The 57,671-nt window shown below is 61.7% G+C and carries 42 protein-coding genes (2 of these 42 running past the window's edge); 26 read left to right on the forward strand and 16 right to left on the reverse strand.

Annotated features, from left to right (window positions below; genetic code table 11):
* Positions 1-431: the 3' portion of a hypothetical protein gene (locus ACQK2L_RS29250; protein ID WP_425400593.1), read on the forward strand. It extends 304 nt beyond the left edge of the window; the window shows 431 of its 735 coding nt (coding positions 305-735); its start codon lies beyond the left edge, outside the window; the stop codon is at positions 429-431.
* 9 nt (positions 432-440) lie between these two features.
* Here the strand turns inward: ACQK2L_RS29250 and ACQK2L_RS29255 are convergent, their stop codons facing one another.
* Positions 441-1,823, reverse strand: a complete 1,383-nt coding sequence (locus ACQK2L_RS29255) for a hypothetical protein (protein WP_425400594.1) — start codon at positions 1,821-1,823, stop codon at positions 441-443.
* A 250-nt stretch (positions 1,824-2,073) separates the two neighbouring features.
* On the opposite strand from ACQK2L_RS29255, the gene ACQK2L_RS29260 reads away from it, so the two are divergent.
* Positions 2,074-4,539, forward strand: coding sequence for a glycoside hydrolase family 2 TIM barrel-domain containing protein (locus ACQK2L_RS29260; protein ID WP_425400595.1), 2,466 nt, complete (start codon positions 2,074-2,076; stop codon positions 4,537-4,539).
* Between the two features lie 220 nt (positions 4,540-4,759).
* On the opposite strand, the gene ACQK2L_RS29265 is transcribed toward ACQK2L_RS29260, so the two are convergent.
* Positions 4,760-5,332: a helix-turn-helix domain-containing protein gene (locus tag ACQK2L_RS29265; RefSeq protein WP_145249560.1), complete on the reverse strand. Its 573-nt coding sequence runs from the start codon at positions 5,330-5,332 to the stop codon at positions 4,760-4,762.
* Between the two features lie 867 nt (positions 5,333-6,199).
* Between ACQK2L_RS29265 and ppc the strand changes: the two genes are divergently transcribed.
* Together ppc and ACQK2L_RS29275 are read left to right on the forward strand one after the other, a co-directional pair.
* Positions 6,200-8,962: a phosphoenolpyruvate carboxylase gene (ppc, locus tag ACQK2L_RS29270; protein ID WP_425400596.1), complete on the forward strand. Its 2,763-nt coding sequence runs from the start codon at positions 6,200-6,202 to the stop codon at positions 8,960-8,962.
* Positions 8,963-9,671: 709 nt separating this feature from the next.
* Positions 9,672-10,019 (forward strand): cupin domain-containing protein, encoded by a 348-nt coding sequence (locus ACQK2L_RS29275; RefSeq protein ID WP_425400597.1) that lies wholly within the window; start codon positions 9,672-9,674, stop codon positions 10,017-10,019.
* 8 nt (positions 10,020-10,027) lie between these two features.
* Here the strand turns inward: ACQK2L_RS29275 and ACQK2L_RS29280 are convergent, their stop codons facing one another.
* Positions 10,028-10,915 (reverse strand): DUF1963 domain-containing protein, encoded by an 888-nt coding sequence (locus tag ACQK2L_RS29280; RefSeq protein ID WP_425400598.1) that lies wholly within the window; start codon positions 10,913-10,915, stop codon positions 10,028-10,030.
* A 44-nt stretch (positions 10,916-10,959) separates the two neighbouring features.
* Positions 10,960-12,330, reverse strand: a complete 1,371-nt coding sequence (locus ACQK2L_RS29285; protein WP_425400599.1) for a hypothetical protein — start codon at positions 12,328-12,330, stop codon at positions 10,960-10,962.
* 174 nt (positions 12,331-12,504) lie between these two features.
* Here ACQK2L_RS29285 and ACQK2L_RS29290 point away from each other — a divergent pair, with 174 nt between their 5' ends.
* Positions 12,505-13,917, forward strand: a complete 1,413-nt coding sequence (locus ACQK2L_RS29290; protein ID WP_425400600.1) for a D-arabinono-1,4-lactone oxidase — start codon at positions 12,505-12,507, stop codon at positions 13,915-13,917.
* Positions 13,918-13,939: 22 nt separating this feature from the next.
* Here ACQK2L_RS29290 and ACQK2L_RS29295 read toward each other — a convergent pair whose 3' ends face one another.
* Positions 13,940-15,244, reverse strand: coding sequence for a hypothetical protein (locus tag ACQK2L_RS29295; RefSeq protein WP_425400601.1), 1,305 nt, complete (start codon positions 15,242-15,244; stop codon positions 13,940-13,942).
* Positions 15,245-15,436: 192 nt separating this feature from the next.
* Here ACQK2L_RS29295 and uvrA point away from each other — a divergent pair, with 192 nt between their 5' ends.
* The 5 genes from uvrA (at position 15,437) to ACQK2L_RS29320 (ending at position 21,461) form a co-directional block, all read left to right on the forward strand.
* Entirely contained in the window at positions 15,437-18,301 is a 2,865-nt protein-coding gene (uvrA, locus tag ACQK2L_RS29300) for an excinuclease ABC subunit UvrA (RefSeq protein WP_425400602.1), read from the forward strand.
* Positions 18,294-18,614 (forward strand): hypothetical protein, encoded by a 321-nt coding sequence (locus ACQK2L_RS29305; RefSeq protein WP_425400603.1) that lies wholly within the window; start codon positions 18,294-18,296, stop codon positions 18,612-18,614. Before uvrA ends, ACQK2L_RS29305 begins: the two co-directional genes overlap by 8 nt.
* Before the next feature lie 100 nt (positions 18,615-18,714).
* On the forward strand, positions 18,715-19,767 hold the full coding sequence (locus tag ACQK2L_RS29310; RefSeq protein ID WP_425400604.1) for a ThiF family adenylyltransferase: 1,053 nt from the start codon (positions 18,715-18,717) through the stop codon (positions 19,765-19,767).
* A 112-nt stretch (positions 19,768-19,879) separates the two neighbouring features.
* Positions 19,880-20,347, forward strand: coding sequence for a hypothetical protein (locus tag ACQK2L_RS29315; RefSeq protein WP_425400605.1), 468 nt, complete (start codon positions 19,880-19,882; stop codon positions 20,345-20,347).
* Between the two features lie 187 nt (positions 20,348-20,534).
* A complete protein-coding gene (locus ACQK2L_RS29320) occupies positions 20,535-21,461 on the forward strand; it encodes a serine/threonine-protein kinase (protein WP_425400606.1) in 927 nt (308 codons plus the stop codon).
* Positions 21,462-21,567: 106 nt separating this feature from the next.
* On the opposite strand, the gene ACQK2L_RS29325 is transcribed toward ACQK2L_RS29320, so the two are convergent.
* Positions 21,568-23,079 carry a sigma-70 family RNA polymerase sigma factor gene (locus tag ACQK2L_RS29325; protein WP_425401135.1) on the reverse strand — a complete coding sequence of 504 codons (1,512 nt, stop codon included), beginning with the start codon at positions 23,077-23,079 and terminating at the stop codon, positions 21,568-21,570.
* A 204-nt stretch (positions 23,080-23,283) separates the two neighbouring features.
* On the opposite strand from ACQK2L_RS29325, the gene ACQK2L_RS29330 reads away from it, so the two are divergent.
* The 6 genes from ACQK2L_RS29330 (at position 23,284) to ACQK2L_RS29355 (ending at position 31,731) form a co-directional block, all read left to right on the forward strand.
* Positions 23,284-24,345, forward strand: coding sequence for an acyclic terpene utilization AtuA family protein (locus ACQK2L_RS29330; protein WP_425400607.1), 1,062 nt, complete (start codon positions 23,284-23,286; stop codon positions 24,343-24,345).
* A gap of 230 nt (positions 24,346-24,575) precedes the next feature.
* Positions 24,576-28,391, forward strand: coding sequence for an Ig-like domain-containing protein (locus tag ACQK2L_RS29335; protein WP_425400608.1), 3,816 nt, complete (start codon positions 24,576-24,578; stop codon positions 28,389-28,391).
* A 109-nt stretch (positions 28,392-28,500) separates the two neighbouring features.
* Entirely contained in the window at positions 28,501-29,301 is an 801-nt protein-coding gene (locus ACQK2L_RS29340; RefSeq protein WP_425400609.1) for an enoyl-CoA hydratase/isomerase family protein, read from the forward strand.
* 55 nt (positions 29,302-29,356) lie between these two features.
* Entirely contained in the window at positions 29,357-30,121 is a 765-nt protein-coding gene (locus ACQK2L_RS29345) for a DUF1559 domain-containing protein (RefSeq protein ID WP_425400610.1), read from the forward strand.
* A gap of 46 nt (positions 30,122-30,167) precedes the next feature.
* On the forward strand, positions 30,168-30,926 hold the full coding sequence (locus tag ACQK2L_RS29350) for a DUF1559 domain-containing protein (protein ID WP_425400611.1): 759 nt from the start codon (positions 30,168-30,170) through the stop codon (positions 30,924-30,926).
* 46 nt (positions 30,927-30,972) lie between these two features.
* Entirely contained in the window at positions 30,973-31,731 is a 759-nt protein-coding gene (locus ACQK2L_RS29355) for a DUF1559 domain-containing protein (RefSeq protein ID WP_425400612.1), read from the forward strand.
* Here the strand turns inward: ACQK2L_RS29355 and ACQK2L_RS29360 are convergent.
* The 4 genes from ACQK2L_RS29360 to ACQK2L_RS29375 form a co-directional block, all read right to left on the reverse strand.
* On the reverse strand, positions 31,691-32,335 hold the full coding sequence (locus tag ACQK2L_RS29360) for a DUF2306 domain-containing protein (protein WP_425400613.1): 645 nt from the start codon (positions 32,333-32,335) through the stop codon (positions 31,691-31,693). The genes ACQK2L_RS29355 and ACQK2L_RS29360 overlap by 41 nt on opposite strands.
* 269 nt (positions 32,336-32,604) lie before the next feature.
* Positions 32,605-33,561, reverse strand: coding sequence for a hypothetical protein (locus ACQK2L_RS29365; RefSeq protein ID WP_425400614.1), 957 nt, complete (start codon positions 33,559-33,561; stop codon positions 32,605-32,607).
* Positions 33,562-33,633: 72 nt separating this feature from the next.
* Positions 33,634-34,800 (reverse strand): metallophosphoesterase, encoded by a 1,167-nt coding sequence (locus tag ACQK2L_RS29370; RefSeq protein WP_425400615.1) that lies wholly within the window; start codon positions 34,798-34,800, stop codon positions 33,634-33,636.
* Positions 34,801-34,862: 62 nt separating this feature from the next.
* On the reverse strand, positions 34,863-36,620 hold the full coding sequence (locus ACQK2L_RS29375) for a response regulator (RefSeq protein ID WP_425400616.1): 1,758 nt from the start codon (positions 36,618-36,620) through the stop codon (positions 34,863-34,865).
* A gap of 366 nt (positions 36,621-36,986) precedes the next feature.
* Here ACQK2L_RS29375 and typA point away from each other — a divergent pair, with 366 nt between their 5' ends.
* The 3 genes from typA (at position 36,987) to ACQK2L_RS29390 (ending at position 42,027) form a co-directional block, all read left to right on the forward strand.
* Positions 36,987-38,858, forward strand: coding sequence for a translational GTPase TypA (gene typA, locus ACQK2L_RS29380; RefSeq protein WP_425400617.1), 1,872 nt, complete (start codon positions 36,987-36,989; stop codon positions 38,856-38,858).
* Between the two features lie 219 nt (positions 38,859-39,077).
* Positions 39,078-39,908, forward strand: a complete 831-nt coding sequence (locus ACQK2L_RS29385; protein WP_425400618.1) for a hypothetical protein — start codon at positions 39,078-39,080, stop codon at positions 39,906-39,908.
* 349 nt (positions 39,909-40,257) lie between these two features.
* Complete coding sequence (locus tag ACQK2L_RS29390; protein WP_425400619.1) at positions 40,258-42,027, forward strand: nucleoporin; 1,770 nt, start codon at positions 40,258-40,260, stop codon at positions 42,025-42,027.
* 79 nt (positions 42,028-42,106) lie between these two features.
* Here the strand turns inward: ACQK2L_RS29390 and ACQK2L_RS29395 are convergent, their stop codons facing one another.
* Positions 42,107-42,988 carry an outer membrane beta-barrel protein gene (locus tag ACQK2L_RS29395; protein ID WP_425400620.1) on the reverse strand — a complete coding sequence of 294 codons (882 nt, stop codon included), beginning with the start codon at positions 42,986-42,988 and terminating at the stop codon, positions 42,107-42,109.
* A 233-nt stretch (positions 42,989-43,221) separates the two neighbouring features.
* A complete protein-coding gene (locus tag ACQK2L_RS29400) occupies positions 43,222-44,370 on the reverse strand; it encodes a DUF1573 domain-containing protein (RefSeq protein WP_425400621.1) in 1,149 nt (382 codons plus the stop codon).
* A 380-nt stretch (positions 44,371-44,750) separates the two neighbouring features.
* Here ACQK2L_RS29400 and ACQK2L_RS29405 point away from each other — a divergent pair, with 380 nt between their 5' ends.
* The 4 genes from ACQK2L_RS29405 (at position 44,751) to ACQK2L_RS29420 (ending at position 50,289) form a co-directional block, all read left to right on the forward strand.
* Complete coding sequence (locus ACQK2L_RS29405) at positions 44,751-45,599, forward strand: prephenate dehydrogenase (RefSeq protein WP_425400622.1); 849 nt, start codon at positions 44,751-44,753, stop codon at positions 45,597-45,599.
* On the forward strand, positions 45,583-48,501 hold the full coding sequence (gene purL, locus ACQK2L_RS29410; protein ID WP_425400623.1) for a phosphoribosylformylglycinamidine synthase subunit PurL: 2,919 nt from the start codon (positions 45,583-45,585) through the stop codon (positions 48,499-48,501). The genes ACQK2L_RS29405 and purL overlap by 17 nt, the downstream gene beginning before the upstream one ends.
* 57 nt (positions 48,502-48,558) lie before the next feature.
* On the forward strand, positions 48,559-49,356 hold the full coding sequence (locus tag ACQK2L_RS29415; RefSeq protein ID WP_425400624.1) for a phosphoribosylformylglycinamidine synthase subunit PurQ: 798 nt from the start codon (positions 48,559-48,561) through the stop codon (positions 49,354-49,356).
* Positions 49,357-49,608: 252 nt separating this feature from the next.
* Positions 49,609-50,289, forward strand: a complete 681-nt coding sequence (locus ACQK2L_RS29420; protein WP_425400625.1) for a HEAT repeat domain-containing protein — start codon at positions 49,609-49,611, stop codon at positions 50,287-50,289.
* An 89-nt stretch (positions 50,290-50,378) separates the two neighbouring features.
* Here the strand turns inward: ACQK2L_RS29420 and ACQK2L_RS29425 are convergent, their stop codons facing one another.
* A complete protein-coding gene (locus ACQK2L_RS29425) occupies positions 50,379-53,114 on the reverse strand; it encodes a hypothetical protein (protein ID WP_425400626.1) in 2,736 nt (911 codons plus the stop codon).
* 245 nt (positions 53,115-53,359) lie between these two features.
* On the opposite strand from ACQK2L_RS29425, the gene ACQK2L_RS29430 reads away from it, so the two are divergent.
* The 3 genes from ACQK2L_RS29430 to ACQK2L_RS29440 all read left to right on the forward strand — a co-directional run bounded on the left by ACQK2L_RS29430 (position 53,360) and on the right by ACQK2L_RS29440 (position 56,136).
* Positions 53,360-53,641 carry a transcriptional regulator gene (locus tag ACQK2L_RS29430; protein ID WP_425400627.1) on the forward strand — a complete coding sequence of 94 codons (282 nt, stop codon included), beginning with the start codon at positions 53,360-53,362 and terminating at the stop codon, positions 53,639-53,641.
* A 207-nt stretch (positions 53,642-53,848) separates the two neighbouring features.
* Entirely contained in the window at positions 53,849-55,306 is a 1,458-nt protein-coding gene (locus tag ACQK2L_RS29435; protein ID WP_425400628.1) for a protein kinase domain-containing protein, read from the forward strand.
* A 152-nt stretch (positions 55,307-55,458) separates the two neighbouring features.
* The gene (locus ACQK2L_RS29440; protein ID WP_425400629.1) at positions 55,459-56,136 is read left to right on the forward strand and encodes a DNRLRE domain-containing protein; all 678 of its coding nucleotides are present in this window, start codon (positions 55,459-55,461) and stop codon (positions 56,134-56,136) included.
* 15 nt (positions 56,137-56,151) lie between these two features.
* Here the strand turns inward: ACQK2L_RS29440 and ACQK2L_RS29445 are convergent, their stop codons facing one another.
* The 3 genes from ACQK2L_RS29445 to ACQK2L_RS29455 form a co-directional block, all read right to left on the reverse strand.
* Positions 56,152-56,742, reverse strand: a complete 591-nt coding sequence (locus ACQK2L_RS29445; RefSeq protein WP_425400630.1) for a class I SAM-dependent methyltransferase — start codon at positions 56,740-56,742, stop codon at positions 56,152-56,154.
* 106 nt (positions 56,743-56,848) lie between these two features.
* Positions 56,849-57,151: a hypothetical protein gene (locus ACQK2L_RS29450; RefSeq protein ID WP_425400631.1), complete on the reverse strand. Its 303-nt coding sequence runs from the start codon at positions 57,149-57,151 to the stop codon at positions 56,849-56,851.
* Positions 57,152-57,311: 160 nt separating this feature from the next.
* Positions 57,312-57,671, reverse strand: the 3' end of a protein-coding gene (locus tag ACQK2L_RS29455; RefSeq protein WP_425400632.1) for an MJ0042-type zinc finger domain-containing protein. Its footprint extends 1,065 nt past the window's final position; 360 of the gene's 1,425 nt are visible here — the last part of the coding sequence; the start codon falls outside the window, past its right edge; it ends in the stop codon at positions 57,312-57,314.

Here is a 57,671-nt window from a genome sequence, read left to right on the forward strand (position 1 = left end):
AGTTGGAACTGACTTGGACCCTCCGCGAGCGCGTGTTCGTCATCATCACCGAAGAACAAGCCCTGAGGCAGATGCATGTGCGGGTCTATCCGGTGGATGATTTGTTGCTGGTGGAGGGCCACCAGGACTACGACTCGCTGATCGACGTGATCATCAGCACGATCGCGTCCGACTCCTGGGTGGAGAACGGTGGACCGGAGGCGGAGATCCGTCCGTTTCCGTCGAGCAACGCGATCGTGATCTCGCAAACTCTGCACGAGCACCTCGCCATCGAGCGGCTGCTGGCCGATATTCGTCGCATCCGCCAACGACAAGGTCTGCCGGTCATCCAGTCGTCGACCAAGGTCACGCGCCCCACCACACCAACAACGCCGCGGCGGACCTACTACCAGCCTTCGGCGTCGGCGTCGGTGCCGCGAGCGTATGAATAGCTCTCTTGTCTACGGCTGCTTGGCGGACTTCAAAAAGCGAAACACGATGTCGGGCTTGCCTTCCAGGCTCTCCTCGCCGTCCGCATCGACTTCAGGGATTTCGAATCCGCCGTCGTCCTTCAGATCAGGGCCGACGCTGTAGATCACTAGCTCCTCGTCGGTGGAGGTCAACTTGAGTGGATCGCCTGTGAACGGATCGATTGGCACCGCGTCGAGAAACTCCGGAACCAACTCGTCGAGCGACGCGGGCCACCGATCGTTCTGATGGTGGAATCGTAGGGCCGCTATGCCGGCGGCGGCCGTGCTGGCCCGGGCTTGGCCTTCGGCGAATTCAGGTACGCTGTTGGCTAACGTGTGGGCGAACCGGCTGGGTGAAAACCAAACGCCCATGCCTGGCGGCCCGCGCACTTCCTCATCCCCCCATTCCGAGGGCGGAAAGCGATCCGTGAGCGCTAGCGACCCTGGCCAATCGGGTTCGATGCCATTATCCAGATCGCGCATCACTTGCAGGAGTTCCAACTCGTCATCCCCAATCCAGGCTTGGTACAGCGGCGTTGGCACGTTCGTCGCGCCACCGGTCGTTGGATTCTCGAAAGCGACCATGCCCATCACGCGGTCGCTCATCGCAGCAAGCTTCAGTCCGCGATGCGTGTCGACTTCCTCCAATAGCGACTGTATGGCGGCCAACTCCGACTGTTCCGATTCGACGTATGGAAGCAACTGCTCCAGCAGCGGATAGGTCGACTCCAAGCACGCCATAAGAACCAATTGCGAAACCCCATAGGGGTCGTCGCGGAGCATAGCGGCCGTTTGCAGCATGGCTCGCAAATCGCGCGCAGCTCCAGCGGTGTCGCCATCATGAACCCGCACCGTCGCTCGCAGCTTCAGAAGCCTCACAACCATCCGCGCCGATTGCACGTGCGGCAACAAGGTATACGCTCCTTCGGAATGATCGGCGATGAAGCAACAACGACCCGGTGTCGCGGTTGCCGTATCGATGTCAGCGAATAGCGATTGGTGCTGCTGTAGAAATTTCTTAGCCGCTTCGAGTTCGTCCCACGGCTCGCCAGGAAGCGGCGCAAGCTGGTCGTTCTGGTCCAGCAGCTTAAGCCCGTACGGATGTCGGCCTATCACGCCCGCATCGATCGCATCCAAGGGCTTCCTCCACGCCCAAGTGGCGTCCGGCTCGCCGCGTGGAATGGCGACAAACGCGTTGAGCTCTTGCGCGTTGGTTGGAGTCCCCGCCGCGCGTAGCCGCTGGAGTTCTTGCGACACGAGATGCCGGCGGTACCATGCCTTACCGCCAAAGAAACCCACAAACGCCAGCAGGGCGAGCACGCACAGCGAGACAAGCTTACGGCGCGTCGTCCAGCTTGCCAGCCGCTTCAGCACGGTTGCCTCTCGTCTGTAGCTGCGACCAACCAGATAGGACTTCTCCCTCGAGGTTCCGGGCTTCGAGGCAGTGTTGGCCGCTGAGCCTCGATTGTATCACGTCGCGGTACCGACAAACAGTTACTTTGTTGTCCATCTTCTGCTGAGTTGGCACGAAGCTCGCCACCAGAGTAGCATGATAGCTCTGCGGTGCCCCTCCATTTGGTCGGTTGGGCAATGTGAATAGCTAAACACTATCAGGCGAGCTGCTATGTATTGTGCCGGCCGACGAGCTTCTCTGTTTCGAGCAACACGCTTCCTCCCACTCGCCCTGCTGATTTCGTTTGCCGGTGCGGCAACGTTGCTGGCGGAGGACTCTCCGCGTACGCACCAAAAGTTCGACAACGATTGGCGATTCCACCTGGGCGACATCGACGGCGCCTCGCAACTCGAGTTCGACGACAGCCCCTGGCGCACGATCCGGCTGCCGCACGACTGGTCCGTCGAACAGCCTTTCAGCCAGGACCACGCCAGCGGCACCGGCTATCTGCCCGGCGGTGTTGGTTGGTATCGCAAGACGTTCAACGCTCCGAGCGAGTGGCAAGACCGCGAAGTCGCCATTCACTTCGACGGGGTCTACCGCGATAGCGAGGTGTGGATCAACGGGCAGAGTCTCGGCACTCGCCCCTACGGGTACGCTCCGTTTAGCTATCGCTTGACGCCCCACCTCAAGCTGGGCGAAGAGAATGTGATCGCGGTGAAGGTCACCCGCAACGAGGTGGCCGACTCGCGGTGGTACCCGGGTTCGGGCATCTATCGCCATGTTAGCATCACGGTCACCGACCCGACGCACGTCGACCACTGGGGCACCTTCGTCACCACGCCCCGCGTCACGCAAAATCGGGCGGACGTGCTGGTGTCGAACGAAGTCACCAACCGCCGCGGCAAAGATGTAGAGCTGCGGGTTTCTACGACCCTCGTCGATCCATCGGGCGAACCGCTCTCCGAGCAGTCCAGCACCACCACGATCGCGGGCAAGAGCAACGAAACGCTGGCCCACTGGCATCGAGTCGACCAGCCGCAGCGTTGGTCGGTCGACACACCGCAGTTGTACACGGCCATCACCAGGATCTATGCCGGTGAGGAGCTGATCGACGAGGTGCGCACCCGGTTCGGCATCCGTACGTTTAATTTTCATCCCGAGCAAGGATTCTACCTGAACGGCGAGCCGATGCTCATCAAGGGCCTGTGCATGCACCACGACGCCGGCGTGGTCGGCGCTGCGGTGCCCGACAAAGTGCTGGAGTACCGCCTGCAGTTGGCGAAATCGCTGGGCGCGAACGCCATTCGTTGCAGTCACAATCCCATGGCCGATGAGTTGTACTCACTGTGCGACGAGATCGGCCTGTTGGTGATGGACGAGGCGTTCGACGAGTGGGAACTCGGCAAGCGGAAATGGGTGAAGGGACGCAACGTCGGGCAGGCCAAGCGTTTTGGCTACAACAAAGACTTCGAAGAGTGGGCCGAGCGCGACATCGAAGCGATGGTCCGCCGCGGGCGGAACCATCCGTCGATCATCCTGTGGAGCATCGGCAACGAGATCGACTACCCTGGCGATCCGTACGTGCACCCCGAGTTCTTCGATCCCGGCGCTCCGCCCATCGACGAAGGCTCGCCGCGCACGACGCGATTGGCAATCGTCGCACCGCGGCTGATCGCTGCGGTGAAGCGTCATGACGCCACACGTCCCGTAACCATGGCCCTATCGAACGTACCCGCGTCGAACGACATCGGCCTGGCGAACATGCTGGACGTCGCCGGCTATAACTACCAGGAGCAGTATTACCAGCAGGACCACGTCGATTTCCCAGGCCGGGTGATCTACGGCAGCGAGAACGGCCGCAGCCCGCGCAGTTGGCAAGCGGTGGTGGAGAACGACTTCATCAGCTCGATCTACCTGTGGGTCGGCTTCGACTTTCTGGGCGAAGCCAACGAGTGGCCCAACCATGGCAGCCAGGCGGGGGTGTTTGACACGCGCGGCTTCCTGAAGCCCGGCAGCTACTGGCTGAAGGCCGCCTGGAGCGAAGAGCCGATGGTCCGCTGCTTCGTCAGCGAACCACCGAGCGAGGGCCGGCGTCGGCGCTGGATGCGACTGTCGGATACCCCCCGCAGCTGGAACGCCGAACCAGACGCTTCCGTGCCGCTGATGATTGTGACCAACTGCGAGGAGGTGCAGCTCAAGCTCAATGGCGAGGAGCTTGATCCGGAGATGAACCGCTTTGGCAACTTCCTCCGCACCACGGTCGACTTCGCGCCAGGCGCGCTACAAGTCGTCGGTTTGAACAATGACCAAGAGGTTGCGTCCGACACACTTCGCACCGTAGGCGATGCGGCGCGAATCGAGCTGCACACCGATGCTGAGTTCCTGGACGGCAGTCTTCAAGGCGGTAGCCCGGACGTGGCACTCGTCGAGATTCGCGTCGTCGACGCGGATGGCAACGTGGTCAGCGATGCGGATGCTGAAGTGCGTGTCGAGGTCCATGGTAGCGGGCGACTGCTGGGCGTCGACAATGGCGATCAGAATGACACCACGCCGCTCAAGTCGCCTGCGAAGACCACCCGCGATGGGCGGCTCTTGGCCATCGTGGAGCACACCCGTGGGCAGGAACCGGTGCGCGTGACCGCGACGGCCGATGGCCTCGCACCCGTGGAGCTCACGCTCTCGGTCGAACAGTAAACGCCGAAAGGCCTCGCCACTTGTAGTGGCCAGGCCTTTCGATGTTGGGCGGGCGCCGCCGTGCGAGTACGGGATCACTCGCTGGCGGCTCGCGGTCCGACTCATTCGGCCCGCGTATACCCTTTATATATATCCACCCTTTAAGTCTCGCAGCGCGGGTGGTTAGTGCGCTTCATCATTCAACTCTTTGGCCAATAAAACCAATGGCTTCCGCCTATGGTTATACCAACTCTTTCTTGCTGCCGATCAGCGTTCGCAGGCGTTCGGCCAGCAGGGCGGCGTCGAACGGCTTCTTGAACGTCTCGTTGATGCTCGAACGATCGAAGCTCATCGAGCTGCCATCGTCCGGCAGCAGAGCGATCAGGATCGTCTCGGCGAAGTCGGGGTTGCGACGCAAATTCTGACAAATCTGCAGGGCTTCGACTTGACCAATCGAGAAATCGACGATGATGCAGTCCGGGTGGAAGCTCTCGGACTGAATGCCGGCTTCGAAACCGCTGGCGGCGGTGGAAGTCTTGAACGACTTCTCGAGCGGCAATTCTCGCTTGAGGTTCTCAATCAACACTTGGTCCTGAGCGACGATCAGAACCTTGGCCATCGCTTCGTCTTCCAAGTCACCAAGGGGCATGCCATGCTCCTTGAGGAACTTGATCAGGTATTCACGCGGGATTCTACGGTCTTGGGAGCCCGGAATACGGTATCCCTTGAGACGTCCCGAGTCGAACCACTTGCTGACCGTGCGCGGGGCCACTTTACAGATCTTTGCGACCTGACCAGTAGTAAAGACCTTCATCGGGCTCTCCAATTTCAACATGCTGTTTTTACTGCGAAGCTCGTTGCATGCCATCTAACATGCTGCGAGCGGCGTTGGCGCCTAACGAAAACTCTCACTCCGGCATTTGATCCCTGTTGCCGTTGTGCTGGGTCGAGTTTCCGCCTCTGGGTCGGTGCCTCTGCGCTTGGGAATTCTGGTTTTGGGTTGGGTCAGGTCCTTCTGATCCGCTCCTGCGTAATGTTCGCATCGGTCGGACGGGTGCGGGGAGATTGGTAAAAGTGCTTGCAGAAGCTACTCCGCCCGGCGGTCGGGCCGCATAACCGCTACAAACCAATCTTTCCGCACATCGCCAGTCCATAAGCGAGTGCATGCACGCATCTCTAATGAACGGCTAAGCAGGCGACTGGGGCACTCTCAGGCAAGGCTCGGTGGGAAGTGCGCGGCGCACTGTGAGCCGTATGTGGCCGGCCAAATGCCGGCGTCCTCAGGCAGGGCCCCCCCTGCTGGCGTTCTGGTCCACCTTCTCTCGCCGCGCGGTGCGGGGTCGGGCAACGGACCGGAACAAACCATCCGAAGTATTATTTCGCCAGTTCCTAGGGCAAGACTTGAGGAACTTTCGACAGTCGCACCACAAGAACTGGCTGAATCGGTCTCAACCGACCTGACGTTTGCTCCTATTCCGTAGGCGTTGACGACTGCGGAGCTTTTCCGAACGCTAGTAAAACGAGGCCGCAACGGGTCGCTGCGGCAACGCGCTCCACCCGCGGGGGTCGGCGCACCCACCGCGATCCGCGATACTCTTTCTTTAATGCGCTGCACGACCCACAGGCGAGTTGTGCTGCCAAAACTGATTTCCGCCCCCCTCTCTATCAGCCTGTGGTCCCCATGAGTGCTCCCCAACAATCCGAGCTGCGCCGCGAAGTCGACTCGCTTGGTCGCCTGTTTGGCGAAGTCATCAAGCATCACACCGGCCAGCATGGCTTCGAACTGGTGGAAGAGGTTCGCACCATGGCCCGCCGGTTGAGCGAAGGCGATGCCGAGGTCGCGACCGAACTGCGTGAAAGACTCTCTCAGCTTTCCGGCGACGAGCTCAGCATCATCATCCGCAGCTTCACCATCGTGCTTGAGCTGGCTAACCTGGCCGAGGATCGTCACCGCATCCGCGTGATCCGCGATCGCGAGCAGCAGGCGTATCCCGATGCGCGGAGCGAATCGATCGGTGCGGCGTTCGCATCGTTCCACGAAGAAGGACTCTCCACGGCCGAAATCCGCGAACTGCTCGAGCGGGTGAAGATCGAGCTGGTGTTCACCGCCCATCCCACCGAAGCCAAACGCCGCAGCGTGCGTCGCATCCTGCTGCGGATTCGCCAACTGCTCAAGGCGGGCGACGACGACGAGTTGCTGCCTCGCGAGCGAGAGCGGAACCTGTCGCTCATCCGCGGCGAGCTGCACAAGCTGTGGCAAACCGACTTTGTGCGGCCGTGGCGACCAACCGTGCTGCAGGAGGTGGAACGCGGCCTGGCCATCATGCCCGGCCTGTGGAACGAAGCCCCCGGCCTGCTGAACGACTTGGAGCGGGCCCTGCAGCGGTACTATCCCAAAGTCAATGCAACCGATTACCCGCTGGTGAGCTTTGGCTCGTGGATCGGCGGCGACCGCGATGGCAACCCGTTCGTCACCCCGGCGGTGACCGCCGAGACGCTCACGCTTCTCCGCCGGCACGCGGTGCTCGAACATCGTTCGCAGGCCCGCGCGCTCGCGCGCTCGCTCAGCATGTCCGACCGACTGACCAAGCGGCCGGCGAAGCTCGAAGCCGCGCTGGCCGACGCCAGCAGTCGCTGGCCGGACCTGGCGAAGGAACTCGACAAGCTCGCGCCGCTCGAAACCTATCGCCGCTGGTTGTTCGCGGTCCGTTGGCGACTGAACAAGACACTGCAAAGCTCCATCGACCAACCGGTGGGCGAGAATGCCCCTGGCTATTACTCCCGCAACGAGCTCGCAAAGGACGTCGAACTGGTCGCCGAGTGCCTTCGCGAGACAGGCGACGAACTGCTCGTCGCCAACGAGGTCGAACCTTGGCTCGCCCAAATCCGCATCTTCGGGCTGCACACCGCGCGGCTCGACTTGCGACAGCACTCGGCCGTGTACCGCGCGGCGATCGACGAACTGTGGAGCACGGCCGGACTGTGCAACGATCCCGCTTCGCTCGACGAACCAGCCCGCGTCGCGTTGCTCGTCGAAACCATGGCCAGCGAGCAGTTGCCGAGCCTCGAAGCGGACGTGTCCGACACCACCCGCGAGACGCTGGAGCTGTTCGCCCTGGTCCGCCGCACCATGCGACTCCGCGGCGAAGGGCCGTTCGGCGCTCACATCTTGAGCATGACCGAAAAGGCGAGCGACGTCCTCTCGATGCTGTGGTTGTGGAACTGGAGCCGCAGTGTCGATGGTGGCCACGAGCGTGACGAGGAGCTGCACTTGCCGGTTTCGCCGCTGTTCGAAACGATCGACGACCTGAACCGCGCGCCGGAGACGCTCCGCGAGTTGTTCTCCAACGAGACTTACCGCCAGTATGTCTCCCAGCAGGCCGACGACCAGATGGTGATGGTCGGCTACTCCGACAGCACCAAGGACGGCGGCTACCTCTCTGCCCAGTGGGCGCTGCAACAGTCGCAAAGCGCCATGCAAAAGGTGGCCGACGAGTTCGGTATCAAGCTCACGTTCTTTCATGGTCGTGGTGGTTCCCTCGGTCGTGGTGGCGGCCCGGCCGCCCGCAGTATTCTGTCGCTGCCGAGCGACGCCTTTAGTGGTTCGTTGCGACTCACCGAACAGGGCGAGGTGCTGGCCGAACGTTACGGCACGCCGGCCATCGCCTATCGCCACTTGGAGCAAGTTTGCTGGTCGACGCTCACCGCGGCGGCCCGCCCGATCGATCCACCCCCGCCCGCTTGGGTCGAGATGATGGAGCGTCTGGCGTCGACGTCGCTCGCCGCGTATCGCCAGTTGGTCGACTCGCCGCGGTTCGCCGACTTCTATCGCGAAGTCACTCCGATCGACGAAATCGAACGCCTGCCGATCGGTTCCCGCCCCTCCAAACGCAAAGGCGGCAATCGCATCGAAGACCTCCGCGCGATTCCCTGGGTGTTCAGTTGGACCCAATGCCGCGCGATCCTGCCGGCGTGGTACGGCATCGGCTCAGCGGTCGAACCACTGCTCGACGACCCCGCGGCGATCGACCTGTTGCGAACAATGCTCAAGAAGTGGGCCTTCTTCGAAGCAACCATCAGCAACGCCGAACTCGCGCTGGCCAAGGCCAACATGCCGGTCTTCCAACTTTACGGCCAACTCGGCGACGACATCCCCGGCGGACCCGAGCTCGCCCAGGCGATCGTCGACGAATACCATCGCTCGAAGCGAGCAGTGTGTGCGATCAACGATTGCGAGGAGCTGCTCGAAAGCATCCCCTGGCTAGGGCGGAGCATCCAAGTCCGCAACGGCTACGTCGATCCTCTCAACGTCGCCCAGGTGGTATTGCTTCAGCGCGTCGCCAGCGACCCCGACGCCTACCAGCACGACCAGCCCGACGCACTGGAGCACCTGGTAAACCTCGGCATCAACGGCGTCTCCGCCGGCATGCGGACCACGGGTTAATTCTTCTAGCCCCCGCGAGCCGGCTCGTCCCCGAGCCCGGAGAAGCTTGCCACCTCGCCGGAGATCAATCCTGCAACCAAAATCCAGGATCGAATACCGGGACTACAATCCGGGGCCCGGGACGGCCCGGCTCGCGAGTGGTATCGTTTTGGGCCAACTCGTTTTGGGCCAACATTGGGGCAAAACGATTCATTGGCCCAAAACCCCAAAACGTATTGGTCCCCCCTTTTCCATTTCACCCTATTTTTCTCGTTCAAACTGTTCGCCCGGTGGGTCAAAACCCTCCGCGTTGTTCCCCGCATGTTCTGCAAGTTGGCCCAAAACCCAATAGTTGGTCCAAAACCCTGGGGACTTAAAACAAGACGAGCCGGAAGCGTCAGCGCCCAGAGCACGTAGGAGGAAATGACGAACTACCCAAATACCCAATGACGAACAAGCGCGCAAGCGTAGCCCATTGGGTATGTGCGTGTTTGGGTGTTTGCGTAAGTGTTTGCGTAAGTGTTTGCGTGAGTGTTTGGATGTTTGGGTATTTGGATGTTTGGATGTTTGCGTGTTTGGGTATTTGGGTATTTGGGTGTTTTCTGATGATGGGTCCACACAATCTCGCTCTATTAATAGACCTTCCCGGCAGGCCCGTTCAACGGCGATTTTTTTACAACTGGCATTTTGTGCGAATCGTTCGCCTACATCCTCACCCCAGCACCACGCCATGAGTCACGCTTGGATCGAAGGACCCGGCTACCGCAAGCAGCTGCTGGTCGACGAGACCCAGCTCCGCTGCCCCGGCACGCTCGTGCAGCTCATCGAGATCGAGCCGCACACGCGGGTTCCATTTCACCATCACAAAACGTCGGTCGAAGCATTCCACATGCTCGCCGGCCACGGGCGCATGACGATCGACGGGGCCGAACACACCCTCACGCCCGGCGACACGCTGATCTGTCATCCCCCCGCGGTGCACGACGCGGAGAACACCGGAGACACCCTCTGGCGGTACATCGTGTTCAAGACGAATGTCACGCCAGACGATTCGTATTGGGTGGAGAACCAGAGCTAGTCGGCTAGCTAGAGCCCATGGTCGGCATACGCTCCAGGTGTACCAAACACCTCCGATAGTTCCCCCTGTAGCCAACAGAGCACGTATTCGTCCTCGGTCGGCTTCTCGTCGCCCAGGCATCGCAAAGCCACTGGGGCATAGATATCCGTACCGAGCCAATCCATCAAAACTCGCCCTTCCGACGGGCGCGGCGCCCTCTCGAGTGTGCTCTTGTCGCCATCGTAGAAATGGACGGCAACCTCGCGCCCTGTCATTCCAATCCAGGCGAAGACATACATCCAACCCTTATTCGGCAACAGTTGCGTAGCTGGAATGCCGCTAAGATCTAGCTGCGCCACAAATGGCAGCAGCTTGCCTTCCGATTCGGGCCACGGAATCGACTTCGGCAGATCGGGCAAGCCACCCAATCGGCTGTCACCCAGTTCGATCAAGTCCTGCCGGCGCAGCTTGTCCTCCTCAATCACCTCCCGACAGTAGGCAAGCGTTCGTTGAAAACCTTGGTCTTGAAACAGATCGCTCTTGAGTTGCTCGATCGCCTCCAGCATCTCCGGCGCCCGCTTGGCAAGTTCTTCAGGAGTTCCCGAGGGTGGCATTCTGAGTAAGTTATCAGCGCGCTGCTCAATCGTGGGATCATCGAACGGCGACTCCGCCTCCATCTCGGCGTCGTCCTCTTCCAGATACTCGTCTTCTTCCTCTTCCTCGTCGCGCGGTATCTCCAAGAAGGCGATTTCTGGCTCCGGACGACCCGTGCCCGCCGTTTCGCACAGTCCTGCTGCAAGACGCGCTTCGCGACGCTGCTGTACTCGTTTCTCCGCTTCTTGCTTCATTGCTTCCAGTTGCGCCAAGAACTCCGGCTTGATCTTGAAGTCTGGATTCGCATCAAAGGGATTGGACATTTGGGTAACCTTAAACGATAGGAAGTGACTCTAGACTGACACGTTCACTCCTCTTCCGCCGGATACTCGGCGCTGTGCTCGTCCCACCACTCGCGCAGCGCTTGATTCGCCTGCTGCCGCGACTCTTTGGTCCACGGCTCCGCTGGATCGCGATCGATCAGACTTAGTGGGTTCTGTTCGAGCACGATGGCAATCGCACGTAAAGCATTCTCGCCCACCGTGCGCGCCCCTTCGAAGTCGACCCAACGCGACGGGCGATTGTCGTCCAGCAGTTCAAACAGCTTGGGCAGATCCTTCCGGGTGGGGTGGAATCCCGACACGACCTCGATCTCGGTGCTGATGCTGGGGTTGCCGTCGTTGGTCGTGTTCTTCACGACCATCCGCTGCTCACTCGGCCCCCACGATTGGAGCACGCTGGCGAGATCGTCATCCTTAGCAGGCTCCGAAGGCAAACGAAGGCTCGCTGCGAGCGCATCGATCTTCTCCTCCCGCTGCTGGGGATCGTCCGGATCAAGCGTCGCCTTGGCAAGGCTCGCCAGCAGTTCCGGCGAATAAGGTCGGTCGCTACGCGAGAGCATGTGGTAGAAGTAGCGATGCAGATCGCGGCGAAAGGCCACCGACAGTGGTTCGACCGCGAAGGTCTCGTGATTTTCATCCCAGTTCTTCTCTGCTTGCTCGAAGCCTTCAAACCGCCCCGTCGGGTCGAACGGCGCCCCGCTTTCCGACCACGGTTGCAATCTCCAGTAGTCGCGGCAACGCGTATCGGCAATCGTGTAGCACAGCAGGTCCGCGTCGCTCGCCCCGGCGCGCAGCAGAAAACAGACGCCCAGCGTGGTGTTGTTGCGCGGCAGTTCCAAGTAACGCCACAGCGGCACGCCTTGCTGGACACCGAGCTTCATCGCGTCCAGGTCGTCGGTGCGGACTTTCGCAAACCACTCGTCGAAGTCGGCGTCCGGTTCGAAGGGAAATTCCTTCGACGCATCCTCCCATACGTTGTTCAATTCCCGCTTAGTAACCTGCCGGGTGAACACCTGCACCTGCTCGCTGGGTGTTACTAGGTACCCCAAACTAATCAACCACCGTCCATCGGCCAGACGCATGTGCGGGCCCGGCACAATGAACCTGTAGATCATGTCGCTCGAGCCCGGCACCGTTTCCTGGATTCTCGAATACTGCATCGGCAGCACCGGCGACTCCTTCTCCGGATCCAACTGCTGCTGCACCAACGCCCGCCCCACGAAGTACTCACCGCCGGCCGTGTCGGGCAGTCCCAATTCAACCAGCTCGTCCACCAGCGCGACGATCTTCTCCCGCTCGCCCGCCGGCACCACGACCTTGTCCTCTGCATGAACCACCGCCGCGAGCGATGCCAACAGCGCTGCCAGAACACAGCGATACGCGAGATGATTTAACATGACTCAGTCCTGCAAAGTTGGTAGCCCCATTGCCCGCGGCAGTGCGCATTCTATCGCTGCAAACCGCCAACAAGCAACAATCTTGCCGTGGGCGACGAAAACGCTCCGTTTGCTTGAACATAGAGGGTCGCCTCTGCTACCATCCGTCTTGACCACAAGCACCAAGGGCCGCGGATGCGCACGATCAGGAACTTTGGCCGAAACATCGAGTTCACGCCGGCCAATTTCTATGCGCCCAATTCGGCCGAAGAGCTGCTGGCGATTCTCGAGCAGCATCGCGGCAAGAAGATACGCGCCATCGGCGCGCTGCACTCGTGGAGCGAAGCAACGCACGAGGACGAAGTGCTGCTCGACATGCGGCACATCAACGAGGTGCGCGTCGAGCAGCGCGATGGTGATTCGTGGGCCATCATCGGCGCGGGCTGCCGAATCAAACACGCCATCGCCGCGCTCGACCGCCAGGGACTCTCGCTGCCGACACTGGGGCTGATCTCCGAACAGGCCATCGCTGGCGCGGCAGGCACCGGAACGCACGGCTCCGGGCGGCACAGCATCTCTCACTACGTCGACGAGGTTTCAATCGCTCACTACGATCCGGAGTCGGGTAAGGCAGTCGTTTCTCGCATTACCGATGAGGAGCAACTCCGCACCGCACGGTGTCATTTGGGCTGCTTAGGCATTGTGGTCTCGGTAGGCATTCGCTGCCGCGAGCAGTACCGCGTCGAGGAGCACTTTCGGCTCTACAACGAATTGCAACCGGTGCTCGACGCCGAGCGGGAGTACCCGCTGCAACAGTTTTACCTGGCGCCGCACTTGTGGAAGTACCTGGCGCAGCACCGCCGCGAGTCCGACCGCCCCCGCTCCTGGCTCGCCCCGCTGTACCAGGTCTACTGGTTTCTGTGCATCGACGTGGGGCTGCACCTCTGCCTGATCGTACTGGCGCGGTGGCTGAAACGGCGGCGGCCGATCGAACTGTTCTTCCGCCACATCGCCCTGGCCACCGTGCCGCGCAACTGGCGTGTCGTCGACAAGTCGCCGCGGATCCTCACCATGGAACACGAACTGTTCCGGCACATCGAGATCGAAATCTTCGTCCGCGGCGATCGTTTGCACGAAGCTTTCGACTTCGTCAAACCGTTCTTGCAGTACGCGATGGGCAAGAGCGAACCGCACGAAGAGTGGCTCACGCGCGCCCAGGAGCTGGGCATCGCGGAGGAACTCGAGCGGTTGCGCGGCGCGTACGTGCATCACTATCCGATCTGCATTCGCAAAGTGCTGGCGGACGACACCGCGCTGTCGATGGCCAGCAGCGAAGAGTTGCCCTACTACGCGGTGAGCTTCATCTCGTATGTGCGCCCAAACGACCGCGCAGGCTTCCTACTGTGCGCCAAAGTACTTGCCGCGCTCACCGCGCGAATGTTCGCCGCCCGACCGCATTGGGGCAAAGTCTGCCCCATCGACCACGCGACGGCCCAAGAGCTATACCCTAACCTGGCCGAGTTCCGCGAAGTTTGCCGCCGGTTCGATCCAGAGGGAATGTTCACGAACGATTGGGCGCGGGGGTTGGTATTTGGGGAGGAGTCGTGAGGCTTGCTCAAAGCCCAACGCATCAAGGCTCCCGCAGCTTCCAATTGAGCTTTAGCAGCGCCACCTCGGCGGCGTGCCAGTCACTGTCGCTATACTCGCCGGCTTTGATGAAACTGCCATAGCTCATGCTCGTCCCTTTGGCATAGTCGGTTGGTAGCTGTTCCGGCGCCGGGCGTGGTGTAATCTTTCCTTCCTTCATCTTCGTAAGTAAGCTCGCCGCCCACACCGGATCTCGCTCAGCGATGGCGTCTATCGCCAGTCGCCGTACCGTTTGATCGGGATCGCTCAATGCTTGGTCGAGAACTCCATTCGCCAGTGCTTGAGCATACTCTTCAAGGCGATTGACTACCGACCTGCGATTTTCGGGCAGCGGGTTCGCGTACGCGATCTCAGCAAACATCGACAACCACGTGTTGATGTCGCTTGGAGTGTATTCATCCTCAATCCCGCTCAAGGTCATGAACACCACCCGAGCAGCTCCCTGCCTTTCAGCTTCGTCGTTGCTCTGAGCCGCCAACTGCAATGCACGGTGGAGTTCGTGGGCGGGACACCCATCCAGCATTTCGGAGACTTCATGCTGCATTTCGTATCCGCCATGCCACTCCATGGTGAGGCAACCCATCAACCGAAACAGCATTCGATAGCGCTGATCGCGTTCGGGATACTCCTCCGCAATGTACTGGCGAAACGCCTTCTCGCGTACGTAAAGCAACTCCCCCGATGTGGCCACGACTTCCGGGTCCGCTTCCTCATACGCAACTTCTTCTGCAGCTATGGCGCGCTTGTGAGCCCAGTTCAATCCATCGGGTGTGAACCTGGCCAGTATTGGCAGTGCGGCCTTCTTCGTCGCGTCGTGCAGTCGTGTGTCGTCGAGTTGATCCCTCGCAATCGTTTGCCCTCGCTCCGCGAGCCAATTGGCAATCCAGTCGGCCGACTCGTCGGTCATTCGATAATCGCCTGTCCAACTGATCTTCGCCCCATGCTTGATCGACATGCAGGCCAGCCGCCTCTCGCCCTCAAACCAGTCGAGCGTGATCGAACCATAGCAAAAGCAGCTACTGAGTTTTTGTGGCGAGACAAACTCAATGTGACTGGCTACTTCACGCACTTGGGCCTCGTCGGCGACCTCGAAGTGCTGCTTGTCGGGGACCCCGGGCAGGCCTTGCCGTGCACCGCCCGGACGGACCACGAGGCGATCGGCAGTGGCGATTGCCCGCTGCAACTCCCCTTTATCCTCCCACACGGGCAGGTTGTTGTCCTGCGCGAAGCAGCTGGCGCAAGACATGCCGGCGAGTGCGAAGAGGATGGACAAAGCTGGTCGTGTCATTGAGTTCATGCCGTGCAGTTAGGTGCGATGAAACAATCGTCGCGGGCATCGCAACTTATTCTACCAAGCTAGAAAACTCCCTGCTTGGCGAGGCACCTCGCCCAGAAAACAGGAGCATTCCTACCATCTAGCCCTCCCGCCCCCGCCGGTTTATCATAAACGGTTTTGCCAGACCGCTTTGTCGCAAGCCGTATGAAACCAAAGCAGCCGATTGAGGTGCGGGGGGCGCGGACCCATAACTTGCGTGAGGTCGATCTCGACCTGGCGCGGGGCAAGCTCACCGTGTTTTGCGGCGTCTCCGGCAGCGGCAAGACCAGCATGGCGATCGACACGTTGCACGCCGAAGGGCAGCGGCGGTACATCGAGAGCTTCTCGGCCTACACGCGGCAGTTCCTCGAGCAGCTCGACAAGCCGGACGCCGATCGCATCGATGGCGTTCCGCCCACTATCGCGGTCACACAGCAGAACGGCAGTCGCTCGAACCGCACCACAGTAGCCACCACCACCGAAGTGGCCGACTACCTGCGGCTGCTCTTCGCCCGGGCCGGCACGGTGCACTGCACCAACTGCGGCGGCGTGGTCGATGAGCACTCGCCTGAGACCATCGCCGCCGAAGTCGCCACCCTGCCCGAGGGCGCTCGGGTGATGGTCTGCTTCCTGCGCGAAGATCTCACCGCCGACGAAGCCGAACTGGCGCTGGCCGATCTGCGCGAAGCAGGTTTCTTGCGCGTGGTGGTCGGCGAGCGAACCGCCACGGTGGATGAACTCTCGGCCGCCGACTTCACCGATCAAACCGGTGGCCTGGTGGTGGTCGATCGCATCACGGCTGGCTCCACCGAGTCGAGTCGAGTGCAGGAGTCAATCGAAACCGCGCTCGGCGAAGGGCACGGCGAGTGCGTCGTGCTGTATGGCGAAGAATCCGGCGCGGTAACGATCGACGGCCGGCCATGGGCGCGCCGCGACTATCGCACCGACTTGCACTGCGCGAAGTGCGACCTGCCGGCCGTGCGTCCCGAACCGCGGCTGCTCGATTTCAACAGCCCGCTGGGCGCGTGCAGCGAATGCGAAGGGTTCGGCAGCGTGTCGGAAATCGACATGGCGAAGGTCGTGCCCGACGATTCGAAGAGCCTGAAGGACGGCGCGGTCGCCCCCTGGAACACGCCCGCTTATACGCACGAGCTGGAAGAACTCAAGGCCCTGGCCAGCGACTACAACGTCCGCCTCGACGTGCCATGGAACGAACTGACCGACGCCGAGCGAAGGATCGTCGAACACGGCGTTCGCGAACGCGACTTCGGCGGGCTCGACGGGTTCTTCCAATGGCTGGAAAAACGCAAATACAAAATGCACCTGCGGGTGTTCCTCAGCCGCTGGCGCTCCTACCGCGACTGCCCCACCTGCGGCGGCGCGCGACTGCGTCCCGAAGCCCTGGCGGTGAAGCTTGGCAGCAAGAGCCTGGCCGACGTTTACTCGATGGAGATTCGCGACACAATCGCGTGGCTCAGCGACTTGCATCTCGACGCGACCAAGGCCGATATCGCGCGGCCCATGCTGGCCGACGTGGTGCCGCGGCTCGGGTATCTGGCCGAGGTGGGCGTCGACTACCTGACGCTCGGCCGGCCACTGCGAACGCTGAGCACCGGCGAAGCGCAGCGCGTGGCGATGACCACCACACTCGGCTCGGCGCTGGTCGACATGCTGTACGTGCTCGACGAACCAACCAGCGGCTTGCACCGCACCGACTCGCAGCGGCTGTTGGAGTCGATTCGCAAGCTCCGCGACCGCGGCAACACCGTGCTGGTGGTCGAACACGACGAAACGCTGATCACCGGCGCCGACGAAGTGGTGGAGTTCGGTCCCCTGGCCGGCACCGAAGGTGGCGACATCGTCTACCACGGCCCGCCCTCGGAGCTGACCACTACCGAGGGCACGCTGACCGGCGATTGGCTCGCCGGGCGGCGGCTGCTGGGCGACTCGACCAACCGACGCCCTACCGAAAGCGGTATGCTCAAGCTGACCGGCGCGCGGAGCAACAACCTGAGGAACATCACAGTCGAGTTCCCGCTCGGTGTGTTCGCCGCCGTGACCGGAGTGAGCGGCGCCGGCAAGAGCACGCTCGTGCAGCAAACACTGTACCCCGCACTCGTCGAAGGATTGCACAAGTCGAACGGCAAACTCGACCAGCCGCCCGGCGTGTACGAGGACCTGTTGGGCTGCGGGCAGCTCGAAGACGTGGTGCTGGTCGACCAGTCGCCGGTGGCGCGTTCGCCCCGCTCGAACCCGGTAACCTACGTCAAGGCGTTCGACCCCATTCGCAACGTGTTCGCCGAACAGCCCGAAGCCACGCTTCGCGGGCTCACCGCCAGCCACTTTAGTTTCAACGTCGAGGGCGGGCGGTGCGAGCGCTGCGGTGGTGCGGGGCAGATCGAGGTCGACATGCAGTTCCTGGCCGACGTTTATATGACGTGCGGCGACTGCCAGGGGCGACGCTACCGGCCCGAGGTGCTCGAGGTCTTGTATCGCGGCGTGCCAATCGACGAAGTGCTCGACATGACCGTGTACGACGCGTTTCGGTTCTTCCGCGGCCACCCCAAACTGCAGGCGAAGCTCAAGTGCCTGCTGGACGTTGGCCTGCACTACGTGCGACTCGGCCAACCGGCTAACACGCTCTCAGGCGGAGAAGCGCAGCGGCTGAAACTCGCGGGCTACCTGTCGGCCAAACGCCGCGGCCGCACGCTGTTCATCCTCGACGAACCTTCCACCGGGCTGCACTTCTCCGACGTGGTGCAGTTGGTCGACTGCTTTGACGCGCTAATCGACGTGGGCCACTCAGTGCTGGTCGTGGAGCACAATGTTCCGCTCCTACAGGCGGCCGACTATATAATCGACATCGGCCCCGGAGCAGCGGGCGATGGGGGCCGCGTGGTCGCCACCGGCACGCCCGAGCAGGTGGCCGCGTGCGAAGAGTCCGCCACCGGTCGGGTGCTGAAGGTGGCCCTCGATCGGCAAGAGCAAGCCATCGCCGACGCCCGGCGGCAGGAGAGCGAGCTTGATTGACGGCGCGCGTGTAAAATGCACCTCGGCCGACGTGGCCCTGGCCGTTCTGGTAGTGACGCCGATCTTAACCGGCAAGACGGATCACTCCCCCATAACCGGCGTCGTCCGCGGTCCCTACAGCGATGCCTCACGAACATTGCCGGCGGAGTTCCCACTGGTCGCCAACACCGACGGAACGCTGAGCACCAAAGTCGTCGACCCGTGTTACTCTACCAGCGAACTGAAGATGGAGTACGGATTGGAACTGTACGAAACAGATAGCGACATCGACAAGTACGCCACACGCTTCGAGCTGGCTCGCAAAGACAAGTAACACTCGGACCTCGTACTATGGCCGCCCCGGCCGTAGCCCCCTCCAGGGCCGAGGCGGCCATGATACGTTGGAGCCCGAATCCGCGATATACTCCTATCCAATGCCTCTCGACGACACTAACGCCGACTCCCTCGACCGCTATTCGCGGCAGGTTCGCTTTGCGCCGCTCGGCGAGGAGGGGCAGCAGCGGCTCGCGCAAAGCTCGGCTTTAGTTGTGGGCTGCGGGGCGCTGGGCTCGGCAATCGCCAACACGCTCGTGAGGTCGGGCGTGGGGCGGGTGCGGATTGTCGATCGCGACTTCCTGGAACTCTCCAACCTGCAGCGGCAGGTGCTGTACGACGAGGCCGACGTCGCCGCAGGGCTGCCGAAGGCCATTGCCGCTGCGAGGAAGCTCACCTCGATCAACTCCACGGTCACCGTCGAGCCGATTGTCGCCGACGTGACGCACAAGAACATTGCCGATCTGGCCGACGGTTGCGACGCGATCGTCGACGGCACTGATAACTTCGAAGTGCGTTTTCTATTGAACGACTATTCGCTGTCGTCCGGCGCGCCATGGGTTTATGGCGGGGTGATCGGTAGCGAGGGCCAATGCATGACCATCCTGCCGGGCGAGACCGCTTGCCTGGCATGCCTGCTGGCCGAACCGCCCCCGCCCGGCGTCTCCCCCACGTGCGACACGGCCGGCGTGCTCGGCCCCGCGGTGAACATGGTGGCCGCCGTGCAAGCGGCCGAGGCGATGAAGCTATTGAGCGGCAACACCGAGGCCACCAGTCGCAAGCTCACCATCTTCGACCTGTGGCGCAACACGATGCGGCAGGTCGACCTCACCAAACTCAAAGAGTCAGGCGCGTGCCGCGCCTGCGGCGAGCGCGACTTCGTGTGGCTCGATGGCCGCCGCGGCAGCAAGTCGGCCGTGCTCTGCGGCCGCAACGCGGTGCAGCTCCGACCCGATGGAGAGCAACAGTTGGACCTCGAAACCCTCGCCGACTCACTGGAGACAGTAGCCGACGTGGTGGTGAATGAATTCTTGCTTCGCGCCGAGACCGACAAGTACACGATCACGCTTTTCCCCGATGGCCGGGCGATTATCGCTGGCACCGACGACATCGCCGTGGCGCGGAGTGTATTCGCGCAGTTGGTGGGGGCGTAGGCATCGTTACATCAGCTAGAACTTCTTGCCGACCTGCGCTACAATAGTCGCGGTCTCGGATCGCGGTTAGCGATGCGTGACTTCTACCTCATCTAACACGAAGGACTACACGATGGCGAGATACCTTTATCCTTTGGTGTTGCTGGCACTATTGGCTGCTGGTTGCAGTTCTTCGACTCCAAGCGATACGGGGCCATCGGTGCTTGGCTTCACGCCTGAACTCCGGGATCAGTTGAGGGCGTACATCCGCGCCAACGCTCCAAACACGGACGCCGAAGCGGCTGTGTCTAGCTACATGGAAGAGCTCAGTGAAATGGCGAAGGACTTCAAGATTGCCCCCAACGACAAGGGTGACCTGCTATTTCCTGCTGCAATGAAGGTCGCTGACAAAATATCGGGCCCAGAAGACGTGAAGGAAGTAACTGCAATCCTGAACGAGTTCGATACTGATGTTCCTATCTGGGCTCAAGCACTCTTCAAGCAATACCAGTCTGGTTCGTTGCCGAAGGAGCTCAACGATTTGCTGGTAGCCACGATGCGGACGGAGGTACTTCGTGTGCAAGTCGGGCTGTCGAAATAGCCACTTCCTGGACCGATGGGTCGCAAAGTCCCTCCCCCTTACCCACCTTGTGCTAGCACTCCCTCGAATCTCCGCAAGTGTTAAGGTCTGCGGGCTGCGCAACCGATTCAGTCCTAAGACCCAAACTCGATTGGCGGCGCGCATCCCGACTCATCCTTTGCGCCGCTTCAGCTTCGACGGACGCGCTATGCCCACTAAGGTATCGGACTCGACCCGCCTCGTAAAAATCGCAAGCCAGCAGCCTTCGCCGCCCCGCAAGTTGGTGGGCCGCGCAGGGCCGTGGCAATTGGTGCGGCAAGTGGCTGAGACGAATCTCGCGCGGCTCTACACCGCCCGGCCGGCCGACGCCTGCGAATCGCAGCCGGTGGCTTACATGGTGAAGATGCTCCGCAAGGAGTGGTGGCGCGACATCGCGGCCATCGAGATGTTCCGCCGCGAGGTGATGGTCGGCAGCAAGGTCTCGCACCCGCACGTGGTGCCGATCCTGTCGGCCAACGTGCGGCAGCCGCCGTTCTACGCGGCGATGCCACTCTTGGAAGGCGCGACGCTTCGCGAGCGACTCGACGCGGGGTGGCAACCCTCGGTGAGCGAAGTGCTGTGGGTGGTGCGGCAGATGGCCGAAGGGCTGGCCGGACTCCAGGAGTCGGTTCGCATGGTACATGGCGACATCAAGCCCGAGAACGCAATGCTCTCGAGCACCGGCCACGTGACGCTGATCGACTTGGGCTTCGCCCGCGGCGAAGGCGACGACCACGGCAACCTGGCCCAAGGCGTAATGGGCAGCTTTACGTACATCGCTCCGGAAGTGGTCACCAGCGCCTACGCCGCCGGCGCGGCCAGCGACCAGTACAGCCTGGGTGTGGTGATGTACGAACTACTCGCCGGCCGCCCACCGTTCACCAGCCAGGACCCCGCCGAGTTGGTCGCGCTGCACCGCGGCGGCAAACCACCTTGCATTCGCAGCCTTCGTCCCGACCTGCCGAAGCCAATCGCCTCGATCGTACACACGCTACTCGGCAAGGACCCGATCCGTCGCGCAATGAGCTACCGCGAGTTGATCGACCGCTTGGTGCGACTGGAGATCGATACGTTCGTACTACCAAAGAGTGCTTAGCTGGCCGAAACAACGTAGCCGGATTCGCAAGAATTCGGACACATTTGGCAACGCTCTGAATTCTTGCGAATCCAGCTACGGACCTCGTTACGAGGGGGACTACGGTTCACTCCACAACCGGCTCTTCCACTCCATCCAGGAAGCCGTGGAGGCTGCGAGCGCGGAACGGTTGCTGCAGCTTGCGGACTGCCTTCGACTCGATCTGACGCACGCGTTCGCGAGTAACGCTGAAGATCTTACCGACTTCTTCCAGCGTGTAGCTGTAGCCGTCGGCCAGGCCGTATCGCAGGCGGATGATTTCGCGTTCGCGGTACGATAGTTCGCTCATCACGTCCTGCAGGCGGTTCTTCAAGGCTTCGATGTGCGTGTCGTACAGCGGATCGTCGTCGCGGCCTTCCTCCAGGAACTCGCCGAAGTAATTGTCCTCGTGATCGCCGACCGGCTGGTCGAGCGACAGCGGTTGCCGGGTCATCTTCAGGATGCAGCGAGCGTCGTCCAGCGGCATGTTCAGCTGCTCGGCCACCTCTTCGGGATTCGGCTCACGACCGTGGATCTGGAAGAAGTCCATCGCCACAGCGCGGATCTTGCTCATCGTGTCGATCATGTGCACCGGCAGGCGGATGGTGCGGCTCTGGTCGGCGATGGCTCGCGTGATGGCCTGACGAATCCACCACGTGGCGTACGTCGAGAACTTGTAACCGCGGGCGTACTCGAACTTGTCCACGGCTCGCATCAGGCCGGTGTTGCCTTCCTGGATCAGGTCGAGGAAGCTCAAACCGCGATTGCGATACCGTTTGGCGATCGAGACCACCAGCCGCAGATTGGCCGCCGACAAACGTCGCTTGGCCGCGTCGTACGCCGCCCGGCGTTCGACCGTGCGGGCGACCAGGTGGGCGAGCGTCGCCGGGCTCTCGTGGGTGATTCGCATCAGATACCGCAGTTCGTGCTCCAGCTCGATGCGGTAGGCGTCGCCGTGGATGCTGTCGGGCTCGGCCAACTGTTGCTTGATGGTCGCCATGCGGTGCCCGATCTGGTGCAGTTCGTCCATGATCGGCAGCAGCTTCTGCAAGCGGAGATTCATCTCCTCCACCAGGCGAATGACCTTGTTGCGGCGAATAATCAAGTCGCGCCACGCCTGACGGCGTTCTCGCAGCGGAACGGTCTTGTTGATCGCCAGCACGTAGTCGTGACTGTTCATCGCCAGCAGGGCACGAATCGTATCCAGGTTCGGACCGATGCGTTGCAGGATGCGCTTCTTCTCCGCGGTGTTGGTCACCGAGATTTCGATGGTACGGTCGAGTCGCAATTCGCCACGTTGCACTTTCTCCAGCATGTCGGCCGCCGCGTGCAGCACGTAGTCGTTGCACAACATGGTGCGGCGGAACTTCAGCCGTGCGCCCTCGATTCTTTTAGCCGCGGCGATTTCCTGTTGCCGATTGAGCATCGGAATTTCGCCCATCTGCATCAGGTACATCCGCACTGGATCGTCGATGTGCGACTCTTCGTCGTGGTCGACTTCTTCGGCGCGATATTGCTCGTCGCCGTGATCGCTATCGTCGTCGGACTCAGGCCCGCCGATGTTCGAGGGGCGTCCCGACTTGGTCTTGGAATCGGCCACTTTGGGGTGAGTGTGTCCGTTGCGGGGCTTGGCGGGCTTGGCGGCAGTGCGTGAGCGTGGCACGGCGAAATCCTTTGGCTCGGGGCGACGAGAAGCGAGAAAAGCTCTGACCCGACCTATTGCACGCGCCGCGCCAGCGGCCCCGCGGATGCCCGACCCCTTGACTCCAAGTACTTGCAGCAGCGAGACTTACGTCGAGTAGCAATGTCGCAACGCCCGTTGCCAACCGGCCACGACCGTGGTGGTTTCTCAACGCAGGCGGTCGCCGGCGTTGCCAATTCGCAACAGCCCTACCCAGCCAACTTCCCCGCCATGCACCTCGCTTGCCTGCCCCACGGATCGAGCGGCCAGACGCTTCGCCGCGTCCTGGCGGGCGTGCCGAACGCCGGCGTGCTGGTGCTGCCTGCCTCGCCCTCCCAACGCGATGGCGGCCAGTGGCTGTTGGGCATGATGAAAGCGGTCCGCCGCGAGTTGTTCCTGCAGCCGGAGTTGCAGGTGCTCGCCTCGGTCGATCCGGCGGCGGTAGAGCACGTGACATTGGAGCTTGCACGTTCCCTTTGCGAGTCGCACTCCGAGGCCACGGCCATTGGCCGAGTCCACTCGGTAACCAATTCCACGACCATCGTCGAGTGGCTAGCCGCCGGCGAGACGCTCCAGCACCAAACGACCGGCGTCGAGCTCGACGAAGACGCAACACTCCACACCGCGCACGTCGAACTGGGGGCAGCACCGGTGGTCGAAGCCAGCGAGTCGTCGGCCAGCATCGTGGTGGCTTCGCAGCTCTCGCCCGGCTCACTGGCGCTGGCGGCCGCGTACCAGCAACTGTCCCTCGATGCCCACGACTGGGATCAGTTGGCCACCGTGGTGACTTTGGCGCGAATCGTCGAGCAACCTCGCCACGCCGCGCCGCTGTGGTTGGAAGTCGACGAAGGGGGAAAAGCCTTGCTCGTGGCGCTGCCAACACTGCCGCCCGGCGCGTTGGACGAACTGCTGCAACACGAACAGCGGGAACTGGCGGCGGGCAACCTGAATGCCGACGTTACGGTCGAACTGACCGACGCGCGTTGGGAAGCAGTCTCGGCAACTCACTTCGCCCTCGTGGGCGTGAAAGGCACCCCGCCGAGCGGTCGTTACACGGCCGAACTGTTTTACTCGTTGGACGACTCCCCCGAGCAACGGCTCTGGTCCACCACAATAAGCAAGACCTTGGTCGATTGGGACGCTTCGGTTCGCTCGGCCCAACGTTGGCTCGACGACGCTTCTTAGATTCGCAGACGCTCTTGTCGTGCGCGATCCCCCCGCTAGCAAGGCTATCGAAACACGAAACGTGTTGCGCAACTTGTTGTCACTACAGCGCACTGGCAAGTTTAATTGCAAAAAGCATCAGAGATTGCTTGACACATCGCCCCAGCTGCGGACAACTAAGGCTGGCGCTCGGCCAACCTGGCCGCAAGACGCACGCCCGATGCTTCTCCCTGGAACAGAGGAGGTTCGGTTTGAACCCTCGACTTATCTATCAATGGCGACGTTCGCGTCGCCGTGAAGCTTGCGCACGCCGCGCGCAACTCGGATGCGAACTGCTCGAACCCCGCACGCTGTTGGCGGCAGCTCCGCCCTTTCCGGGCGACTTCGATCACAACAACCTGGTCGACCAACTCGATTACGCAATGTGGAAGGAGCAATTCGGCGCGATAGGTGAGAACCTCGCTGCCGACGGCAATGGCGACGGAATCGTCAACTTGGCCGACTACGCCGTGTGGCGGAATCACCTCGGAGCGGAGCGAGACAGCCAAGCGCCGCTGGTCGAAGACGACTCGCTGCAGGTGAATCACGCTCAAACCGCCGCTATCGTTCCTAGCCAATTGCTTGAGAACGACGACGACTACGAAGGGCCGCTCAGCATCCTGAGCGCATCGGCCACCGCCGGCGGAACCGTCGAAATCCGCGACGGAGTGATCTTCTTCACGCCTGACAGTTCGGCACTCGCAGGCGGGCCCATGTCGCTGGAGTACACGGTGGTCGACAGCGACGGCCAGCAGGCGACCGCCACCGCCACGCTCACACCGCGTTCCCCCGCGCATGGCTCGCCGGGCGATGAGCAGCGGGCGGCCGAACATCACGCGCTGTTCAGCCTGATCGACACGGCCGACGCAACCAACGTGGCCATCGCGAGTGGTGCGTGGTCCGATGCGTCGATCTGGTCCAGCGGCGAAGTTCCCACCGCTGGCGAGCGCGTGCTGGTGCACGAGACCGTGGAAGTCACGTACGACGCACAGAGCGACACGCCACTCGAGTGGCTTCGCGTCGATGGTGTGCTCTCCTTCGCCCACGACGCGAACACTCGTCTGATGGTCGAAACGCTCGCCACCGATCCGCGATCGACAGTGAACATCGGCACGAGCGACCAACCGATCTCCGAGACGGTCACTGCGGAAATCCTGATCGACACCACCGGTGGACCGTTGAGCCAAGCGGAAGATCCCACACTGGTGGGCCGCGGATTCATCAGCCACGGGGTGACCAACATCTACGGCGCGGCGAAGCAGGAGTACGTCACGCTCGCTGCCGATGCAACGGCCGGCGACTCGTTCATACGGCTTACCGGCGCAGCAGTTCCCAACGGCTGGCGAGTTGGTGACACACTGCTGCTGGTGGGCACCGAAGCCAATCCCGCACTGCTCAACACCGGAAACCAAGCCGCGGCGATTCTGGCGGCCGACGCAGACAACTCGCGGTTCGCCGACGAGCTGTTGGAAATCACCGGCTTTGAACTGGTCGATGGCGAAGTGCGGGTGACCTTCAACAACGTCTCCAACGATGCGGCCATCAACTCCAATCGAACCTCGCTGCTGTGGAACCACCAGCGTCCTACTGGCGAGACGTTCGACGCCAGCGAACTATCGATCCACGTCGCCAATCTCACCCGCAACGTGGTTATTCGATCGAGCGACCCGACAGTCGACAACCAACAACGTGGCCACTTCATGCTGATGCACAACCGCAACGCTCAAGTGCATCACGCGCAGTTCAAGGACTTGGGCCGCACCGACAAGCGGCAAGTGGTCGACGATCCCGCGGCGATCGGCAACCACGATGGCACACCTGGCACCGGTACGAACCCTCGCGGGCGGTATGGGCTGCATCTGCACCGCATGGGCGCCAACAGTCTCGACGGCGACGCCGCGATGATCTCGGGCAATGTCGTGTGGGGCACGCCGGGCTGGGGCATTGTGCATCACGATAGCCACGCGGTGCTTGAAGACAATGTCGTGTTCGACGTCGCGGGCGCAGGCATCGTGGCTGAAGATGGCAACGAACTTGGCGCCTGGCGGGGCAACCTGGTTGTCAAGGCGACCGGCGACCTGGTCAACAACTTCGACGACAACGCTCTGCTGCAGTCGCTTCGCGGGCCACGGTTCGATCTGGGCTTCGTGGGTAGCGGCTACTGGGTGCAAGGCGGCGGCTTCGGCATCGTGCTGGAGGACAACATCGCCGCCAGCGTGAACGCTGCCGGCTTCGATCTGGTGCACAACATCGACGGGCTGGCGAACGTCGAGCAAATTTCCGTCGACCTGATCGCCGATCCTGTGGTGCGGCAAGCCATTATCGACGCGGGCTTGGAGTACGTCACGCCGAGCAACATCCCCACGCGGGGCGCCGATGGGCTGACCGTGTACAACAGCTTCCGCGGCATCCACACCTGGCTGCACAATCGCGACAGCGGTGACATGGAGGGCGTGTTCTCGTTCCTTACTCGTCTCGCGCACTCGTTCCGGTCGACCATCGAGAACTACACCATCTGGGGCGTGCAGACGGGCGTGCAGAACTTCTACTCCACGCGGTTCGACTACGTGAATGGCTTGGTGGTCGGCGATGTGGCCGACCCAGTGACGTATTTCGCGGGGAACGACCAGCAGGCAAACAACTCCGAGGGCGTGGGGCTCTCGCACAATCACGAGGAAGCCAACCACATTGCGTTCGACAACCTGCGAGTCGAAGGCTTCGAGTACGGTTTCCAGGTGTTCTCGCCGTTCAACAATCAGCTGCAGGAGGTCACCCCCTACGCGACCAGCGAACTGCGGAATGCGTCGTTCGCCAACGTCGAGCATGTGTTCATCCCCACCAACGGCAGCAACCCGCTGTCGGCCGACGACTACTTCTCCGACTTGTTCGTGCTCGATGAGGCTTCGGTGTTCCAGCCGCTCGGCCAGGGAGCGAACCAGGCGCCAACAGCAGACTTCACGTTTACCTCAGGCGGTGGATTGTCGGTGTGGCTCGACGCGGCAAACTCTTCCGACACCGACCCCAGCCCGCAAGTCCGCAGCGGCGACGACGGCATCGTCGCTTACGCTTGGGACCTCGACAACGACGGACAATACGACGACGCGTACGGCGAGACGCTGCTCTGGAACCGCAACGTTGAGGGCGACTACGAAGTGGGCCTCATGGTGTGGGACGACGATGGTGCCACCGCCACGATGCGGCAAACGGTTTCCGTTGCGTTCACCCCGTACGGCGAGGCGTTGATCGATGGCGACTTCTCCGCCGCGGGCGACTTCCCCGACGACTACTACAACTTCTGGAGCGGCCGCCGCGATACCGGCTGGATCGCTCGCAGCATCGATCGCACGCCGGGCGGTATCGCTGAGATCGACGCTCCACAGTTCGGACTGGGGAACCTTGGGCAGATTGTCCGCGACCAGCACATCCGCCGCGGCGAGCATACCTTTTCGCTCGACCTGATGAACACCAACGTCAGCGGCTTCTCGAACGTGATGCTGGTGCGGCTATTCGGCGTCGATGGCCAGTGGGCATTGGACGATGGGGTGCCTTCGTCCATCTTCGCCATGCCCGCTCCGGCGGTCGACACGTTGCTCGAGGTCAACCTCGGCACGATGGATCTGCCGACCTGGGATACGCTCGAGTTCACCGTCGACTTGGGCAGCGCCGGCTACGAATACCTGGTGCTGACAATCGACTACTACAACTACGCCTACCAGAACGGCGACTACTTCGCCCTCGACAACTTCTCGCTCCTGCCTGCTCCGCCGGCTGCCAGCACCGCATCGCTCGCTGCTGCACTGTCGCAGTTGGCCGACGAGGAAGACTCGAGTGACGTACTTCCCACCACGGCGTCGACCACCCCGTCGCAAGATGCGGCGCTACTGCTCTTGTTCGGCGACTCGGCGGCATCGTCGCAGGCGCGAAGAGTTCCACGCGTCGAAGCGATCGATCGAGCGGAGTCTTCGTCGACGCTTACCGAAGCCACCTCTGCCGATCTGGCGCCAAAGTGGTCGGGCTTCGGGTCCTAGTCGCGACCGCCGCGGGACAATCGATTCTGCTGGACCGCTTTCTTTGTGGTCGGTGATGCTGATATTCTATTGGCTGCCCGCCAATCGCATCCATCTCGAAGCCAAAGCAATGTCCAACAATACGGTTGAAATTAAAGTCACCCCGCCGGTGGGAACGATCGTCCTCTCGCGCGCGGATCACGCCAACTCGATCAACCGCGCCATGGTTGAGGACCTGCGGCAGGCGATCGGCGATTTGTATCAGGAGAAACTCGTGAGGGCGGTGATCCTCACCGGGGCGGGCGAGGTGTTTTCCGACGGCATTGACCTCGCCGAGCTTGCCGCCGATCAGGCCAAGGCGGCCGACGACCCCGCCTGGCAACATCAGGAGTGGGGACGGCAGGCCGACGAGTTGAGTGACCTGATCGCCGAGTTGCTCGCATTCCCCAAGCCGGTCGTCGCAGCGGTGAACGGCCCCGCGCGCGGGTTGGCAGTCGCCCTGCTCTTGGCCAGCGACCTGGTGCTGGCTTGCGACACGGCCCAGCTCAGCGTGCCCAACGCTCGGCATGGGCTGGTGGCCGGCTTGGTCGCGCCGCTGGTGGCCTATCGCGCTGGCGCCGCCGCTGCGTCGCGGTTGGCGGTCGTGGGACAAACGTTCGACGCCGCCGAAGCCCACCGACTGGGCATCTACCACGAACTGGTGAAGCACGACTTGCTCTGGGCGCGCGGCATGGAAGTTTGCCAAGAATGCGCCGCAGCCGCCCCGCAAGCGGTGAGCCTCACAAAACGCCTGCTCATGGAAACGGTGGGCGAGAAACTGCTCACCGACCTGGCGAGCGGAGCCATCGCCACCGCCACCGCCAGAACCACGGATGCGGCTAGCGAAGGGTTGAAGGCTTACGCGGAGGGGCGGGAGCCGGAGTGGGAATAAACGACGCATCGGAAACCGATAGCCAGATGGCGTTTATGACAGAAGGAAATACCCAATGCCCGACAATCCGTACGAAAGCACCGAATTGCCGCATGGCAAGAAACGGCCGAAGTCGGCGATCTCCGTGCTGGTCGCCCTGCTGGCTGTCGCGGTAGTTCTCTTGCTGCTGGTGGCACTGCTTATTCCTGCGCAGCGTGGCGTCCCGGCCGCCGCGCGGCGGGTCGCTTGCACGAACAACATGAAGCAAATCCTGCTGGCGCTGCACAACTATCATGACGCCAACGGGGAACTGCCACCCGCCTACACAGTGGACGATGACGGGAATCGACTGCATAGCTGGCGAGCTTTGATTCTTCCGTACATGGAAGGCAATAACGTTGCCGAGTTTATCGACTACAGCAAACCTTGGGATGATCCAGCGAACGCCGAGGCGCGAGATTGCGTGGTCGAGACGTACCTTTGCCCCAGCGCAGCATTCGACGATGAGCACCTGACGACCTACGTGGCGGTCGTCGGGCCGGAGTTTCTCTTCAGCGGCCCTGAGCCAAGGAAGTTCAGCGACGTGTCGGATGGAAATGCGAATACAATTGCCGTACTCGAGATCGGCTACGAACACGCGGTGCATTGGATGTCGCCGGAAGACGTGGACGAGGAGTTTGTGATAAACAACGTGGAAGCGCTGGATACAGGCCACCCTGGCATTTTCATCGCCGGCTACCTCGACGGCAGTGTTCACAACTTCGAGCAAGACATCGACCGCCAGAAACTACGCGCGCTACTCACGATTGCGGGGCGAGAACCCATCGACGAGGACGAGTGAGATCTCTGCATCACGTGCAGCCAACACTATCGCTTGAAAATCACCAATGCCCGACAATCCTTACGAAAGCACCGAACAGCCGCATGGCAAGAAACAGCCCCGATCCCTGGTGAGCCTACTCGGCCGGTTGTTGCTCTACGGCTTCATCATTGGGGTGGTGATCGCCCTGCTTCTACCTGCGAAGCGGAGTGCACGCGAGGCGGCCCGGCGGAATTCGTGCCTGAACAACATGAAGATGATCCTGCTGGGATTGCAAGGCTACCATGACGCCAACGGGGAACTGCCCCCAGCCTATACGGTGGACGATAACGGAAATCGCTTACATAGTTGGCGGACGTTGATACTTCCGTACATGGAAGGCACTACCGTCTACAAGAGTATCGACTTGACGAAGCCCTGGGACGATCCGGCGAATGCCGAAGCACGGGAGAGTGTTGTCGAGACATACGTCTGCCCCAGCGCGTCCTATGAAGATGAGCACCTGACGACCTATGTGGCCGTGGTAGGGCCGGAGTTCCTGTTCAGTGGGCCAACGTCGCGCACGTTCGTTGACGTATCCGATGGCCTGAGTAACACGATTGCCGTCGTCGAAATTGGACTCGAACACGCGGTGCACTGGATGTCGCCCGAGGATGTGGACGAGAACTTTGTGCTGAATACCGAGGGAGCAATGGAAACGGGGCATTCTGGGATCTTCATCGCAGGGTTTCTCGATGGCCACGTCGAGGCCATTGAGTTGGCTATGGATCGCAACGAACTCCGCAAGATGCTCACCATTGCCGGGCGGGAGCTAAGCGACGAGTAGCATTTCCGCACCGAGGCAGTAACGGCAGACCCACCGGGAACTAAACATGCCCGACAATCCCTATGAAAGCACCGAACAGCCGCACGGCAAGAAGCCGCCACGTTCTGCCATGGGTCAACTTGGCCGGTTGTTGCTCTACAGTGCGGTTATCGCGGTGCTGGTCGCGCTGCTTCTGCCTGCTACACGAAGTGCCCGCGGCCCGGCAATGCGGGTCCAGTGCGTCAACAACATGAAGCAAATCATGCTGGGGATACTTAGCTATGAAGCTGACCACGGCGAACTTCCCCCCGCCTATACGGTAGACGCGAGCGGAAATCGCCTGCACAGTTGGCGGACGTTGATTCTGCCCTACATGGATGCATCTGACGTGTATGAGAAGATCGACCTGACAAAGCCGTGGGACGATCCGGCCAACGCGGCGGCGCGTGAAGCGATCATTCCTGCTTACAACTGCCCCAGCGCCGCGATGACGGAAGACTACACAACGTATGTCGCGGTTGTCGGATCAGAATTTCTGTTCACCGGTTCGACGCCGCGAAAGATGGAAGAAGCGGTCGATGATGCGAGCAATACGATCGCTGTCCTCGAAGTATCCCTGAAACACGCGGTGCCTTGGATGTCGCCCGAAGACGTGGACGAAAAGACGCTCCTAAACGCAGAGAGGGCGTTGAGTTCCGGGCACAATCGCGTCGTCGTAGGCTATCTCGATGGTAGCGTCGAAGCCATCGACGTCGACATCGATCGCAACGAACTCCGCAAGATGCTCACGATTGCAGGGCGTGAAGCAATCGGCGAAGACGAGTGACCCGCCAGAGTTCTACCCCAGCGAGCGGCAACATCCAACTGATCCACGCGGCCAGCGGATAAGTCCAGTGCGCGCCGGTGAGTTCGCTCAGTCCGCCAATCAGCCTTAGCAACACGGCCGAACACAACAAAGCATAGCACCGCAGCATCCACCAGCGGTGCGACTCGAACCTCCGACGCACCGCGTCGCGCCACCCCATCGCAGCGCAACCGCCGGTGGCCAGGGCCAGAGTGGCAAAGCCGCTCTGCGCGATCATTCCGGGGGCATAGCCAGCCATCCACAAACCGCTCGGCGCCACCAGCAGCAGCACCAGCACACCCTGCACGCGCCCTAATCGTCGGTGCCACATGGGGAAGCGAAGGCGCGCCGCGTCGCTCAGGAGCACCAACCCCAACAGCAGCGTCACGGGCCCCGAGAAGATGTGGGCATAAAACGCCCATTGATACGGTCCGAAGAAGTAATCCCGCCGCCCCAACAGAAAATCCGCCCGAAAATTGGGTGGCAGGTAATCGCAATATCCGAGTACCACCACGACCGTGGTCTGGACCACCAGCCACGCGACAAGCAGTTGGATCAAGCGAATGAGGGTGGCGGAACTTGGCATGATGAATGATAAGGGCATCGCAGAGCGAAGGGTCGCACAGCGCACCCTGGTCATCCCTCTGGTGGCTACAATTCGAGTCCCTCGGTGAGTTTCACATATGGGAACGTGCGCGTCATCCATTCGTCAAAGCAAGGGTCCATGTCGGGCTGCATCAGGATCGGCAGGCCCCGTGGCCAACTCATGCTCCCTATTGTCAGTGTGGAACGTGAAGCTCATCTCATCGGGGAGGAATCGAGGAATTCGCATTTCTTTGGATTGCAATCAAAAGGCTAGCTGCGAAAGAAACTGTAGCCAATCCGAAGGTTCGACACATTCTGTTGACGCCACCGCTCGAAGTGAGCATGCACATCGAGCTTTTTGTTCGCAGGCGGGGCGTCCCGGGCGACCCCGTGAAGACTCCAGGGTACAAACAAAAACTCTATATGCTCGGTTTGCACTGGCTCGATGGGATCCCCCTCGGTTGTGTACGGGCCCCGATATCTGAAGGAGTTTGTTGTATTGCGAAGTTCTAATGACTTCAATCTTGGAGAGTTGCTTAACGCAGCCAGCCAGCGTCCGTTAAAGGTTGAAGAATGCAAAGTGAGGCTTGTCAGATTCCTGACCTCAGCCAAAGAGGAAAATGTCTCCTTGTCGAGTGTACCGGTGATGGTCAACGACGCGAGTGATGGAATACCGGCAAGATGCCCCAGGGACTTGGTATCGAGTTGGCCGTTGAAGAGGGTGAGTCTTTTAAGGCGAGGCCAGTTGGCAAAGTGCTGCAAGCAACTACCCGTTAGTTCACTGTTTCGCGATTCGCTGAAGTACAGTTCTTCGATCTGTGGCGCGAGTGGAGCGAGCAAGGCTAAGTCCTCGTCCCGAATCCCCGTGCCAGTGAAGCGGATACTCTTTACTCTTGGCAGCCTCTGGATCAACGCAACGGATTGAGCTAGTCGATCAGCTCCTAGCGGAACGACCTTGCGACTATCACGTCGTTTACGTAGTTGAACGCTGTGGACAGGAATGAAGTAGTCGATTCCGAGTCGATTGGTGAGCCACTCAGGGTAGATGGTGTCCTGCAGCCTGCTTTGGTAGCCCACAGACGCCCCTAGCGACTCCAGTTTCGCAACCGCCAGCCGCTGTTGACGGGCACTTGCGGCGTAGAGCCCCACCACCAAAGCGAAGAAGGTAAGCACCACCAGGAAGGTGGCAAGCGAGTAGCGTAGACGGAAGGTTCGAAAGAGTCGCATTCGAACGGCTCCTATGCCCGCTGCCCCGAGAGACCAACCTTAATCAATTACGCCGAAGGCATGAAACACTATTCACGCTCTACGCAACGTTAGCAGATTCAACTCCGGCCGGCAGCCCCAGCGGATGGGCGAGAGGCTACTGGTGCCGGGGCTGACGTGCATCACGGTGCCGTGATCGGAGAAGACACCTTGGGTGTAGCGGGTGCCGTAGATGCTGGGGGTGAGCAGGGCGCCGAGGATCGGGAAGCGGACCTGGCCGCCATGGTTGTGGCCGGCCAGGGCGACATGAAAGCCGTGCTCTTGTGTCCAGGCGAAGTGGTCGGGCGTGTGCAGTAGCGCAAGGCGCAGCTCGTCGGTCGAGGCGTCGCGCGGCGCGAGGTGCGACACGTCGGGCGCGGGAGGGAACCAGGGCGTTTCGTTGCCCGCGACGATGCATCTGCCACCGGCCAGTGGCAACTCCACCACGCGGCCGCCGGCGTTCACAAAGCCATGCTGCTCGAGCCGACGCCGGGTTTCGGCAAATTCGCAAAGCGTATCGTGGTTGCCGAGAATAAATAAACGCTGCGCGGAAGCCGCTAATCGCGCCAGCGAGTGGTCTATCCAGTCGAGGCAGGAATCGTACTCGACAATGTCGCCGGTCACGGCCACCACGTCCGGCCCCCAGGCGTTGGTATGGTCGACGATTTGGTCATAAAAGTCGCGAACAATGCGGCCCGACATGTGCAGGTCGGTGAGGTGAGCAATTTTCAAACCTTTGAACCGCGCAGGCAGATCCGGCACGGCCAATTCGAGTTCCACCCTAATCGGCGAGACGATCTGATTGCCGGGCAAGCCGCCTAATAGACGGGGAATGCCTGGCGCCAACAGGTCGGTGGGCTCGCCGGCGATGATCTCCAGCGGCGACACCCGGCGACTGACCACTCCGCCGCGTCGTTCGCGATGGAAGTACCGCCAAGTGTTGTGGGCGAAGGCCACCGCGGTGAGCAGCAGCGCGGCGTAGCCCCACGCATCCGCCATCCACTGTGGCAGTTGTGGCACCCCGCTGGGATAGTACGGCCCGGCGGCGAACTGCGCTAGCGGCCACAAGCCGAAAGCGGAGAACAGTATGCAGGCGAGCATCAGCAGGTCGACCAGTTTACGGTTCCAGCCATACGCGTGCGTGCGATTGACGATGGCCACCCAGAACACCGTGTGCCCCGTTGCCGCGACAAGGAACAACAAGAGTCGGGCGAGGAGCATGGAGGGCGGCAGAGGCTAAGGGCCAGGCGACTGGCAATTCGCCAACGGAGGGAGAGGACCTGCTAGACAATCGGAGCCACGGTTTGCTCCACCGCCTCGAGCAACTGATCAAGGCGGAACGGCTTATACAACACGTGCTTGAGCCCCGCCTGGCGGGCTTTCACGATCGAGTGGCCTGGGTCGTAGCCAAAACCGGTCATCAGGATCAACGGCACCCGCTCGCTCATCTCGGCCAGCTTGAGCATCAATTGGTGTCCGGACATGTCGGGCAGACGGATGTCTGAGATGATGGCGTCGTAATGTTGCCCCGGACCCAGGTTGCGAACCATGAACACCGCCTCGTTGCCGTCGTGGGCGGTCTCGACCACGCAGTGGTAACGATCAAGCAGGGCGTGGGCGGCGCTGCGGACGCTCTCGTCCTCGTCCACCACCAGCACACGTGCGCCGACCAAGCCTGGGCGCTGCTCGATGCGAGCGGCCGCCGGGCGGGCCTCGATCGGCGCCATCGTCTGCCCCACCTTCTGAATCACCTGCTTAATGTCGCGGGCGTTCATCAGGATTCGCTGTAGGCGTTCGACCACGGCCGGTTCGTGACCGATGTAGCGTTCCATCACATTCACGGCGTCGTTCAGGATGTCGTCCACGGGACGGGCGACCGCACTGTGAATGGCTTCGACGCTGGCCGCCGCGGTAGTGGCCTTCTCGGCAGCTAACAACTCGAGCGTGTTAAGCGCTACGGCCAGATCGCGACAGAACACCTCGACGAACTGCAAATCGCTGGTGGTGAACGCCTTGATTTCGGGACTCTCGACGTTAAACGTGCCGATCACGTCGTCGTGCAACACCAGCGGCACCGTCATCGAACTGCGGGCGTCCTGGCTCCCTTCCAGGTACAGACTGTCTTTGCTCGCATCTTCGCAAAGGTAACTCTTGCCAGTGGCGGCCACAAAGCCAGTGACCCCGTTGCCTTCGGGCTTGGCCCACAAGGTGCGGGCTTCGGCCTCGGGCTTCATGCCCACCGAGAGAAGTGGGTTCAATGCGCCGGTCCCTTGATCGAGCATGCGAATCTCGACCACGTCGTACTGCAACACGTCCTCGGTGCAGTGCAGGATGTTGTCCTTGAGCAGTTCCACCCGACCTTCGAAGTCCATGTCGGCCACATCGTCGGTCGTCAGGTCGGCCAGTTCGATACCTGCTTGATGGATGTTGGCGATCTTCTGCTGTTCGTGATACTCCTCGGTCACGTCCCGCAGGGTGACGATCAGGTGCTTCTGCGAATCGCCACAATCGAACACCGGCGCGGCGTGCACCCGATAGCAGCGGCTGTCGTTACACCGCAGTGTGCTAGCGCTGGGGCGGTCGGTCGTCAGGGCGCGGCTGAAGGGACAAAACTCGGAACCCAGAATCTCCGGATCGCCCATCACGCTGTAAAGGTTCTTCCCAACCACGTCCTGCACGCCCATCCATTCGCAGAGCCGGCCATTGCTCCACACGATGACGTTCTCGTTGTTCAGCAGCACCACGCCATCGGGCATACTTTGCAGAATGTGTTGGTTCTGCATCACCCGGCCGGCGTCGAAAGCGGCGGAGAAGTGCTCGGCATCGGCGTAGACACCGATGTACTCGCCGCGTGCCAGCTCGGCCATCGCGCGTACGGGAGAACTTACGCGAACAACCTGCACCTGGTCGCCAAAGCGTTCCTGGATCGCCACAACCTGATCGTGGCTACCTCCCAGACAAAGGACCTGGGGCTGGGCCTCGGTAACAGTCGACGGTTGGTCTACAGCGGAGTCGTTGGTGTCGTGCGCGTCGTCGGGCACAATCGCTTCCCGCAGGGGTGGGTCGGGTCGGGGAAACGGCGCAGAACAACACCAATAGCGCGTCGCGGTCCTGCGTCAGTCGTTTGCCAGTGTTGCCCCCTCACGCTGTGAATTATACGAACTGGTTTCCTAACCAACAACCTTTAACAGCACGAGCGGGTGTTTCTTGGTATCGGCTCTCCGAACTTGCCTACCTCGCCTCCAGGTCCGATTTCGACCGGATTTCCCCGTCTCGCAGCAGGCGCATCCCGCCTGGGCTATACAATCCGTTCCGCGGGGGAGTACAACAACCGATTCGCCACCGCCCGCTATCGACAGCCATCCGGCACGCTCCCACCTCCCTCTCGCTCCCCTGCCCTTCCTGCCATGACGCCCAACACGGCCCACCTGCGCAACGTTGCTATCATTGCCCATGTCGACCACGGCAAAACCAGCCTGGTGGACAAGCTGATGTACCAGTCGGGACTCTACCGCTCGGAAGAACTCGATCGCCGCGCTGGCGGACAACACGGGCTGGTGCTGGATACCGGCGATTTGGAGCGGGAACGGGGAATTACCATCCTCAGCAAGAACTGTGCGGTCAGCTACAAGGCCGACGATGGCGACACCTACCGAATCAACCTGATCGACACGCCGGGCCACGCCGACTTCGGCGGCGAAGTTGAGCGCGTATTGACCATGGCCGACGGAGCGCTGCTGGTGGTCGATGCGTTCGAAGGCCCCATGCCGCAAACCCGCTTCGTGCTGCAAAAAGCGCTGGCTTGCGGGTTGCGCCCGTTGGTGGTGGTGAACAAGGTGGACCGCCCCGATTCGCGGCCCGATGAGGTGGTGACCGAGGTGTTCGACTTGCTGGCCGACCTGGGCGCGGACGACGAGGCGCTCGACTTCCAGACCGTTTTTGCCTCGGCTAAAGAAGGGTGGGCGGTCAAGTCGCTCGACAACCAGCGGCAGGACATGCGGCCGCTGTTCGAATCGATCGTCGAATGGGTCCCCCCGCCCCGCTACGCCGACATCGAAGCGCCGACCCAGCTTCTGGTAACCAGCATCGACTACTCCGACTACGTCGGGCGAATCGCCATTGGCCGCGTGTTCGGTGGAGTGCTCGAGGCGCGGCAGCGGGTAGCCGTAATCGACCGGCATGGCGAAACGACCCAACAGCAGATTCTGCAGTTACTTTCGTTCCAAGGCCTGGAACGCAAAGAGACCAACCGCGTGGAAGCAGGCGACTTGTGCGCGGTGGTGGGCCTCGATCCGATTAACATCGGCGACACCATCGCCGACGCCGCCCAGCCCGAGGCCCTGCCGGCGGTGACCGTAGACGAGCCCACGCTGCACATGACCTTTCGCGTGAACGACGGCCCGTTCAGCGGTCGCGACGGCAAGTATCTCACCAGCCGCCAGATCGGCGATCGGCTGGAGCGCGAACTACGCTCGAACGTGGCGCTGCGGGTGGAGCCTGGCGAGACGATGGAGCAGTACCGCGTGAGCGGCCGCGGGTTGATGCACTTGGGCATCCTGATCGAGAACATGCGCCGCGAAGGATTCGAGTTGTGCGTCGGCAAGCCACATGTAGTAGTGCGCCAGGTGGAAGGCCAGCGGCACGAGCCGATCGAACTGCTGGTGGTCGACGTGCCCGACGAGCATCAAAGCGCGGTGATGTCGCTGCTGGGGGATCGGCGTGCCGAACTCATCAAAATGGGCTACAAAACCGGCACCAGCGGCTTTGTGCACATGGAGTTTTCCATTCCGGCACGAGCCATGATCGGCCTCCGCAGCCGGTTGCTCACCGCCACGCAAGGCCATGCGGTGATCCACCACACGTTGCTGGGCTACGAACCGATGCGCGGCGCGGTGCCGCATCGCCAGGCGGGGGTGCTGATCGCCAATGAGCCCGGCCAGGTAACCGCCTACGCACTGGACGCCCTGTACGATCGCGGTTCGTTCTTCGTCAAGCCGGGCGACGACGTGTACGAAGGCCAAGTGGTCGGCGAGAACTGCAAGAGCGGCGACTTGGTGGTGAACGTGGTCCGCGGCAAGAAGCTCACCAACATCCGCGCCGCCGGCAAAGACGACAACAGCCAGGTGCGGCCCGTGCGCGAGATGTCGCTCGAGGGCTGCCTGGAGTACATCGACGACGACGAACTAGTGGAGGTCACTCCCACCTCGATCCGCCTTCGCAAGATCCTGCTGAAGGAAACAGACCGCCGTCGCGAATCTCGCCGCGCGGCGAGCGTGTGAAGCCGCCCTGCCCGCCCTAGCCGATATATTCGTTACTGTCGGACCTCTGCTGGGTCGTTCTAGTCGCGTGCGTGCGGTGACTCCGCGGTAAATCGATTCTTGAGCTATTCTTTCATTGGTACGTCGTTCGGCGTACGCGCTATGCGCTGGTGCTGCTCGCGGTCGAGCATGCCAACCCTTTTTACTGCTGGGGGCCCCTCCGTCACACGGGGACATACTATGATTGGCATTCGGTGTTGGTCGCTCACTCGTAGTCACCACAATCGTCGGGCAGCAAGCCTGTTGGAAATCACCGCCTGCATCGTGGCGGTAGCTGTTGGCCTGTGGCTGGGCGCCCGTTATCTGGGTCTCGACTTGCATGCGGCCGCCTACACGGCTTTGAACGAGACGGAAGTGATGGACCAGCTGCCCGAAGGATGGCGACTTGCCCCGCCGCCGGGAATGGAACCCCAGACAGCGGAAGAAGAAGCTTTGGCCCTGACCGCCGAACTGGAAGCGCTTCGCTTCAAAGTGGCGCACTTGAACGAAGAGAGTGCTGAAGACGCGCCGGAAATCAAGATCGAAGCAGCCGACCTGCCGCCCGAGTTGCTGAAGCGTCGACAAGGCACGCTGGCGTTCTGGTCGCAGTTGGGTGGCATCCGCGAGGAAGTCGACCGGCTGCAGTCGTCGGCCGACGAGGCGCTGAACCAGCAGAACGTGTATCAAGTGCTGGAGATCCGCCGCCAAGCCTACCTGTACGGAGCCAAGGCGGTGAAGGTCGCCATGAGCGAGAACGTCGACCCACAGGCTCTGCAGTTCGCCGAGCAACTGGTGGGCTGGTACCAGCATGGGGCCGATTTGTACGGCGAGGCCATGAACGTGTGGCAAACGCAGCACATGCCGCCTGGGGGGCTCTCCAGCGACCAGCTCCTGGAGCAGGTCCAGCAGCAGCACGACAACGAAGCCCTGCTACTGTTCCAGAAGAGTGGCCGGCTGTGCGAAGTGCTGTTCCGCCGCTATCAAGTGGCGTTTCCCGACATCGACGATTCCACTCGACCGGCCGTCGAATAAGCCGCACCCCCTTGGTCTCAAACTCGCTGCCCGCCTGGGCTGAAGGTCCGCGCGGCCCGCACCAGCCGGCAGAACCTATCGCATCCGAATATCCGGATATCCGGTACCAGTGAGCCGATTCTGCCCCATTGCTAGCTCGGGCAGACCTGCTGGCGTCGGTTCATGCCGGTGATAGTGACTGTGGGGCAGGAGGGGAATTCCGGCGGATTTGAGGGGCTTATCCCACCGTATGGTTGATTGCATCGCCATCTGGCCCTAGGTAACATGGACCAAAGTACACGGAGCGTACAGCCATGCCCCAGGACGTCGGGCGTATCCGATCACCCCGCCAGATTAGTGAGAGTCTCTCATGCGTTTGCGTTCCCTGCGTCGTTTGTTGCGAGCCGCCCTGGTTTTATTCCTGTGCGTCACGCTTTCGGTGAATCCCGCTTCGGCTTGCCAGTGGTTCGCCGCGCGGTGGTCCTCGCCTTGCTACCCCTGCTACACGCAGTGCGCACCGGTCTATTACGGTTCGTGTGGCGGCTGCAGCCCATACGTTTCGTACAGCTCGTATAGTTGCGGTGGCTGCGGCCCAGTGGTGGTCGAGAGCAGTTGCGGTTGCGGGTCGACGGTAGTTACCTCAGGCGAGACCGTCATCCACTCTGGCGAAGTAGTAACGGGTGGCACCCCAACCGAAGCTCCGCCAATGACCGACACGCCCAGCACCTGGTCGTCGGCTGAGCCCGCCACTGGCGTGGAAGTCAACAAGCCGGCCGAAGACATGGGCCCCACCGAAGATACCATCGCTCCGGCCCTGGCCGACGATGAGCCCGCCGATGTTACTCCCCTGCCGGAACCACCTGCTGAAGAACCCGTGGTCGCGGACGTAGCTCCCGTTGAGCCCGTGGCCGAAGAGCCTGCGGTCGACGATGGCGGACTGTTCGGCGCCGAGACACCTGCGGCAGAACCCGTGATGGAGGAACCCGCCGCCGATGATGGTGGGCTATTCGGTGCCGAAACGCCTGCCGCAGCAGCACCCGCTGCCGACGATGGCGGATTGTTCGGAGCCGAGACTCCTGCCGCCGAACCCGCGATGGAAGAACCAGCCGCCGATGACGGTGGACTGTTTGGCACCGAAGCACCGGCTGAAGAACCTGCTGCCGATGATGGCGGATTGTTCGGTGCCGAGCCCATGGAAGAAGCCGCTGCCGACGATGGTGGACTGTTTGGTGCCGAAACGCCGGCCGAAGAGCCCGCTGCCGACGATGGTGGATTGTTTGGTACCGAGACGCCTGCTGCCGAACCCGCAATGGAAGAACCCGCCGCCGATGACGGTGGACTGTTTGGTACCGAAGCACCGGCTGAAGAACCTGCTGCCGATGATGGCGGATTGTTCGGTGCCGAGCCCATGGAAGAAGCCGCTGCCGACGATGGTGGACTGTTTGGCACCGAAGCACCGGCCGAAGAACCTGCTGCCGATGATGGCGGATTGTTCGGTGCCGAGCCCATGGAAGAAGCTGCTGCCGACGATGGTGGACTGTTTGGCACCGAAACGCCGGCCGAAGAACCTGCCGCTGACGATGGTGGACTGTTTGGTGCGGAGACGCCTGCCGAAGAGCCGGCCGTGGAGGGTGGTCTGTTTGGCGGCGAAAGCGCCGACATGGAAGAAGCAGCCGCCGATGAGAACGCAACGCTGTTCGGTGCCGAGACCGACCTCGAGGAGGCCGGGTCTATCGACGACACCGCTACCATCTTTGGCGAAGAGCCCGCCGCAGTCGACGACGGGTCGATGTTCGGCGCAGAGCCGCCAGTGACCGAAGAGCCAGCCGCCGAAGAGCCTGAGGAGCCGGCCAGCGAAGAGGACGACGAGATTAACAATTTGTTTGGTCCCGAGGTCTCGCTCATGCAGCCAGGTGGATTCGACAGCCTCAAGCTGCGTCACTGGGTCGACAGCACCGGCAAGTACACCGTCGATGCCCGTTTGTTGGCAGTGGTGGATGGCCACGTCCGTCTGCTGAAGGCAAACGGCCACACGACCACGGTACCGTTCAGCCGCTTGAGCGACGAAGACCTGTCGTTCGTCAACGCCCAGGCTGCTGCTCGCAACGCCCTGGACATCGCCCGCACCGCCCAGCGTTAATCGGCTCAGCGATACTCTCTGTAACTCAGAAGGCCAAGCCGCAGGCAACCGCTTGCGGCTTGGCTTTTTTCTTTGATGTTTACCAGTCGCACTCGCGGCGAGGGCCCGACCACGCGCTGTTGGGTCGTCCGCCGAAGCGCCACTCCATGCCGAACGTGAGCGTGAAGTTCTGCATGTGAGAGGCCGAGTTCTGGCTGAAGGTAATGTAGTCGGCCGCTTCGGCTCGCAGGGCCACCCAGCGTTTGGTCTGGTATTTAATGCCCACACCGATCGGCAGCGAGAACATCGTGTTGTCCTCGCGAATGCCAGCGGGCGTGATGAAATCGATGTCCGTCATCCCGAGCCCGAATCGGTAATAAGGCCGCACCTTCGAATCGCCCCAGGGGTAGTACATCAGCGACAAGTCGTACATCAGCACGTTGTTGCTGGGAACTTGCGTACTTGGCACATTGCTGTGCAGTTCGGGCGTGGACCAACCGACCCGAAACTGAGTACCCCAGTAGTGATCCCAGTCCCAGCCCAGGCTGGCGGCCAGTAGCACGTCGTTGTTCCGGGTGTTGTTCGAGCTGATGCGGCTGGCCATCATGAACCCACCGGTTTCGAGGCCAAACGAGTATGGCCGGTTGAGCCAACTGGTGCCACGCAGAGGGTATCCTCTACCGATGCTGCGGCCGTCGATGGAAGAGTGACGGAAGCGGTACTTCTGGCGCAGTGCCCGCCACCAGCCCCGGTCGATCAGCACCTCGTCGCAGGGCCACTCGGAGTAACAGCATTCTCCGTCGCAACAACTATCTCCACAGCCGCAACTGGGTTCGCCGTACGAGCCATCGACGCCGTACTCTGGCTCCATTGGATATCCCTGCCCCGCAGCGGCGTGGGGCATGGTGTCGCCCATCGCGTAGGCTTCGCCCGGCTCTTCGGGCACCATCGTCTGCTGGCCCAGCACGGTTTGGTTTGCCACGGCGCAGCAACACGCGTACGCGAGCAACCAGGTCGCATTACGAAACCAGAACTGCTGCATAACGAGGATTGGGCAACGCCCTGGAGGAGGAGTATCGGTGCCGCGCGGCGAGCCGGCGGCGGAAAAGCGGGCGGAGTATGACGAGCTGTCGGCCGCGCGTCAATGCAAAACGGGCCGTGTCCTCTCGGAAAAGGACACGGCCCGTGCGAATTTCAGATCTATCGCCAGCAGTGCTAGCGAGTGCCGTCAGCCAGATTGGTGTTCGAACCGCTGGAGGCGGTCGATGTGCTCTCGGCAGGTGACTCTTCCGGCGAGACAATTTCTGCATACGCGGTGCACACGGTGCTGAAGGTCTCACCTCGGTCGGTGTGGATAGTGATCTGCTTCTTCAAGCGACCAGGTTGATCGCCAGCCTTGTAGTTCACGCCAACCACGTGGGTGGTGCGGGGCTCTTCGTCGTAGCTGCACTCGAAGCAGTCGTCGCAGTCCACTTTGGTGATCTTGAACGGAACCTTGCCACGAACAATCAACTTCTTCTCGGAAACCTCACCTGGGTTTACCTTACCCAGCACCCAGTTGTCGGGCGTCACGGAGATCTCCGGCATCACGCGTCCCTCGATGTCGATGGGAATGCGCGGCGTGTTGCGATCGTTGGTGACCAGCGTCAATTGGTCGTTCAGATAGCCAGCCGGTGCGGTGTCCTTCAGCCGAACGGTCAACTCGTAGCGGGCCGATCCGCCCTGGCGGTACGACTCCTGCAGTTCCACTTCGTAGTAGTCGCTGCTCTCGTTGGAAGCCCGGACGTCCTCGATTTCCCAACCGCTGTGACCGGCGTAGCGGACGTTGACCTTCTTTTCTTGCTCTTCGCCCTGATCGACGGTGCCAAAGTTGATTCCACCCGGCTCGAACACCACATCGCCGCGAATGTTGCCGTGCACACGCAGCTGAACCTGGGCGCGGTACGGCTTATCGATCGTCACGGTGAGCGTGGCACTGTGGTAGCCCGTGAACGTGCGCGTGTTGAATTTTGCGACGATGTAAGCCTTTTCGTAGGTCTTGATCAGGTTGTTTTCGATCGATGGCGAGGTGCAGCCGCAACTTGATCGGACACTCTCGATGTGGATGTCTTCGACAAACTTGTTGGTTACTTCAAATTTGTACACGGTGTCCGAACCGCGGGCCACAGTGCCGAAATCGTGGTCCAGTGTCTCGAACATCTTCTTGGGCCACTCTTGAGCAGTGGCCACCGACGAAACTAGCAAGGCACACAGAGTGGTGCCCACGAACGCGAAACTCTTACAGCGGCTCATGATCAACCTGATTTCTGCAAAATGTTGTTGAGCGTTGGCGGTCAGCTCACCGAATCGTTCGGCGTTTTTCATTGCTGCCTGCAATCCCCCAACGTACGATCCTCCTCACGCATGCTGGCCACCCCTGACGAAAAACCCTCACCTCGTCTCTGCCAGTCTACGTACGGCATTATATAGCTCCGAAGCGGAATCGGAGCAGGAGTCGTCCCTGGTTTTTTCGATAATTCTCTATCCTGCGGCCGTTTTTGGGAAGACCAAACCGGTTTGGGCGGATTAGTCACTCACGCGCGACCCTAACGCACGCAATGTCGTTACGTTCGTCAAACTCGCACGCTGCGCTCCGCACAATCCCCCCTCCCCCCCTCCGAAACGGACGGGTCGGTCTGTTATCATCGGGTCCGAAGCATCCCTGCGCTTTCCACCTCCGCCCTCCCCCCGACTCCCACCTCGCTATGCAGCCGTTCGACCAGGTCACCATTGTTGGCGTTGGCTTGCTGGGAGGTTCTGTGGCCTTGGCCATGCGGGAGCGATCGCTGGCTAAACAAATCGTCGGAGTGGGGCGCGACACGGCCAAGTTGCAAGCACTGGTCGATCGAGGAATGCTCGATCGGGCGACAATCCACCTCAGTGGCGGCGTGAAGGATTCCGACCTGGTGGTGGTCTGCACGCCGGTCGATACCGTGACCCCGAGCGTGCTGGAGGCCATCGACTCGGCTCCAGACAACTGCCTGTTCACCGACGTCGGCAGCACCAAGGCCGAGATCGTCGAGCGCATCACCAGCGAAGGGGGCGACGGAGCTTGTCGGTTCGTGCCCGCGCATCCCCTGGCGGGCAACCACCGCGGTGGGGCCGAATTTGCTAAGGCCGACCTGTTCGTGGGCCGCACCGTGGTGCTCACGCCCGACGAATCAACCGACCCCGAAGCCACGGAACGCGTGGGGGATCTCTGGAAATCGCTGGGAGCCCACATCGTTGCACTCAAACCGGACGAGCACGACGCGGCCCTGGCCATGACCAGCCACCTGCCGCATGTCGTCGCGTCGGCCCTTGCAGCCGCGACGCCCGATGGGATACTCGAACTGGCGGCCACCGGCTGGCGCGACACCACGCGTGTGGCCGCTGGCGATGCGGGTCTGTGGCGGCAGATCTTCCTCGCCAACCGTTCGCAGGTGCTCACCGCCCTGAACAAATTTGACCAACACCTGGACGCGATCCGCGACGCCATTGAAGCGGAGGACGGACCGGAACTCGAAAGGCTGCTCGCCGAAGGGAAGCGAATCCGCGATGCTCTGGGAAATTGACGTACTGCCGCTACGGGCTGAACTCGATCGCCCCGCCAACCGCCTGGTGCAGGAAGCGATGGACTACGGACTCGCCGACCAGTTCGCCGCCGCCAGTGGCCGCGCGTTCCTGCTTTCGGGCGAACATCTTTCCGACAGCGACGCACAGCGCGTAGCCAACGAACTGTTGACCGACCACGTGGTGGAGCAAGCCGTGGTCGCACATGTGGGCGACGACAAGTTGGCCGCCGCACCCTCCTGGCTGGCGGGCGACGTACGTGTGGTGCATGTGCTACCCAAACCGGGCGTGATGGATCCCGTGGCGCTCAGCGCGCAATCGGCCATTGCCGACTTGGGCATTGAACCTCCCCTGGTGCGAACGTGCCACAAGTACTGGCTCTCGGGACTCGACGACCAGCAAGTTGCGACACTCGGCGACCGCCTGTTGGCAAACGACGCCATCGAGCAAGTCGTGGTCGGCCCTTTGTCGCTCGATCACCTGGACGTCGGTCGGCCCTACGAGTTCGAACTGAAGACCGTCGAACTCGATTCGCTCGACGACGAGGGTCTGATGAGGCTCAGCCGCGAAGGGCAGCTCTACCTGCAACTCGCCGAAATGCAGACCATTCAGCAGTACTTCCGCGACCTCGGCCGGCCGCCGACCGACGTGGAACTCGAAACGCTGGCCCAAACCTGGAGCGAGCACTGCAGCCACAAGACACTCGCTGGCCGGATCAAGTACACCGGGCCCGATGGCGAGCGGCAGTTCGAAAACATGCTGAAGGAGACCATCTTCGCCGCCACGCAGACGCTGCGTAAGCAGTGGGGCAACGACGACTGGTGCGTGAGCGTATTTGCCGATAACGCTGGCGTAGTGACTTTCGACGACAAAAACCACGTGGCGTTCAAGGTCGAAACGCACAACCACCCATCGGCCCTCGAACCGTACGGCGGTGCCAACACCGGCCTGGGCGGCGTGATTCGCGACATCCTGGGCACTGGCCTCGGCGCCGAGCCGGTTTGCAGCACCGACGTGTTCTGCTTCGCCCCGCCCGACACGCCAGCCGACTCGCTCCCGCCCGGCGTGCTGCATCCGCGGCGGGTGATGAAGGGCGTGGTCTCTGGCGTGCGCGACTACGGCAACCGCATGGGCATTCCCACGGTGAACGGCGCGGTGTACTTCGACCGCCGGTACTTGGGCAATCCACTGGTGTACTGCGGCAACGTCGGTGTGATTCCACATGACAAGGCGTTTGGCAATCCGCAGCCGGGCGATCTGATCGTCGCCATCGGCGGTCGCACCGGGCGCGACGGCATCCACGGCGCCACGTTCTCCAGCGCCGAGCTCACGCACGAGAGCGAAGACCTCTCCGGTGGCGCGGTGCAAATCGGCAACGCCATCGAAGAGAAGATGGTGCAGGACGTACTGCTCGCCGCGCGCGATCGCGGACTCTACACCGCCGTGACCGACTGCGGCGCTGGCGGATTCAGTAGCGCGGTCGGCGAGATGGGCGAGAAGATCGGCGCCGAAGTATGGCTCGAGCGAGCACCGCTCAAGTACGAAGGCCTTTCTTACACCGAGATTTGGATCTCCGAAGCGCAGGAACGCATGGTCGTCTCCGCGCCCGAGGACAAGTGGCCGGAACTCGAAGCGTTGTGCGCATCCGAAGGTGTCGAAGCCACCGCGATCGGACGATTCGAACCAACCGAGCGGCTCGTGCTCAAATACCACGGCCAAACGGTTTGCGACTTGGCAATGAGCGTGCTGCACGACGGCCGCCCGCCAGTGATTCGCGAAGCCAACTACACCCCGCCCGCGGCGCAGCCGATCGACGTGCCTGACCGCGCCAGCTACAACGACGACCTGATGAAGGTGCTCGGCTCTCTGAACGTGGCCAGCAAAGAGTGGATCATTCGCCAGTACGATCACGAAGTGAAGGCCGGCAGCGTGGTGAAGCCGCTGGTCGGTCGCGCGAGCGACGGCCCCAGCGACGCCGCCGTGGTACGGCCTGTGCTCACCAACGATCGGGCGATTGTCATCTCGTGCGGCATGAACCCCCACTACGGCGACTTCGACACCTACCACATGGCCGCCAGCGCCATCGACGAGGCGATTCGAAACTGCGTGGCCGTCGGCGCCGATCCAACGCGGATCGCCATCCTCGACAACTTCTGCTGGGGCGACTGCGAGAAGCCCGAAACGCTCGGCTCGCTGGTCCGCGCGGCGATGGCGTGCCACGATCTGTCGCTGGTGCTGGGCACCCCGTTTATCAGCGGCAAAGACAGCCTGAACAACGAGTTCAGCTACGTCGACGCCGAGGGCCAGAAGCAGACGATCGCCATCCCGCCATCGCTGTTGATCAGTGCCATGGGTCAAATGGACGACTGCCACCAGGCGGTAACCATGGACCTGAAGGCTGCCGATAATCCCATCTACCTGGTCGGCGTAACCAAGAACGAACTGGGCGGCTCGCACTTCGCGCTGGTCAACGAATTGGCGGGAGGTCAGGTTCCGACCGTGAATCCTGTGGCTGCTCGCGACACGTTCGCTGCCATGCACGCTGCCATCAAGTCGGGCGCAGTGGCCGCATGCCACGACCTGTGCGAAGGTGGCCTGGCCGTGGCGGCTGCCGAGATGGCATTTGCCGGCGGGCTGGGCATGCAGCTTTCGCTCGACGCGATCGACCTGGCCGACGCCGGTGCGGCCGCCAAGCTGTTCAGCGAGTCGAACACGCGTTTCTTGGTGGAGGTCGACCAGGCAACCGCCGATAAGTTCGAAGCCGCCATGGCCAACACGCCGTGCGTGAAACTCGGCGCGACCAGCTCCGATCCTCGGGTCACAATCACCGCAGGCGGAACGAACTTCGTCGACGCCGACATTGAAGAACTGAAAGCCGCTTGGAAATCGCCACTCGCCTGGTAAGCCCATCCTCAGAACTCTTGCGAGTCCTGCTACCCCAAAGCCCCATCCAACGAAGCAATGTCCTCCCCCCGCGTCCTCGTACTCCGAGCCCCCGGCACCAACTGCGACAAAGAAACCGCGTTTGCTTTCGAGCAAGCGGGTGGTGCGGCTCGCACCGTGCACATTCGCGAGCTGTTGGGCAATCCCGCGCTGTTGGCCGAACACCAGGTGTTGTGCATTGCGGGCGGATTCAGCTACGGCGACGACATCGCCTCGGGCCGCATCCTGGGCAATCAACTTCGCGAGCAACTGGCGAACGCCCTGCAGGAGTTTCGCCAAGCGGACAAATTGGTGCTGGGCATTTGCAACGGTTTTCAAGTGCTGATGAAGACCGGCCTGTTGGACATCGACGACGACCAAGGGCCGCAAGCCACGCTCGCTTGGAACGACAGCGGCCGCTACGAAGCCCGTTGGGTAAATTTGAACGTCGAACCGGGCGGTTGTGTGTTCCTGCAAGGCATCGAGAATATCGACCTGCCGGTGGCCCACGCCGAAGGCAAGTTCGTGGTCCGCGACCAGGCGACACTCGACGCCCTGGCCGCAGCCGGAAGGCTGGTGCTGCGTTACAACGATGCCTCCGGCGCGACTGACTCCGCGCTGTCGCTGGAGCCCCAAGTGCCCTATCCCGCCAACCCCAACGGCGCCTCGGCCGACATCGCTGGCATCTGCGACACAACGGGCCGGGTGCTAGGCCTGATGCCCCACCCCGAACGGTTCCTGTTCGCTCGTCAACACCCACAGTGGACCAGCAACGGCATGAGCGGTGCAGGCGCTGGTGCGAAGCTGTTCGACAACGCCGTGGCGTATTTCCGCTAGCACGATTCTCGGTAGCCGGAGTCGCAAGACTTCGGAAGCCATCAGAAAACGGACTGGATTCTTGCGTGGGTCAGGGTTTTGGTAGTTTTGGACTGCTGGTTTATTGTCGATTTCCGTGAATGGAAGCGTGACAGCAGGCTGGGGTGTATCATTGACCGACATCCGCCGGGAGCCAGCAGTTGCCCCCGGCGGGTTCCCACAAGACGGATGATAGGGTAACCACCGTACCCCACGTCAAAGATCGGGTACACGATGTTTAATGCCATTAAGAGTTGGCTTCGCCCCCCGGAAAATCGCAAGTATGGCGAGTACACGGCCTACCACTGGGCGGCAGCATTGCGCGACGACTTTCCCTATTTCAATGAAGACCCTGCGCCCACGCTGCGTGCTGGGCTGGACGCACACAATGTCGACGCGGATCTGCCAATTCTGATCTGCACTCATGATAACGTGGATGTTAGAATCCTCTCATGCGTGCTCGCAACTGTGGAATCTCGGACTGATTGCCACGCGGCACTGCTTGCTGCGCTCAACGATCCTTCGGACAGGGTGCGTCGTGCTGCTGCAATTGCCTTAGTGAAAATGGATACCATCGCCGGTTTGTCTGCGGTCGTCGCAGGAAAATCGCACGGCAAAGGAATTCGCACTCAAGCGGCCTACCGACTTGCTGAACATGGCCCTGCTGCAAAAAGTGCTATTCCGGCCCTCTTTGCGTTGATCAACGACAGCGACATCAATTTCCGCTCTCACTGGGCAGCTGGCGCGGCACTCAAAGCGATAGGACAAGAAGCCATGCCGTACTTGTCGCATGCACTTAGATATGGCTCCGGGCAGGTTCGCTTTGAGTCAGCCGTATCGCTTCGGGAGATTGGCGTCCCTGTAGATCTTCAACCACTCGTCGATCAAATTCTCGGCCCTGAGTCACCAGAGTGACGTGATGTCGAGTGCATGTTCAAGTGTGGCGGTCCGGGGACCATGGTCGCGACACCGTTTGAAAACCCTCTGAACTCTTGCGAGTCCACCTACGGAGACTCTGCAGGCCGGGCCGCGGTCCTCTGAGGCCGTAGCACTTCGCGAATCATTACCGCGTCGACGTCGGCTGTGGCGGGGCCGGTGAGGGCCAGGTTCAGACGAATCGTGCTCACTTCGTCGATGGTGCGAATCAGCCGGAACGGCTGCCAGCCGGTGGTCGCCCCGATCCGGAGGCCGAGTTGTTCGCCGCCCAGGTCGTCGACCACCAGCAACTCGCCGGTGTCGGTGCCGGTGACCATCACGCGGGCCCAGCCGGTGATTTCCACAACGCTGCCCTTGCGAACTGGCACGTCGGGCGTCGTGATCCACACCACTGGTTTGGGGTCCTCGTCCAGCATTGCCGCGTCGCCCAGGTCGCGGGCCACCAGTCGCAAGCAGGACTGACCATGCTTCGGCTGCGCGGGAACCAGTTGCACGCCGGTGTCGAGTTGCTTTTCGGCGTAGTCGGCGTGAGACCAGCCGGCAGATGTCGTTTCCGAGAGATCCTCGAAGTCGCCACCCAGCAGCAAATTGTTTCCTCGCGGCAGCGAAGCCAGCGATTGATGCAGCGCCTGTTGCGTGGGCAACAAACGAAGTTCGCCCGCCGTGGCAACGCTGATGAACCCAGCGGGCTGCAATTGTTCTTGCACGCGACGACGCTCGGCGGCAGTCGAGTACCGGAGTTGCATCGCCAGGTGGTAGGTCTGAGGGTAGCGCTTCGCGGCCAGCAGATGATCGCATTGCTGGATGGCTCGCTTGAGCGGCGTGACTCGCCCAGCGGCTACGCCCGTGCGAGCGTCTGCCAGTTGGCTCTCCACTGCTTCGAGTTCCAGCAAGTCGGCCATCGCCAGTCCCCGCTCCGCCTGCGCGGCCTTCACCGCCGCGTTACCCAGTCGTCGCTGCACCATGGCCAAGCTGCGACTCTCGTTGGTCAGCAGCACCCAACCTCCAGCATTCGCCGCAGGCACCTCGACCTGATACCCGCCCGCCACCAAACCACCGCCGAGCGGCAACAGGCCGGCTGGCGTGAGCATGTGAGCCCGGGCGGTCTGCGGCACGCTGGCCAGTTTCAAAGTCGCCGGCCCCAGTTGGGTCGGCCCGCTGGCGGGTTGCTCGGGCAGCATCACCAATCGGGAGCGGCCCAACTGCCAGGCAGTCACGGCAACGTCGGAACCAGACAACTCGGCCGACGGGTCACGCTTACCCGCTACGAGCCAAGGCTCGACGAGCCGCATCTCTTGATTGAGCAATCGCAACTGGTCGGCCAAGCGTCGTGCTTCGGGACTGGCGGTGCTAATTCGTTCCGGCGTGCGGACCACCAACCCACGGCAACCACGGGACATGGCCGTGAGGGCGGCGCGGTGAATGTCGCCCGGGTCGTGCCATCCCAGGTGGCTCGCCTTGGGCGCCAGCAATTCCGCCTGCCGGCGCGCTGCCGCCGTCCAGCCGATGGAAAGCTGGGTCCACGGCGAGCACCCCATCACCGGCAGCGACTCATGAGTGCGAACACCTTGTTCGCCGAGCGGCTGAGCGCGCACGAGCACTTCGGCCAGTTGTGCGTAGCGGCGGTGGCGATCGCTGGCTCCCACCAAAATCGGTCGCGCAAGTCGATCGCTGCGACGGATCTCTTCGGTCTGCGAGGCGATGGTGTCCAGATCGAGCGCGTCGCGATCGAGTCCCATCGACCAGGAGAGCACGGTTTGCCATACGGAGTTCGGCTCGATGAGTCCCAGTTGCTCGGCGGGCGGCGGCGGGCAGATCACCCACAACTTATTGTCTCGGGCCGCTTTGAGTTGTGCTTCGGTGGCAGGCTCTGCCAGCCATATCGCATTGAATCCCAGGTCGGCCAACAGTTCGAGAGGTTCGCCACGATACTGAATCACGCGCGGCACCAGCGGTTGTCCCGCCACGGCGATGGTGTCGCCATGGCGGCGGATGTCGACCGGTTCGTAGACTTCGTTGGCGCTGGCCATGGCCGGCGCTTGGAGCAGCGGGCCATCGGCATCGGCCAGCGGCGGTGCGACCGGCGCGGCGTCGGGCGCTTGGGTCAGCACGCCGGCCACCTTCAGATGGTCGATCTCCACAAGCGACTCTCCGTGCCCACCTGGCACCACCAACACCACTCGCTGGATGTAGGCTTCGCGCGGATCGACTTGACGCTTCGGGTCGGCGCTCATCATCCGCGCTTGACGCTCGGCCAGCACGGGCAGCCCTTCGATCCGCAGGCGTTGCCAACGGCCAGGTTCCGAATACCGCATCCCGTGCACCAACGCCCGCATTGGCTGCCCCGTGCGAGGATCGGTGCTGCGGGGGTAAACCACTTCGGCGGCCAGCTGCATGGCTTGGCGGTTTCCGCGAACCAGCACCTCGATGTTCGACTCGTCCAGGACCCGCAGCTCTCCAATGCCGTGCGTGGCGTACGCAGCGTAGCCAGCTGGGCATGAGATCACCAATCGCTCCGCGGTGCGGGGATTGGCCACGTCGGGCGAGCGGGTCCGCAGCTGCGCCAGCACGCGGGTATTCGCGGCCGGGCGAAGCTCCCAGGAGGCCTGAGGGCCGTCGAACGGCTCGTCCAGCACAGTGTCGGCCACCGCCAGCGGAGCCCCCAGCACCGCCAGCAGCCCAAACCACCACCGCAGAGCGTGAGGACCAGCGATGGGGGAAGGGAGTATCATGACGCGCGAACCGGAGCCAGGGCCGACCAACGTGTCGCCCCAACTGTCCAGGGGGTTGCCTTCGGGAAACATCCGGCACCGGGGGCGCTTGGCGACGTAAATCAGGCTTCTAGCAAGGTTTTCGCAACGCTCCCAGAGCATTTTGTGGCGTTTCGGCAACATCGGCCGTGTGTGAAGATTCGCCGTGCCAACCCGTTGATGGTTCGTAAGTTGTTTGTGTATAATCGGTTGCGGGCGGTTCTCGCGGCCGCGGTGCGTTGGTGTGGCGCGCAGCGTGCATTGGTAGCAGGTATCTAACCACCCAGGAGCTTACCTCAATGCCCGAACTGCAACCTCAGTCCTCGACCGCTAGCGAAGAAGTGCCCGCCGACGTTCGTCAGCTTGCCGAATTCATCCACAGTCTGCCCGAGAATTACTCAGAGCAAATCCTCCCGGTGCTCGACCGAGTGCTCGAAAGCACCAAGCGTCGCCGGCGGATTCTCACCTTGGTTCAAGATGCCCTCGGCCAACTGCGGCTTGATATGAAGTACTTGATGTTCGACCTCGAGGCGACCCGCCGCGAGCGCGACGAGTACAAGGCCAAGTTGGAAGACGAGTAGGCTTCGGAACCCACCTTCGCCAAGACTGTTTCGGTTGTGGCGAATAATCCGAGCAGTCCCGCACGATTCCCCTATTGGTCAAATCGTGCGGCCCCGTAGGGCCTTCGCACCGTGTGAGCGCCCCCTTAGCGAATTCAGCAGAAGTGCCAGCGGTATTTGGCTGCCCACCGCCAACCGTGGCGAGGAACAGAAGTAAGTTTACGCGCTATGGCGACGGTTACTACCGCGGATCAACTGGCACAGTGCGCGATGGAGGTCGGGGTACTCGACCATCGCGACCTGCAGACAGTGCGCGGTGACCTCGGCACCCGAACCGTCGATCTGCATACCCTGTCGCAAGAACTCCTGCGACGCAATCTGCTGACCCAATACCAGCTCGAACGTGTCATGAAGGGCCTCAAAGGCGGCTACTTCTATGGCAAGTACAAAGTGCTGTACTGTGTGGGCGCGGGAACCTTCGCCCGCGTGTTTCGTGCCGTGCACGTTGATACGAACGAGGTGTTCGCGGTCAAGGTGTTGCGCAATCGGCACATGGCCGAGTACGCCGACGTGTTCCGTCGCGAAGGGGAGTTGGGTGCATCGCTCAAACACCCCAACATCGTACCCATTCACGAAGTGGTTTCCCGTCGCGAAGCCCAGTACATCGTGATGGACTTCATTGAGGGGCGGAACCTCCGCGAGTTTACCCGGGTGCGCCGCATCTTCGAGCCGCTGGAGGCCGCGCGCATCCTCGAAGGCATGCTCGCCGGGCTCAACTACGCCTTCCAGCAAGGCGTAACGCACCGCGACCTCAAGATGTCGAACGTGCTGGTATCCAGCGAAGGCCAGGCCAAGCTGCTCGACTTCGGACTGGCCGCGCTCGAGAGCGAAGCCGGCGCCGACGCTGGCGTGAAGCGCACCGTGGAGTACGCCGCGCTCGAGCGGGCGACCGGTGTTCGCAAGGAAGACACTCGCAGCGACATTTTCTTCGCCGGGTGCATCTTCTACCACATGCTGAGTGGCCGTTCGCCGCTGCCCGAAGGACGCGACCGCGGCAAGCAGATGAACAAGGCCACGTTCGAGCACATTCCGCCCATCGCGAGCGTCGCACCGAAGGTGCCGCCCACGTTCGCCAAGGTGATCAACCACGCGATTGAGTTCGACCCGAACAAGCGGTACCAGACGCCGGCCGAGATGCTGGCCGAGTTGAAGATCGCCGCCAAACGCCTGGCCGAGCGCGGCACGGGTCAACAACCCAAAAGCGAACTGGCCAGCAACGAAGGCCATGACGAAAACGGCCAGTCCCGCAAATTGCTGGTGGTCGAGTCGAACGTGAAGATGCAGGACCTGCTGCGGAACCTGTTCAAGCAACACGGCTATCGCGTGCTGGTGGCCAGCGACCCCGAAAAGGCGCTCGACCGCTTCTACATGGACGCCACCTCTGCCGAAGTCGTGCTATTCAGCACCGGCGACATCGGCCGCCCGGCCCTCGAGGGTTTCAACCGCTTCGGCCAAGAGAGCATCACCCGCGACATCCCGGCCGTGCTGCTGGTGGACGAGGCCCGCAAAGAATGGGTCGACGAAGCCGAAACCGGCGAACACCGCACCGCCCTGGCAATGCCCGTCAAGCAACGCGAACTGCGGCAAGCAATTCAATCGGTTCTCTGCCGGCAAGCGGTGCAGTAGGGAATGACCGCGGCTCACCACCATCCCGGTGCACCCGCTGAGCAAGGTCCTTCTCGAACGGAAACAAAACCTTGCTGCAAGGTCTTATCTTTAGTAAAATCTCAGGAATTCTTGCATTCAGCCAGCTTAGTTGATCTCCAACGGGGGCCGCAGTGTCTAGGGCTATTACCGTTTCATTACTTCTTCTTGCATTGAGTTACTCGACGAGTTGGGCGTCGAATGAGGTTTCATTACTTGCCACGCAAGATGCTCATATCCTCGATGGAGGAAGTACTTACCCTACGCTTAGTTCTCAGAATTATGGCTCGTTCCCATATCTAAATGCGAACTTTAGCGACGACACTAGGTCGATTGGCTTGCTTCAGTTCGACATCTCTCTTATTCCGAGCAAAGCCACGATCGTGTCCTCACAGCTTAAGCTATTCCATTCACGAAATGATGCACTTGATAAGCAGTACGATTTATATGAGGTGACATCCTCTTGGGATGAGTCAACTGTCACCTTCAATACTGGTCCATCTATCAATCCCACTGCTGCTGCTTCTCTTACTATTCCAGATAAGACCTCTGGGACCTATCGTTCATGGGATGTCACGCAACTCGTGGACAAGTGGGTAGACGGAACAGATTCAAACTTCGGTATTTGGCTTGAAGAGAACCCAACCCCGGGAGATGGACCGGCATACTTTACAAGCTCTGACTGGTTAGATTCCTCCCAGCATCCCATATTGACTATCGAATACAGCGTGGTGCCTGAGCCATCCTCAATAATAATCTGTTCGCTCATGTGCCTGAGCGTTCGTGGCGTCATGTCTTGTCAGCATAGGTGACACCTGATTTGCGGATCACGGCTTTTTCCGCCCAATCACCTGCACCACCGACGCCAAGCCGGTGTGGTAGATGCCCTCGAGTACCTCGCGCTCCAGCTCTTCCAGATGCACAAAGCTCAAGCCCGCCAGCTCCGCTTGGAGCGACTTAGCGGTTTGCATAGTGCCTGCATCCGTTCCGCCGCCGGTGCCGTATTCGAGTTGCTTGGGCGTGTAGGCTTCGAGCAGGAGCACGCCGCCCGGCTTCAAGGCGCGGACGACCCTGGCGTGGACTTGCTTGCGCAGTTCCGAGGGGAGTGGGCAGAAGATCGATACGATGCCGTCCCGTTGTTCGGCGCCGAAATCGTACTCGGCCAAGTCGGCTACCACGCACTCCAAATGCACACCGCGCTGGGCAGCCAGCTGTGCTGCTTTGCGGAGTCCCACTTCCGACGCATCCACAGCGGTCACCGAGTATCCTTGCTCGGCCAGAAACACGGCGTTGCGCCCTTCGCCTTCGGCAATGCTCAACACGTTGCCTAGCGGAATCTCCGTGTACCGAGAAGCTATAAAATCATTGGGGCCGGTGCCGTAAACGTATTCGTCGGTGCTGTATCGTTCGTTCCACATATCGCGTCCTGGTGGTGAAGGGATCGCGGTGGATTATAGACGATTTGCACTCTCGGCGAGGGGAGAGGTCCGCCGTCTGGCAACGGCAGCTACGAGGATCAGCTGCCTAGCTGTTCTTCTTTTCCCGAATCACCTGCTCGCGCTGCAGCACCCACTCTTCACCAGCGGTGAAGGCGGCTTGCTGCGTGGGGAAGTCGCGCAGGTAGGCCACGCGAAGGTTGCGGTCGGTGACGATCCGCAAGTGGTACCGCGTGCGTTTAATGGGAGTCGAGGTCTCCATGGAGACCAGTTCGAACAAGTACTTGCCGAACCGGCGTTGGCCACCTTGCTGCATACCAGGGCGGCGTTGATGACGGAACTTGCCCAGTTCGTTGCTTTGCGAGGACGATGCCGAGTAGTAGAGTGCCATGGCCGGTTTTCCTGATCGTAGATAAGAAGCCGAAGGAGCAGTCTTCAGTATGATCGGCGCGCGGCGTGGTCTCTATCCAGTGGGCCATGGAAATGGGTAACTGCTAGCAAGCCCGGGACCAGCCGTGCGGGGTGCAACGATTGGGCGTGTGGGCGCGGCTTCAGCTATCTTCGCGAATGCGCCATGCCAGCCGTCCCAGCAGCCGAAAATAGACGCCAGCCGCCCCTACAATCGGCACGCTGGCTACCAACAACAGCGGAGGGCTCAACCACCCCAGGCCCCCGACTACGAGCACCGTGGCGACCGCCAGCAGGCCGCTGAGTATATAAAACCGGCCCCAGGTGCCGAACCACTCTCCCAGACTGCCCAACACGCCGGGCATGGCCAGTGCGAACGGCGAGCTGGCTTCCAGGCTCGAGAGTTGCATGATGGGATAAAACACCCAGGCGCTAGCGAGCATGCCGCCGAGCACAAAGATAGAATGGGCGCCGGTAACTAGCACCAGCAAGTAGCCAGGCGC

The sequence above is a fragment of the Aeoliella sp. genome, from assembly GCF_965227375.1.
Lineage (GTDB): Bacteria > Planctomycetota > Planctomycetia > Pirellulales > Lacipirellulaceae > Aeoliella.

What these genes read in the sequence shown, in the direction of transcription:
- ACQK2L_RS29260 (WP_425400595.1), top strand. Translation starts at nt 2,074, where the DNA reads ATGTATTGTGCCGGCCGACGAGCTTCTCTGTTTCGAGCAACACGCTTC.
- ACQK2L_RS29265 (WP_145249560.1), bottom strand. Translation starts at nt 5,332, where the DNA reads ATGAAGGTCTTTACTACTGGTCAGGTCGCAAAGATCTGTAAAGTGGCC.
- ppc (WP_425400596.1), top strand. Translation starts at nt 6,200, where the DNA reads ATGAGTGCTCCCCAACAATCCGAGCTGCGCCGCGAAGTCGACTCGCTT.
- ACQK2L_RS29275 (WP_425400597.1), top strand. Translation starts at nt 9,672, where the DNA reads ATGAGTCACGCTTGGATCGAAGGACCCGGCTACCGCAAGCAGCTGCTG.
- ACQK2L_RS29280 (WP_425400598.1), bottom strand. Translation starts at nt 10,915, where the DNA reads ATGTCCAATCCCTTTGATGCGAATCCAGACTTCAAGATCAAGCCGGAG.
- ACQK2L_RS29285 (WP_425400599.1), bottom strand. Translation starts at nt 12,330, where the DNA reads ATGTTAAATCATCTCGCGTATCGCTGTGTTCTGGCAGCGCTGTTGGCA.
- ACQK2L_RS29290 (WP_425400600.1), top strand. Translation starts at nt 12,505, where the DNA reads ATGCGCACGATCAGGAACTTTGGCCGAAACATCGAGTTCACGCCGGCC.
- ACQK2L_RS29295 (WP_425400601.1), bottom strand. Translation starts at nt 15,244, where the DNA reads ATGACACGACCAGCTTTGTCCATCCTCTTCGCACTCGCCGGCATGTCT.
- uvrA (WP_425400602.1), top strand. Translation starts at nt 15,437, where the DNA reads ATGAAACCAAAGCAGCCGATTGAGGTGCGGGGGGCGCGGACCCATAAC.
- ACQK2L_RS29310 (WP_425400604.1), top strand. Translation starts at nt 18,715, where the DNA reads ATGCCTCTCGACGACACTAACGCCGACTCCCTCGACCGCTATTCGCGG.
- ACQK2L_RS29315 (WP_425400605.1), top strand. Translation starts at nt 19,880, where the DNA reads ATGGCGAGATACCTTTATCCTTTGGTGTTGCTGGCACTATTGGCTGCT.
- ACQK2L_RS29320 (WP_425400606.1), top strand. Translation starts at nt 20,535, where the DNA reads ATGCCCACTAAGGTATCGGACTCGACCCGCCTCGTAAAAATCGCAAGC.
- ACQK2L_RS29330 (WP_425400607.1), top strand. Translation starts at nt 23,284, where the DNA reads ATGTCGCAACGCCCGTTGCCAACCGGCCACGACCGTGGTGGTTTCTCA.
- ACQK2L_RS29340 (WP_425400609.1), top strand. Translation starts at nt 28,501, where the DNA reads ATGTCCAACAATACGGTTGAAATTAAAGTCACCCCGCCGGTGGGAACG.
- ACQK2L_RS29345 (WP_425400610.1), top strand. Translation starts at nt 29,357, where the DNA reads ATGCCCGACAATCCGTACGAAAGCACCGAATTGCCGCATGGCAAGAAA.
- ACQK2L_RS29350 (WP_425400611.1), top strand. Translation starts at nt 30,168, where the DNA reads ATGCCCGACAATCCTTACGAAAGCACCGAACAGCCGCATGGCAAGAAA.
- ACQK2L_RS29355 (WP_425400612.1), top strand. Translation starts at nt 30,973, where the DNA reads ATGCCCGACAATCCCTATGAAAGCACCGAACAGCCGCACGGCAAGAAG.
- ACQK2L_RS29360 (WP_425400613.1), bottom strand. Translation starts at nt 32,335, where the DNA reads ATGCCAAGTTCCGCCACCCTCATTCGCTTGATCCAACTGCTTGTCGCG.
- ACQK2L_RS29365 (WP_425400614.1), bottom strand. Translation starts at nt 33,561, where the DNA reads ATGCGACTCTTTCGAACCTTCCGTCTACGCTACTCGCTTGCCACCTTC.
- ACQK2L_RS29370 (WP_425400615.1), bottom strand. Translation starts at nt 34,800, where the DNA reads ATGCTCCTCGCCCGACTCTTGTTGTTCCTTGTCGCGGCAACGGGGCAC.
- typA (WP_425400617.1), top strand. Translation starts at nt 36,987, where the DNA reads ATGACGCCCAACACGGCCCACCTGCGCAACGTTGCTATCATTGCCCAT.
- ACQK2L_RS29385 (WP_425400618.1), top strand. Translation starts at nt 39,078, where the DNA reads ATGATTGGCATTCGGTGTTGGTCGCTCACTCGTAGTCACCACAATCGT.
- ACQK2L_RS29390 (WP_425400619.1), top strand. Translation starts at nt 40,258, where the DNA reads ATGCGTTTGCGTTCCCTGCGTCGTTTGTTGCGAGCCGCCCTGGTTTTA.
- ACQK2L_RS29400 (WP_425400621.1), bottom strand. Translation starts at nt 44,370, where the DNA reads ATGAAAAACGCCGAACGATTCGGTGAGCTGACCGCCAACGCTCAACAA.
- ACQK2L_RS29405 (WP_425400622.1), top strand. Translation starts at nt 44,751, where the DNA reads ATGCAGCCGTTCGACCAGGTCACCATTGTTGGCGTTGGCTTGCTGGGA.
- purL (WP_425400623.1), top strand. Translation starts at nt 45,583, where the DNA reads ATGCTCTGGGAAATTGACGTACTGCCGCTACGGGCTGAACTCGATCGC.
- ACQK2L_RS29415 (WP_425400624.1), top strand. Translation starts at nt 48,559, where the DNA reads ATGTCCTCCCCCCGCGTCCTCGTACTCCGAGCCCCCGGCACCAACTGC.
- ACQK2L_RS29420 (WP_425400625.1), top strand. Translation starts at nt 49,609, where the DNA reads ATGTTTAATGCCATTAAGAGTTGGCTTCGCCCCCCGGAAAATCGCAAG.
- ACQK2L_RS29425 (WP_425400626.1), bottom strand. Translation starts at nt 53,114, where the DNA reads ATGTTTCCCGAAGGCAACCCCCTGGACAGTTGGGGCGACACGTTGGTC.
- ACQK2L_RS29430 (WP_425400627.1), top strand. Translation starts at nt 53,360, where the DNA reads ATGCCCGAACTGCAACCTCAGTCCTCGACCGCTAGCGAAGAAGTGCCC.
- ACQK2L_RS29435 (WP_425400628.1), top strand. Translation starts at nt 53,849, where the DNA reads ATGGCGACGGTTACTACCGCGGATCAACTGGCACAGTGCGCGATGGAG.
- ACQK2L_RS29445 (WP_425400630.1), bottom strand. Translation starts at nt 56,742, where the DNA reads ATGTGGAACGAACGATACAGCACCGACGAATACGTTTACGGCACCGGC.
- ACQK2L_RS29450 (WP_425400631.1), bottom strand. Translation starts at nt 57,151, where the DNA reads ATGGCACTCTACTACTCGGCATCGTCCTCGCAAAGCAACGAACTGGGC.